Source organism: Halopseudomonas sp., from assembly GCF_036961105.1.
Classification (GTDB): domain Bacteria; phylum Pseudomonadota; class Gammaproteobacteria; order Pseudomonadales; family Pseudomonadaceae; genus Halopseudomonas.
The window spans coordinates 1-56,263 of record NZ_JBALWW010000020.1 but is presented as its reverse complement, the minus strand read 5'-3'; the positions used below and the strand labels follow the sequence as shown (position 1 = coordinate 56,263).

Sequence of the window (56,263 nt, the reverse complement as noted above, 5' to 3'; positions counted from 1 at the left end):
TGGCTGGAGAGTTGCAGATCAACAGCGTGCGTGCGCAGCAGGGTGTGCTCTTCAGTCCGACGGCGGCGCATTCCGGCAGCCTGGTCCTGGCGGCCGGAGTACGGGTGTTTGCTGCGCGCTTCCGTCCCGGTATGGGGCAGGTATTCTGGCATTACGCGGCCAACGAGCTGGCCGGTGAAGTGATGGGGCTGGATGGCGCGCGGTACCTGCGGTTTGACTTGTCGGCTGTGACTGAACAGCTGCAGCTGGCGCCGGATATGCCCAGCCGCGTGGCGCTGCTGGAGACGGCGCTGTGCGGCGCCCTTGTGCGTAGCGTTGGCATGCCCGGTGCGCTGCCACAGACGCTGGCGCTGTTGCGCGCGGCGCGCGGCCAGCAGCCGCTGACTCAGGTGCTGGCGCAGACCGGGCTGGGGCAGCGTCAGCTCGAGCGCTGGTTCAATCGTTATCTGGGCCTGACCGCCAAGCAGTTCAGCCGTCTGCACCGGGTGGCCTACAGCCGCGAACTGCTCAAGCAGGCGCACCCCGATTCCTTGGCCGAGGTCGCCTATGTGGCGGGCTACAGCGATCAGGCGCACTTCAGTCACGATTTCAAATCCGTGGTGGGGCTGACCCCCGGGCAGTATCTGCGCCGGGTACAGGCGCGTTACCACAGTGCAGAGCCGGCCGATGCCGCGCTTGTTCATCGGTCTTGAATTGCCCGGGACCCAGGCTCGGGCTCTGGCCGCTGTGGCGGAGTCCGGTCCCGGTCTACGCTGGCAAACCCCGGGGCAACTGCATCTGACCCTGCGTTTTCTCGGCGAGCTGAGTGCGGCCAGCAGCGCTGCGGTGCAGCGACAGCTGGCCGCGCTGCGCTGGCAGGCATTTACCTTGCAGGTCAGCGGTGTGGGCTACTTTGGCTCGCCGACCCGGCCCAGCATTCTCTGGGCCGGTCTCGCCGATACCGCCGCGTTGCAAGCATTGCGCCTCAGGCTGGATGCCTTGCTGGCCGCCGAACTGGCACCTGATCCGCAACATTTTGTGCCGCATATTACGCTGGCGCGTTGCGGCAGCGGCGCCGGCAGTCCCGCCGAATTTCTTGCCTGCCATCGTCAGTTGCAGCTGCCCGTCTGGGCAGTCACCGAGTTGTGTCTGTTCACCAGTGAAGCGGGCGACAACGGCTCGCGCTATCAGGTGCTGGCACGTTATCCATGTACCTTGCCTTTGGGAGACGCCCACTGTGGTGCCGCTGATCAAGCGCCTGAAACCGGGCGCTGAATACTACTTTGAAGAAGGTTGCTTCATCACCGAGCTGGCCAACAGCGAGCTGGATCCTGCGGTCTCGGTGGCCCGTGCTCGCGTGCCGGCTGGCGGTACTACCCGCTGGCATGCGCTCAAGGGTGTGGTGGAACGTTATCTGATTGAGGCCGGGCAGGGCGAAGTGGAACTCGGCGAGCTACCACCGCAAGGCGTTGCTCCGGGCGACATAGTGCTGATCCCTTCAGGTTGTGCGCAACGCATCCGTAATACCGGCAAGGAGCAACTGGTATTTCTGGCGATCTGTTCGCCGCGTTTCCAGCCGGACTGCTATCAGGACCTGGAGAGCGAATCGGGTTGATCGATCGAGGCGATTTCGGCGGCGCTCAGGGCACGGTACTGACCCGGCAAGAGCGCTGGGTCCAGCAGTATGTCGCCCATACTTTCGCGGTGCAGCGCCGTTACCTGATTGCCCACGGCGTGAAACATCCGCTTGATCTGATGATAGCGCCCCTCATAAATGGTCAGCCGCGCTTCGCAGGGGCCCAGGTGCTGCAGCTGGGCGGGCGAGGTGGTGAGCTGTTCGGTCGTCATGTAGATGCCGGCGGCAAAGCGCTCGGCGGTCTCGGCGCTGATGGGACGCAGCGTAGTCACGTGGTAGGTCTTGGGCAGCTTGATGCGTGGCTCGGTCAGGCGCCGTGACCACAGGCCGTCGTTGGTCAATATCAGCAGACCGGAGCTGCCGCGATCCAGCCGACCGCCAATGTGCAGTTGGTCGCGCAAATCCGCTGGCAGCAACTGCATGACGGTGGGGTGCTGCGGGTCGCTGGTGGCACTGAGATAGCCGACCGGTTTGTGCAGCATCAGAAAATGCGCTTCGCGGGCCTGCAGAAGTTCGCCGTCCAGGCTGATAGCAACAAACTGGTCGACCTCATGCCGTGGGTCGTGGGTGACCCGGCCGCCGACCCGTACGCGGCCGCTGGCGATCAGCAGGCGTGCGGTCTGGCGGCTGTGTGCGGTGCGGTTGCTGATAAAGCGGTCAAGTTTCATGGACGGCGATTATACCCGCCGCGCGAAGACGCCGGGTCAGTCGTCGTCACGCTGCCATTCCGGTGGGCGCCACAAGTGCTGCAGGCGCTGACGCAGCGGCCCCGGCTTGCGCATGTCGTGCGCCAGATCGCGGTACTCGTGCAGCCAGTGCATCCACAGGCGATTGTTGTGCTGCGGCGGGCGGGTAATGCCGTACTCGATGGGCTGGTCCTGCCGTTCGCAGGTAAAGGTGCCGAATAGCCGGTCGAAGATAATGAACACACCGCCGTAGTTGGTATCCACGTAATCCGGGTTGCGCGCGTGATGCACGCGGTGGTGGTTGGGCGTGTTGAAGATCAGCTCAATGGCCGGGTGCAGTCGACCGACCAGGGTAGTGTGGATAAAGAACTGGTAGACCAGCGAGAGCGCGTAGCACACGCCGATCCACACCGGGTTGAAGCCGATCAGCGCCAAGGGCACGTAAAACAGCCAGCCGCCGTTGAAGATATTGGTCGCGTTCTGGCGCATCGCGGTCGAGAAGTTCATCCGCTGGGAGGAATGGTGGGTCACATGGGCGGCCCACAGCCAGCGTACCCGATGCGAGCTGCGGTGCATCCAGTAGAAGCAGAGGTCGGTCAGCAGCCAGAGCAGTAGCGCGGTGAACAAGTTCAGCGGGATATCCAGCAGCCGATGATGGTAGGCGAAAGCGTAGACCGGAAAGGCAATCAACCCGGCAAACAGCAGCTCGGTGGTCTGGTAGCCAGCGCCCAGAGCAAAATTGCGCACCGCCTCGCGGCCTTCCACCAGCGCCGGATCATGGCGAATCTTCAGGTATTCCCAGGCAAACACCGCGATGAAGATCGGCGTGGCCAGCATGAACACCAGCTGACGCTCATCCAGGGCCAGCCAGCCCAGGCCGCTATCGGCCAGCATCTGTTGCAGCATGTCGAACAGGCCCATGAGCTGGGATCTCCGCTGGATTGCATGCTGTTCATCTTGTGCTTGACCCTGGCAGCATTATTGACTTTATATGACGTGTTTTTGACCTTGTGCGCCAGAATCGGGAGGCAAGCAAGCATGGCCACACCGCTGCGCGTTACTGGCGCCTGGATACAACTGTTGACCGATTGGCTGGACGCGCGCCAGTTGCCGGCACCGGAGTTGCGCCTGCTGCTCGACAGCCGGGCGCCAGCCGATCTGGTACCCATGCCGCTGTGGCAATCCATGCTGGCGCGCGCGATCGCCTTGCAACCGGACGAACCGGCTGCGGCCTTGCAGATCGGGGCGCAGATCCAGCCGCGGCATATTGGCGTACTCGGATACCTGCTGCTGGCCTGCAGCACGTTGGCCGAGGGGATGGCGGCGTATCAGCGTTACGAACGGCTGTTCTACGGTGAAGACCTGGTGCAGCTGCGCATCGACAGCCAGGCAGTGACACTGCAATGGCCGGCCGAGGCATCCACCGGCGAGCTCGCCGACAGCGTAGCCATAGCCGCGTTGCTCAGTCTGTTGCGGCGCTTGCTCAGCGGCGCGCCGGCGACCGCTCCCCAGCAGGTCTGCTTCGTCTTCGCGGCGCCGGCGCCGTCTGCGGTAGCCTGCTATGAGGCGTTTTTTGCCTGTCCCGTACGGTTCTCTGCCGCTTGCACCCAGGTGGTTTTCGCCCCCGAGGTACTCGCCCTGCCTCTGCCGCGCGGCGATGCCGGTGGGCGCGAGCTGCTCGATCGCCAGGCGCAGGCGCTGATGTTGGCGCAGCCTGACGCCGACCCCTTTGCGCGTCGCCTGCAGCAATGCATGCTGCGTCTGCTGCCGGAAGGAACGTTGAGCCTGGCTCGGGTTGCTGCCGAGCTGCATACCTCCACGCGCACTCTGCAGCGCCAGTTGGACACGCGTGGTCAGTCATGGCGCCAGTTGCTGGACGGCTTGCGTCAGCAGTTGGCGCAACAGTATCTGGCAGATCCCGGTCTGCTGTTGACCGACATAGCTCTGTTACTGGGGTTCTCCGAGCAGAGTGTCTTCAACCGCGCTTTTCGACGCTGGTACGGCGATACCCCCGCCAGAACGCGACGCAAGCTGTTGTTGAAAGCCTGATTGGGTTTACAGTGGACAACTCTCGCCGACTCCCTTTTCACAAGGATATTCCATGTACACCTTCGCTACCCTGGTAACTCTGCTGGTTGCCGCTTTGCACGCAGGCTTTCTGGTGCTGGAAATGTTCTTCTGGGATCAGCCACTGGGGCGCAAGGCTTTCGGCCAGACCCGCGAGAGTGCCGCAGCCAGCAAGGTGCTGGCCGCCAATCAGGGTCTGTACAACGGCTTCCTGGCGGCCGGACTGATCTGGGGGGTCGCTCTGGGCCCGGCGGGTGACGGCATCAAGTTGTTCTGCCTCGGCTGCGTGATCATTGCCGGGGTGTTCGGCGCCTTGACTGCCAGCCGCAAGATACTCTATGTGCAGGCCGCGCCGGCGTTGCTGGCATTGCTGCTGTTGCTGCTGGCGCGCGGCTAGCAACGCACGCGGGGGGAATGACGTGAGACTTCTCGGCAGGCAGACGCCTTTGGGCCCCTTGCTGCGTCCGTTGCTGGCACTGCTGCTGGTGGGAGCGCTGATCATCGAGGTGCTGATTTGGCAGGTCGGTATCTCCACACGTAGCCAGGCCGCCCAGCAACTGCTGTCACGCGGAGCGGAGGTACGCAGCGCACTGGAAACCCGGCTGCGCGACGGCATCTATCTGACGCGTGGGCTGGTCTCTTTCCTGCAAAGTCAGAACGGCTTGCGCGACCCGGAACGGGTTGAAGCCTGGCTTGCCAGCATGCGCAACGAGGTGGATTACCTGATCAACATAGGCATAGCGCCGGATAACCGCATTGCTCTCATCTATCCGCGTGAGGGTAACGAAGCGGCACTGGGGCTGGCCTACTCTGAAATGCCGACACAGTGGCCGATCGTGCAGCAGATTGTACTCAGTGGCGAACCCGCTCTGGCAGGCCCATTGCCGTTGGTGCAAGGTGGCAGCGGCCTGATCTACCGCTCCCCAGTCTATCTGGACGGACGCTACTGGGGGCTGGTGAGCACGGTGATGGATGCCTCGGCGTTGCTCGGCATGCTGCAGAGCGATCCACGTTGGCAGGATCTTAACTTGCAACTGCAGCGTCAAAGCGCGCCGCAATCGAACGAATTCGTGCGTATCTGGGGCGACGATCTTAACCCCGACGCGGCGCATCAGACTATGCTGCTGCGCTTGCCGGGTACGCTCTGGCGGCTCAGCGTGCAGCAGCGCAGCGCCGGTTCGCCGCTGCGTTACTACCATCTGGCGCTCTACGGGCTGTTGTTACTGGTGCTGGTGGCGGTGGGCTGGACGCTGTTGGTGCGCAGGCGGGAGCAGGCAGAACGCGAGGCGCTGCGTAGCGAAACCGAGCGCATGAAGAATGAGTTTGTCTCCACTATCAATCATGAACTGCGCACGCCGCTGACCAGCATCCTGGGCACGTTGAGTCTGCTGCATGGTGGGGCGGTCGGCAGCCTGTCGCCGGAGGCCGGGCGTCTGGTATCGCTGGCCAAACACAATGGCGAGCATCTGCTCAAACTGATCAGCGACCTGCTGGATATCGACAAGTTGCAGGCGGGCAGCATGCCCATGGACTTGCAGGCCGTGGCGCTGGACCAGGTGTTGCCCAATGCGATGCAAGGGCAGGGTGTGATGCTGATGCAGGCAGAGCTCAAGCTCGAGTGCGACAATGCCTTCCCCGGCGCGTGCGTACGGGCAGACCCGACGCGCCTCAGACAGGTACTCGATAATCTGTTGTCGAATGCCATCAAGTTTTCTCCTCCGGGCGGTACTGTCAGCCTGCGGGTCAGCCCTGACCAGCAGGGCAGGCGTTGGCGGATCGCCGTAGAGGATCAGGGGGCAGGGATCGCGCCGGCCTTCCAGACCAAGGTATTCGAACGCTTCACCCAAGCCGACGGGTCTTCCCAGCGCAAGGCCGGCGGTACCGGGCTGGGGCTGGCAATCAGCCGCGCGCTGGTAGAGCGCATGGGTGGCGAGATCGGTTTTACCAGCGCCGCCAGCGGCAGTTGTTTTTATATTCTGTTGCCGGCGGCATAACGCGCCAGCGATGCACACGAGATTATCCAGGGAGGCAATATGAGCAAATTGACGGCGCAGGAAATCAAGGCATTTGTGCCCGCCCGCGACTATGCTGAAAGCAAGGCGTTCTATAGTGACATGGGCTTCACCATGGCCTCTGACATGGGCGATGTGGCCTACTTTCACGTAGGTAATTGCAGCTTTCTGCTGCAGGATTTTTACCAGCAGGCGCTGGCTGAAAACCTGATGATGCATCTGCTGGTGGATGATGCTCGTGCCTGGTATGCGGCCGTGCAGCAGGCCGACCTGGCGGGAAAATACCGTGTACGTCTGAGCGAGCTTCTGGAGCAGCCATGGGGCATGCTCGACTTCACCCTCACCGACCCCAGCGGCGTGCTCTGGCGCGTCGGGCAGAATCTTTGAGCTAGGTTTCACTGGAGCAAGACGGCATAAATCCTGTAAACGCGGAGGAGTTGGATAATCATGAACTTGCGCCAATACCTGCTCAGCAAGCCGGAAGCGCAGGAAGACTTTCCCTTCGGCCCTGAGGCTGCGGTGTTCAAGGTTCAGGGCAAGATGTTTGCTCTGCTGGGCCAGCGTCAGGGCAGGGCGAGCCTCAATCTCAAATGCGATCCGCAGCAGGCCATCGGCCTGCGGGACCTGTTTCCTGCGGTGACGCCCGGCTATCACATGAACAAGCGGCACTGGAACAGTGTTTTTGATGACGGCTCGATACCGCCTGGCGAGATGCAACGGATGATCGATCACTCCTATGCCTTGGTGGTAAAAGGCTTGGCCAGAAGCCAGCGTCTGGGGCTGGAGGCACGGCACGGCAAGGCTGCGCTCTACGCCGGTGGGGCAGCGGAGACGGGAGGGGCCAGTGCGGGTTGATGAGGTCAAGGCTTACTGTGCGGCACTGCGTGGCGCCAGCTGCGAACTGCACCAGTCGCCGGTTAATGTGCTGGTTTATCAGGTGGGCGACAAGCGTTTTGCCTACTTCAAGACTAGCCAGCCACAGCAATGGCGCTTCAGCGTGCGGGTCATGCCCGAACGCTTCCTGGAGTTGACCGACCAGCCCGGTATTCAGCCGGCGCGATATCTGAAGCGGTTTCACTGGATCACGCTGGTTGAGGTCGAGCGCTGGCCTGAGCAAATGCTGCGCGAACTGATCGACTGGTCCTACAAGCGGGCGCTGCAAGCATTGTCGCAATGCCAGCGTGACGCGCTGCTGGCGGGCAAGCAAAAAACTTGAAAAGGAGTAGCGGTGAATATTGGTATCTATCTTTATGATCAGGTTGAGGTCCTGGATTTTGCAGGCCCCTTCGAGGTGTTTTCCACCGCCGCGCGCCTCAGTGTGCCGAGCGGCTGTTTCCAGGTGTCGCTGATTGCCAGCGAGCTGGCGCCGGTGACTGCGCGCGGTGGCATGCGCGTCATGCCCGACCACGATTTGCGCAGCCATCCGCCGCTGCAGGCGCTGATAGTGCCGGGGGGCGTGCACACAGCGCAGTTGCAGCATACCGAGATGCTGCAATGGCTGCGTGAGCAGGCAACCGAGGTGCAGATCATGGCTTCGGTCTGTACCGGTGCTTTCCTGCTGGCGCAGGCCGGCCTGCTGGAAGGGGAGCAAGTGACCACACACTGGGAAGATATTGCCGATCTGCGTGCTGCTTACCCGCAGCTCGAGGTGCTGGAACGGCAACGCTGGGTAGATCGCGGCAACCGCGTGACCTCGGCCGGCATCTCTGCCGGTATCGATATGAGCCTGCATCTGGTAGAGCGATTGCAATCGCGTGAGCTGGCCGAGCGCACCGCGCGCCAGATGGAGTTTGACTGGAGCGCCGGTGCGCCTGCGTGAGGGTTCTGCGGCTGATACTGCCGCCTGCGTAGCGCTCTTTACGGCGTCGGTACACGCGCTGACGGGCGCGCATTACGATGCCGAGCAACGCCAAGCCTGGGCGCCATTGCAACCCGATATGGATTTCTGGCGGCGCCGCCTGGGGGACCTGCGTCTTCTGCTCGCGGAAGACGCCAGCGGCTTGCTGGGCTTTATCGGTTATGCTGCCGATGGCCATATCGACATGCTGTTTTGCGCCCCGCACGCGGCCCGCAATGGCGTGGCCAGCGCCCTGTACAAGGCCGCCGAGGCAGAGTTGTTGGCGAGCGGCGTGACGCGCCTTTATACCGAAGCCAGCGCAGTGGCCGAGCCGTTTTTCCAGCGTCGGGGTTTCAGCGTGGTTGAGCAGGAAAAAGTCGTCCGTGGCGAGGTGTTACTGTTGCGCTATCGCATGCACAAGCAACTGCCGTGAACCACTGGCAAGAGCGCCTCGCCAAGGTAATCGCTGCTCCCGGAGAAGCCGAACCATGAACACCCAATTGTTGCTGCTGTCGCTGTTGGTGCAGATTGCTTTGACCTTGTATCTGTACATCAAGCTGGGCGGCGCCAAGCGTCGCGCGCTAGAACAAGGCCAGGTTAACCAGGCGCGGCGCGCATTGCACGACGACGCCTGGCCCGACAGCGTGCGTCAGATCAATAACAACATTCGCAACCAGTTTGAGCTGCCGGTGTTGTTTTACGTGTTGGTGCTGGTGTTGCTGCATCTTGGAGCAACGGGATGGTTGGCGCCTGTGCTGGCGTGGCTATTCGTGCTAAGTCGTCTCGCCCACGCCTGGGTCCACACTGGCTCCAATCAGGTGCCGCTGCGCCGACGCCTGTTTACCTTCGGCTGCGTGATCATTCTGCTGATGACCGCGCTTGCCGCCTGGCAGGTATTGGCCCGCTGATGGCTGGATTCACTGATTTGCTGCGCCAGCGCGGGCGCGTCTATTTACTGGAGGCGGTAGTCTGCTTCGGCAGCCTGGTGGTGCTGCTGGGGCTGGGGCTGATCGCCTTGCCACTGGCTTTCAGTGCAGAGGGGGATAACGTCTTTGGCTGGCAACTGGTGGCCATGCTCGGCGGTGGCTTCGTCGGGCTGTGGGGAGTAACCCAACTGGTACTCAAGGTGGCGTATCCCGCGCGCCAGGTGGCCAGCCCGCGCGCCATAGTGAGTACGCTTTTACTCGGCATTGGGGCCCTGCTGCTGTTTTATCAGTGGTTGCTGCTATCGCGTGCGGCGACGCTGACGCTGGTGGTACTGCCGCTGCTGGGGACCGCACATTTTCTCTTTCTTGGGCGTGATTACCTGGTGCGCCAGCGCTGATTTTTCGTTGACAGAACCGGCATGATCCGGTCGACTGCTGCCTGTTGCCATTGGCTGTTCACCTTCGCCGCTTTCGGGGTTTTTCTTCATCATGTTGCAGGATTCACACGAAATTCAGCTTCTTTCCATCAACGCCGCCGAGCCGCAGCCGCTGCTGGTGGGCAAGCGCCGCGCACGCACGGGGCATTTCAAACAGCCGCGCCAGGGCGTGGTAGTAATTGACGAGCATGGCATCGGCGGCGATTTTATCGGTGATCTCAAGCATCACGGTGGTCTGGATCAGGCGCTGTATCTTTACAGTCAGGAAGATATCGATTGGTGGGTGCAGCAGCTGCAGCGTGACCTTGCCCCCGGTTTCTTCGGTGAAAACCTGACGGTCTCGCACTGGTGGCCCACGCTGCGTATTGGTGACCGGTTACAGGCAGGTGACCTGGTGCTGGAAATCACGGCGCCGCGCATACCCTGCGCCACTCTGGCGGCGCGCGTGGGTGACCGTTTATTTGCCAAGGCCTTTGTCAAGGCAGAGCGTTGTGGGGCGTACGCCCGAGTGCTGCAGGCCGGCAGTCTGCAAGCGGGAGACAAGCTGAGCGTGCTGAAGGGCGACGTGATCTACCCGACCATTAAGGAGGCCTTTCGCTACTGCCATTCCAAGGGTCACAACCTGGATTTTGTGCAGCGGTTGCTGAACGCGCCCCTGGCGGAAAAGATGCGTGAGGATATGGAAAAGCGCAAGGCCAGCGCTGAGCAGGCAACAGGTCAGTTGCCCGGTCTTTGAAAGCGGTTCGGCAGTTCAGCCTGGCAGCGTTGCCAGCAGCAACAGGCGGTAGATTCTCTGACGCAACCCCTTGGGCCGCTCCAGCTGCATGCGCTGCAGCGCCGCCTGCTGCCTGACCCCAGCGTCCTTTCGCAGGCCGCTGCAGAGGGTAGCTAGCAGGGCCCGTTTGCTACCGACCTGCGTTTTCAACTCGCTCAACGCCTGGGCCAGGTCTTCTTCTTCAGCGCTCAGGCCGCTGCCCAGCGGAAAGGCCGGCAGCAGGCCCTGGCGTTGGCTTTCAGCGAGTAATTGCGCCAGTTGTTCCGGTGTATTGCGGCCATAGCTGGCCGGCAAGCGGTAATCGGCTGGCAGTTTTCCGGCCCGCTGCGCCTGCGCCATCAGTGCCTCCTGAAAACGCGCATCGCATATCGAGAGCATGGCATCCATCACCTCGGCGTCGCTCTTGTCGCGCAGGTCGGCCACACCGTACTCGGTGACCACCATATCGCGCAGATGCCTGGGGATGGTGGTATGCGGATACTGCCAACAGATATTGGAACTCACTTTGCCCTTGTGGGTACGGGTGGCTGGCAGGGTGATGATGGCGCGCGCGTCGTTCAAGGCAAAGGCCTGGGCGATGAAGTCGTACTGACCGCCCACACCACTGATCACCTGTCCGTCGGCCAGGCCGTCGGAGGTGACCGCACCGCTCAGGCTGACCATCAGCGCGCTATTGATAAAACGCGCCTGCTGGCGCGCCTCACGCTTGTCTTCTTCATTGCCATACAGGCTGTTGGTGAAGGACACCGGCATCATGGCGATCTTGTCGCGGGTTTCTGCGGGCAGACGTTGCAGCGTCTCATAGAGTATCGGGCTGCCGATAAAGAACCCGGCGTGAATCAGCTTGCCGTTTACTTCACGCTTGATGACGCCCGCCTCGATCAAGGCCAGGAAGCCTTCGACCAGCATTTCGGTGACCCCGTACAGGCCAAGCACAAAGGGGTCGCGATGTCGGGTTTTCAGGGCCTGTGGTGATTCCAGCAATTGCAGCAGCTGCTGAAAGTCGAGCGGTTGCTGCTGGCGCAGACGCAGCGCATTGGCAATGGCATCACCAATCGAGCCGATACCAATCTGCAGGGTGCCGCCGTCGGGTATCAGGCTGGCTACACGCAGGCCAATGGCGTGGTGCTTGAGTGCAGCCGGGCTATGCGGCGGAGTAAACAGCGGGAACTCGTATTGCGGACTTTGCAGTATCAAGTCGAAATCCGCCGCCGGGCGGTCAGCCGCGCCGCCCATGTAGGGCAGGGCGTGATTGATCTGGCCAACACTGAGCAGCTTCAGCTCGCCTGATTGACGCCGGTCGAGCAGATCGGCGCTGATATCGGGGTTGCAGCTCAGGCTGTAGCGTCCCGGTTGGCCATGCGCGGCGGGCGCTCCGGGGGCCACCAACTGCAGAATCAGATTTACCTGCCAGCGCAGCAGGGTGTCCAGCGCGTGGGTGTAATTGAGGCTGGTGTAATCCTGCTGCGCCTGGGGCACGCCGAGCCAACCGCCGGGGCGCAGGAAGAATTCGCGCACGCGGACGTTGTGGGGCAGTGTGCCCTTGCGCAGCGCCCCTGCATATTCCAGCGCCGGGTAGTCTGCAAACAGCCGCGCTGACAGCGGGCCGATAAAACCTTGCTCCAGGTCGCTGCTGGCGCTCGGAGCTTCGAGCGTGAGCGCGGTACAGATAGTCAGGGATATCTCGGCGTTGTCGCGCGCGCGCCGGTAAAGCGCATTGATCAGGTGGTTGGCCTTGCCCAGACCCAGCGGCAGGCCCACCACCAGGGTGTTGCCCAGGCGCTGCAGTATGGCATCGACCAGCGCCTCGGCATCCTGGAAGCAGTGCGGTAGCTCACTCATCGCTTGTGGTGGTCCAGCCGGGATCAGGGGCAAAGCGCGGGCCGTGCTTGTCGCTCAGCTCCTGTAGCTGCGCTGCCACGGTATCAAAGCCCAGTTGCCCGGCGTAGTGCATGGGACCGCCACGGAAAGGCGGAAAGCCGGTAGCGAAGATCATGGCGCCATCCAACTGATCGGCGTCATCGATCACCTGCTCACGCAGGCAGGCCATGCAGGCATTGAGCATGGGCAGCAGTAGTCGCTCCTGGGTGCCGCGGGGGGCCTGTTTGCGGCGGTGCTTTTTCTGCACCTCGCCGTGCTTCCAGCGGTAGATGCCTTTCCCGCTCTTGCGCCCCAACTCGTCTTTTTCCACTTTCTTGCGCAGCCAGTCGGGCGTTTCTGGCAGCTTGTTGTCGAGCTGCTCGCGCAGCATATCGGCCACGCCCACGCAGATATCCAGGCCGACTTGATCGGCCAGCTCGAGTGGGCCCATGGGCATGCCGAAATCGATGGCAACCTGATCTATCGCCTCGGCGCTCAGGCCCTCATCCAGCAGACAGATGGCCTCCACCAGATAGGGCGTGAGCGCCCGATTGACCAGAAAGCCGGGCGCGCTGGCAACCGGCGCCGGCAAGCGGTTGATCTGGCCGACGAAGGTGGTGGCCCGTTCCACTGCGCTGCTGCGTGCGGTGGAATGGGCCACCACCTCGACCAGCTGCATCTGCGCCACGGGGTTGAAGAAGTGAATGCCCACCAGGCGCCCGGCATCGGCCAGACCTTCGCGCAGTTTTTCCAGCGCGATGCTGGAGGTATTGGTGGCGAGGATGGCATCACGTTTCATCCGTGGCTCCACCTCGGCATAGACCTTGCGCTTGATCTCCAGGTCTTCGGGCACCGCCTCGAGCACCAGGTCGGCGACCGCTACGCCGCAGTTGTTGGGGTCGGGTATCAGGTTGTCTAGAATGTCGCGGGTTTGCGCCGGACTGCGGTGTTTCTTCTGGCAGAGCGCGGCCAGTTTCTGCACCGCCGCGCCTATGGTTTTCGCCTGGGTGTCGAACAGGCTCACACGCAGACCCTGCAAGGCGCACCAGGCGGCAATGTCTGCGCCCATAGCGCCGGCACCAATCACGTGCACATGCAGCACTGGCGCCGGTTTGTGCATTCCCTTGCCCGGATCGCCCAGTGCCTTGAGCTGCTCGCGCAGAAAGAATACCCGTACCAGGTTGCGCGAGGTGGGCGTGTTGAGCAGATGGGCGAAGGAGTAGATTTCGCGATGCAGCGCCTGATCCGGGCTGTTGCCGTGGCGCTGCCACAGCTTGATCAGGGCGTGCGGCGCTGGATAGTGCTGCGGCGGCGCCTTGCTGTCCGCTTGCTTGCGCATGCGCCAGGCAGCCAGGCGGCGCACCCAGTCCAGCCGGAAGGGACGGGCGCGCAGGTTGCTCCGGTCTACCGCGACCTGATCATTCAATACCGCCGCTACGGCGTTGCGCAGATGGCGCTCTTCCAGAAGTTGATCGATCAGTCCAAGTTTGCTGGCCTGGGCATCGTGAATCGTGCGCCCGGTGAGCATCATCTCCATGGCCACCAACGGGTCGATCAAATCCGGCAGGCGGGCGGTGCCGCCCAGCCCAGGATGCAGCCCCAGCAGCACTTCGGGCACGCCGAAGGTGGCGCCCTTGACTGCCAGGCGGTAATCGCAGCACAGCGCCAGTTCCAGCCCGCCGCCCAGCGCGGCGCCGTGGATAATGGCGATGGTGGGACAATCCAGATCCACCAGCTGCTGTGCCAGCAGGTGCGCCTCAACCAGTTGATTGATGACGTCTGGTTCGGTCTTGAGCTGGCGAAACTCCTTGATGTCGGCGCCGACGCAGAAGCTGCCGGGTTTGGCCGAGCGTATTACCAGCGCAGTGGGCATGTCGCTTTTCAACGCGGCAATGACCTGGCTGAGCTCCCGCAGTACCGCCTCCGACAACACATTGGCGCTGCTGTCGGCCTTGTCCATCAGCAGCCAGGCAACGTTCTGTTCGTCGCGCTTGAGATGCCAGTGCTGCCATTGGCGGCTGCCGGACTTGAGTTCGCCAACACTGAAAGGACCAAGTTCCATGCGCCGGGGTGCCAGGGCTTCGAGGACGGGGGCGTTCATTGGCTGGGCTCCTTAAAGTGTTTCGATCAGCATGGCGCCTGACTGGCCGCCGCCGATGCATTCAGTGGCAATGCCGCGGCGCAGGCCGTGGCGCTGCAGCGCATTGACCAGATGCAAAACAATGCGATTGCCGCTGGTGCCCACCGGATGGCCCAGGCTGATGGCGCCGCCATCCACGTTCAGGCGCGCGGGGTCGAGGCGGCCCAGGGCGTCTTCAAGCCCCAGCACCTTCTTGCAGAAGGGCGCATTCTGCCAGGCTTCCAGGCAGGCGAGTACCTGAGCGGCAAAGGCTTCGTTGATTTCCCAGAGGTCGATATCCGCCAGTTGATGCCCATGGCGCTGCAGCAACGCCGTGCTGCTGAGTACCGGACCCAGGCCCATGATCTCCGGATCCAGAGCAGACCAGTGGCTGTCGACGATCACCGCCTTGGGAATCAGGTTATGCCTTATCAGTGCCTGCTCGGAGGCCAGAATCACCCAACTGGCGCCGTCGGTAATCTGCGAGCTGTTGCCGGCGGTAACCTGGCCGTAAGGCTTTTCGAATACCGGTTTGAGCCTGGCCAGTGCGTCCATCGAGTTGTCGGCACGCACGCCGTCATCCTGGCTGTACTGGCGGCCCTGGTTGTCGAACAGGGGCATTATCTCGTCCTTCAACCAGCCGGCCTCCTGCGCGGCCGCCAGCCGCTGGTGGCTAGTCAGGGCATAGGCATCGGCTGACTCGCGGTCGATGCCGAACAGCTGCGCCACCACCTCGGCGGTCTGGCCCATGTTGAGCCCGACTATGGGGTCGGTCAGACCGCGCTCCAGGCCGATTACCGGTTGCATGAAAGCGGGACGAAAGCGGGCCAGCGCCTTGAGGCGAGCAGGCAGGCTGCGCGCCTGATTGAGGCTGGCAAACCAGTCGACGGCGCTTTGCCGAAACAGCAGCGGCGCGTGGCTGAGCGCTTCAGCGCCACCGGCCAGAATCAGATCGGCGCCGCCGTCGCGGATGTAGCGGTAGCCGGTATCGATCGACTGCATGCCCGAGCCGCAGTTTATCTGCACGGTGAAGGCCGGCATCTGCGCACCCATGCCCAGGCGGAGCGCTGCGACCCGGGCGGGGTTCATTTCTTCGGAGACCACATTCACGCAACCCAGGATCACCTGGTCGAAAGCCGTGGGATCGAGTGCCTGACGCATCAGCAATGGCCGGCCGCATTGGACCGCAAGGTCTACCGGGGTGAAGGGGCCGGGTTTGCCGCGTGCCTTGAGGAAGGGCGTGCGGGCGCCGTCGACAATATAGACGGGCTGATGTGAGGGGACGGCTGAAAGCGGCTGGCTATCCATGGGGAGCCCTTGTCTTGATGATTCTCTGGATCGTTATCGCGCCGTTGTTTGCCGGGCGCCTTAGTGAAGCATAGGACAGGATGGGCGGTTTTCAGTTCAGTGCGCCAGCGCAATAGCCAGCAGGAAGAAGGAGCGGCATAAGCCGCCGGGGCGCTGGCTGCGCCCCGAGGCCGTTGCGGTTGGAGTCAGTCGCGCTCGAGCGCCAGGGCAACACCTTGGCCGCCTCCGATGCAGAGTGTGGCCAGCCCTTTCTTGACGTCGCGTTCCAGCATGCTGTGCAGCAAGGTGACCAGCACGCGGCAGCCGGAGGCGCCAATCGGGTGACCCAGCGCAATGGCGCCGCCGTTGACGTTGACCTTGTCCATGTCCCACTGCAGCTCGCGGCTGACAGCCAGGGCTTGGGCGGCGAAGGCTTCGTTGGCTTCGATCAGGTCCAGATCGGCAATCTGCCAGCCGGCCTTGGCCAGGCAGCGCTGGGTGGCCGAGACCGGACCAATGCCCATGATGGCGGGGTCGACGCCGGCATTGGCGTAGGCGGCGATGCGTGCCAGCACCGGCAGCCCCAGTTCTTTCGCTTTGTCGGCGCTCATCATCAATACGGCGGCGGCGCCATCGTTCAGGCTGGACGCGTTGCCGGCAGTCACCGAGCCGTCCTTCTTGAAGGCGGGCTTGAGGCGGCCAAGACTTTCGGCGCTGGTACCGTCGCGGGGTTGTTCGTCCTGGGTGACGATCACGGCATCGCCCTTGCGCTGCGGGATGCTTACCGGGGTAATTTCCCGGTCAAAGCGGCCGGCCTGCTGCGCGGCGACGGCTTTCTGCTGCGAGGCAGCGGCAAAGGCGTCCTGCTCTTCGCGGCTGATGCTGTATTTGTCGACCAGGTTTTCGGCGGTAATGCCCATGTGGTAGTTGTTGAAAGCGTCCCACAGACCGTCCTGGATCATGCTGTCGATCATCTGACCGTGGCCCATGCGCTGGCCGGTACGTGAGGTCGGGATCAGGTGGGGGGACAGACTCATGGATTCCTGACCGCCAGCAATCATCACCTCGGCATCGCCGCAGCGAATCGCCTGGGCAGCCAGATGCAGTGCCTTGAGGCCGGAGCCACAGACCTTGTTCAGGGTAAGCGCGGGAACCGCATGGGGTAGGCCGGCATGAATGGCCGCCTGGCGGGCCGGATTCTGGCCACAGCCCGCAGTGAGTACCTGGCCGAGGATGACCTCATCGACAATGGCCGGGTCAATCTGGCTTTGCTCCAGCAGGGCGCGGATAACAGTTGCGCCCAGTTCGTGGGCGGGAACATGGGCGAACTGGCCCCCAAAGCTGCCGATGGCAGTACGGGTGGCGGCAACAATTACGACCTCTTGCATGAACAGCTCCTCTATGCGGCACTTTTTGCGAGTGCACAAGCATAGAGGCGGGCAAGGTTCACGACAAGTTGTCTCAGGCCTGATTCAATCGGTTGGCAATCAGGTCGTCCACCACCGAAGGGTCGGCCAGGGTAGATGTGTCGCCCAGGCTGTCGAGCTCATCGCAGGCGATCTTGCGCAGAATGCGCCGCATGATCTTGCCCGACCTGGTCTTGGGCAGTCCCGGTGCCCACTGGATGTATTCGGGGCGGGCAAAGGCGCCCACCTGATCGGCCACGAAGCTCTTCAGTTCCTTGACCAGTTCATCGGATGGCGTCACGCCATTCATCGGCGAGACATACACGTACAGGCACTGGCCCTTGATGTCGTGCGGGCAGCCGACCACCGCCGCTTCGGCCACTGCGTCGTGCAGCACCAGGGCACTCTCGACCTCGGCGGTGCCGATGCGGTGGCCGGAAACGTTGAGCACGTCGTCCACGCGGCCGGTGATCCAGTAGTAGCCATCTTCGTCGCGGCGTGCGCCATCGCCGGTGAAGTAGACGCCCTTGTAGGTGCTGAAGTAGGTGTCAACCAAGCGTTGGTGATCGCCGTAGACGGTGCGAATCTGGCTCGGCCAGGAGCGCTTGATCACCAGGTTGCCGCTGGCGGGGCCTTCCAGTTCGTTGCCTTCGGGGTCGTACAGGGCCGGTTCCACACCGAAGAAGGGGCGCGTGGCTGAGCCGGGTTTCAGATCGGTGCTGCCGGGCAGCGGGGTGATCATGGCGGCGCCGGTTTCGGTCTGCCACCAGGTATCGACGATCGGGCAGCGGCGCTCGCCGACGACATCAAAATACCATTCCCAGGCCTCGGGGTTGATCGGCTCGCCGACGGTGCCAAGCAGACGCAGGCTGGCGCGCGAGCTGCTCCTGACCGGCTCGTTGCCTTTGGCCATGAGCGCGCGCAGCGCGGTAGGCGCAGTGTAGAAAATATTGACCTGGTGCTTGTCGATCACCTGCCAGCAGCGCGACGCATCCGGGTAGGTGGGCACGCCCTCGAACAGTAGCGTGGTGGCGCCGTTGCACAGCGGGCCATAGACGATATAGGAATGGCCGGTGATCCAGCCGACATCGGCGGTGCACCAGTAGACTTCACCTGGATGGTAGTCGAACACGTAGTGATGGGTCATGGACGCCATCAGCAAGTAGCCACCGGTGGTGTGCAGCACGCCCTTGGGTTTGCCGGTAGAGCCGGAGGTGTAGAGGATGAACAGCGGATCTTCGCTGTCCATTGGCTCGGCCGGGCAATCGGCGCTGACCGCTGCGATGGCTTCGTGGTACCAGATATCGCGGTTTTCATTCCAGGGGATATCCGCACCGGTACGCTTCACCGTGACTACGGTATGCACGTTGGGGCAGTCCTTCAGGGCTTTTTCCACGCTGCTCTTCAGCGCTACGGCCTTGCCGCCACGTACGCCTTCATCGGCAGTGATCACGGCCTGGCAGTCGGAGTCGAGAATGCGGTCGCGCACGGCATCCGGCGAGAAACCACCAAAGACCACCGAGTGCACTGCGCCAATGCGCGCGCAGGCCAGCATGGCGTAGGCTGCCTCCGGTATCATCGGCATGTAGAGGCAGACGCGATCGCCTTTCTTCACGCCGCGGGCCTTGAGCACATTGGCCAGACGGCAGACCTTTTCATGTAGCTCGCGGTAGCTGATGCGGGCGTCGTCTTCCGGGTTGTCGCCTTCCCAGATGATGGCGGTGGCATCGCCGCGCTCGGCCAGATGACGGTCGATGCAGTTGACGCTGACATTCAGCTTGCCGTCGATAAACCAGGCCGCTTCGCCCTTGCTCAGATCGCTCTGATGAACCTTGCTCCAGGGCTTGTCCCAGGTCAGAAAACGTTCGGCCTGCTCGGCCCAGAACTGATCCGGCTGCTCCAGTGACTGGCGATACATGCGCTCGTAACCGGCTTCATCAAGATGGCTCACCGCGCGTGCAGCGTCCGATACCTTGTGGTTTTCGATCTTGTACATGGGTGGTTCCCTGTTGTTATTGAAGTCAGGCAGTCGCGGTCTCGACCGGAATAGACACGGGCAGCCGCGACCTGAACACGGCCCTGAAGTATAGGCGGGCGTGCATTACATGCCATATAGCGTCGGATATCACCGAGCGGGATTCAACCCTTCTTTGGTATGAGATGCGGGTGCGGGCGCGGATGCGAGTAGTGCAGAGGGGCGGGCAATATGCCCAAGCCGGCAGCGCAGGGCCGCCGCCGGCTTGAAGGGGTCAGTTCAGGGTGAACTGCAGGTTGTCGATCAGGCGGGTCTTGCCCAGATGGGCGGCAGCCAGGGCGACCAGCTCCAGTGTCTGCTCATCGGCCGGTTGCAGGCTGTGGGCATCACGCAGGTCGAGGTAGTCCGGTTGCAGGCCGGCAGCGACCAGCTGTTGCCGAGCTTCTTCGATGACGGCGGCAAAGTCGCGGCGCCCGGCTTGCAGTTTGGCGGCGATCTGCTGCAGGTTGTGATACAGCTGCGGCGCGGCAGCGCGCTGTTCGGCGCTCAGGTAGCCGTTGCGGGACGACAGCGCCAGGCCATCGGCGGCGCGCACGGTGGGCTCGCCCATGATCTGCACCGGCATGCACAGGTCGTGCGCCATCTTGCGGATAACCGCCAATTGCTGAAAATCCTTCTGACCGAAGATCGCCAGGTCCGGCTGCACTATGTTCAGCAGTTTGCTGACCACGGTGGCAACGCCTTCGAAGTGACCCGGCCGGCTGGAGCCGCAGAGGCCTTCGGAAACCACCGGGACGGCAACGCGGGTGTGGCCGTCCATGCCTTCGGGATACATTTCGCTGACATTCGGCGCAAAGATCATGTGGGTGCCGATCTCGTGCAGCTTGGCCTGATCCTCCGGCAGGGTGCGCGGGTAGCTGTCGAGGTCTTCGCCGGCGCCGAACTGCATGGGGTTGACGAAGATGCTGACCACCACATAATCGGTGCGCTGCAGCGCCTTTTCGACCAGCGCGATGTGGCCTGCGTGCAGGTTGCCCATGGTGGGAACCAGACCGATGCGCTTGCCTTCCTGGCGGGCACGACTGACCGCAGCGCGCAGCTGCGCAATGGTGTGCAGGGTGTTCATGGGTTCAGAACTCGTGTTCAGCTGCTGGAAATTCGACCTGTTTTACCGCATCGACATAGGCGCGAATAGCGCTGGCGATGTCTGTCTGGCCGATCATGAAGTTTTTCACGAAACGTGGCAAGCGTCCGCTGATGGAGAGGCCAAGCATGTCGTGTACCACCAGCACCTGGCCATCGGTGCCGCTGCCGGCGCCAATACCGATGACCGGTACGCTGACCGCGGCGGTGATGCGATTGGCCAGCGCTGGCGGCACACATTCGAGCAGCAGCATGCTTGCGCCCGCCGCTTCCAGCGCCAGGGCATCGTCCAGCAGCGCCTTTGCCTGGGCCTCTTCACGGCCCTGCACCTTGTAGCCGCCGAGAATGTTGACGGTCTGCGGTGTAAGACCCATGTGCGCGCACACCGGAATGCCGTTGCGGCTGAGCACGCTGATGCTCTCAGCCAGCCAACTGCCACCCTCCAGCTTGACCATATGGGCGCCAGCGCGCATCAGTTGCGCACTGTTGCGCAGTGCCTCTTCCAGTGTGGCGTAGGCCATGAAGGGCAGGTCGGCCATGATCAGCGCGCCGCGATTGCCGCGCTTGACGGATTGGGTGTGGTAGGCCATGTCGTCCACACTCACCGGCAGGGTGCTGTCGTGTCCCTGCAGCACCATGCCGAGGGAGTCGCCCACTAGCATGACTTCGACCCCGACGGTACTTTCCAGATGGGCAAAGGTCGCATCGTAAGCAGTCAGGCAAACAATCTTTTCGCCGCTCTGCTTCAGCTTGTTCAGCGTGGTCAGGGTTACGTCAGGCATGGCAGGTTCCAGTGTTTCGGCCTCGCGGAGGCGCTGGTTCAGGGGGCGCTGCGGTGGGATAGGACCGCACCGTTGCGCTCTGCATACTCAGGATTGATTGCACCTGATGAGTATAGTCTTGATGCCGCAAATACCGTTCGGACTCCCGCCGCCACGACTGGGTGCACGGGCTCGTCAGAGAACGGCATCCTACGTATCAGGGTTTGGGTGTCAAGCCCGTTTGCGCATCAGGCTGTTGTATAAAAACCGCCAATGTCTGCAGATCACCGCGTGGGCAGGCGGCGAGTAACTGCTTTAGCCCAGTGCCATCCGGCATTTGCAGCTCGGGTTGCAGCTCAGCCAGCGGGTAAAGCACGAAGGCGCGGGCGTGCATGTGATAGTGCGGCACCTGCAAACGGGGGCTGTTGATCTGCTGGTCACCGAACAGCAGTATGTCCAGATCCAGCGTGCGCGGGCCCCAGCGCTCGGCCTTGCGTACCCGGCCCTGCTGCTGCTCTATCTGTTGTAGCGCATCGAGCAGTTGCTCCGCTGCCAGATCGGTGTCCAGCGCCACCACGGCGTTGACGTAGCTCGGCTGGTCCTGTGGGCCCATGGGGGCGCTGCGGTACAGCGAGGAGCAAGCGGCGAACCGGGTATGCGGGATACGCGCCAGAGCGACGCAGGCAGCCTGCACCTGCGCCTGCGGGTCAGCCTGATTGCTGCCCAGCCCTATGTAGCAACGGATCATCAGCTGTCCGAGGAAGCATTGCTACGGGGCTTGCGACGTCCGCGTGAACGCGAACGCTTGGGCGCGCTCTTGTCTGCGCCCAGCTCACGTATCATGCTCCGGCGCTCCTCGCCGCTGGCGTCCTGATACAGCGTCCACCAGTGGCCCAGGCCATCAGTCTGCTCGCCCGCGCTTTCGCGCAACAATAGAAAATCATAGGCGGCGCGAAAGCGCGGATGCTCGAGCATCTGGTCGGCGCGTTTGCCACTGCGCCGCTCCAGGCGCGGCTGCATGTCCCAGATCTCGCGCATGGGAATACTGAAGCGCTTGGGTATGGCGGTGTGGCGGCATTGTTCGGCAAGCAGTTCGTGCGCGGCCTGCTGGTGTGCCGGGATGCTCGGGATACCCTGTTCTTCCAGATCGCGGACGCGCTGCGGCAGGGCCGGCCACAACAGCGCGGCAAACAGAAACGCTGGAGTGACCGGCTTGCCTTGCGCGATGCGCTCGTCGGTATTGGCCAGCGCCTGGCGCACCAGTGTCAGGGTGTAGTCGGGGCGATCGATGATGGCTTCATCGGTATCGGGGAACAGCGGCGCAAACAGGTCGTACTCATACAGCAGGTCAAAAGTGCGCTGACCCTGACCGCTCATCAACAGCTTGAGCACTTCGTCAAATAGCCGTGCGGCCGGAATATCGTGCAGCAGCGGCGCCATGGATTCGATGGGGGCAGCGGTATGCGGCTCTATCTCGAAACCCAGTTTGCCGGCGAAGCGGATGGCGCGCAGCATGCGCACTGGGTCTTCCTGATAGCGCTGTTCGGGCTGGCCGATGAGACGAATCAGCTGGTTGCGGATATCGTGCAGGCCATTGGCGTAGTCGTGAATCTGGCCGCTGGTTACGTCGTAGTACAGCGCGTTGATGGTGAAATCGCGGCGTTGGGCGTCCTGTTCAAAGGTGCCGTAAACGTTATCACGCAGCAATCTGCCCGACTCGCTCTGGCGCGACTGCTCGGCGCTGGTCTCTTCTTCATGGTTGGCGCGGAAGGTGGCCACTTCGATGATTTCACGGCCGAAATGCACGTGCGCCAGTTTGAAGCGGCGGCCAATGAGACGCGAGTTGCGGAAGGTCGCCCGTACCTGCTCCGGCGTGGCGCTGGTGGCGACGTCAAAGTCCTTGGGCTCGATGTTCAGCAATAAGTCGCGAACGCAGCCACCCACCGCGAAAGCCTGGTAGCCGGCCTGTTGCAGACGCTCCACCACGGTGACCGCATGCCGGCTCAGGCGCTCGCGGCGCAGGTTGTGCTGGCTGGCAGGAATGACAGTCGGGGTAGTCCGCTTGCGCTGTGGCAAGCCGAACGGGGAGGGTATTTTCTGCAACAGCTTCCGAATCATAAAGGTTGGTTTTCCAACGGCCCGTCAATGCCCGCGCGCCGGCGTGCTGGCGACCAAGGGCAATAGAATGAATGTATGAGTGTCAGCTGTGCTCGCCGGAACCACATAACAGGGTGTTCGGGCATGCGCTGGATTGTCTCAATTGGCGAGCATTCTAGCCTGAAATGGCTTGAAAGGTAAGGAACAATAGGATATGGAGCAAGGATGTGGGGCGTTACGGGGTGGTGCGATAGGGGGGGACAAGCAAGGAGAGAAAGCTCAAGGGGAGCATTCACTCCCCCTAATGGTATTTTTATTGTTGTTATAAGAGCTATATTCTTTTTCTTCACAGCAGCGGCAAATGCCGCCATGCGATTAACCCATCCCGGGTTGTCTAAACCAAACGGATTGCTTTGGAAGCTTAGGTTCAGTATCGGCCTGCATATGGCTTTGGACGGTAGGTTGCTTAGGCAACTTTTATTTTTCTCCTGTCCAACAGAGCATCCTGCTCGCGATCTGACTGCTATTCTCCAAAAAAATCAGTTTGCTGCGTCTCTCACGTTTTGTTTTTGTTGTGTGTGGAGTCGAATATTATTTTTGTTATTTGCTTTGGTTTTTATTGTTGTTGTACTGGATATAAAGCATTTGCCGTGCCAGTTTTTGAAAGTCTTTAAAAAACAATGCCTTGGTGTTTTTCCGGGTTTTGCTACCCGGGTGTTACTCCGCCGGTTGTTACCGTAAGCCTCGCAAAAGTGTTACCTGTTCCCGTGGCGACGGTAACAGTTTGGCGGGTTGAGGGTGGGTAACAGGTAACACTCGGTAGTAGCAGATCCTTGCTTGGGCAAGAAAAACGCTCTGGCTCAAGGGTTGCTTGCCCGTGTCGGAGCCTTCGCAAGGCTCCAAAACAGTCAAAAATTGGGGCGGGAAAGAACGGCTTGCAGGGTCGCGAGGGCGCTAGCTGTTGGCCGTTTTCTTGCGCGGAATGCCCAGGCGTTGGCGCCGTTCCCACAGACATTTGCGGCTGATCCCCAGTTTGTGTGCCAGTTGGGTTTCGGTCATGTGCTCCTGATGCTCCAGCACGAAGTGCTGAAAGTAATCTTCCAGCGACAGATCTTCAGCCGGTTCCTGACCGGGGTGGTCATTGTGTTGCATGTTCTGTAGCGCACTGGCCGCTTCCGAGGCGCGCTCGTACTCGGCGTCCAGCTCAATGCCGAGCAGGTCTGCAGTGATCTCGTCGTGATCGCACAGGATGGCAGAGCGCTCAATGGCGTTCTCCAGCTCGCGCACGTTGCCGGGCCAGGTGTAGTTGAGGATCGCGTGGCGAGCATCGTCGCTGAAATGCAGCCCTTGCTGGCTCACGTTGTTGGCGGCTCTTTCCAGCAATGCTTCGGCAATCAGCAGTACGTCTGCGCCACGGTCACGCAGTGGCGGCAAGCGCAGCTCGATGACGTTGAGGCGGTAGAACAGATCCTCACGGAACAGCCCCTGGCGCGCCATGGTTTTCAGGTCTCGGTGGGTAGCTGCTACCAGGCGCACGTCGACCCTGTGCGACTGCACCGAACCGACCCGGCGAATCTCGCCCTCCTGCAATACGCGCAGCAGGCGTGCCTGGGCTTCCAGCGGCAGCTCACCAATCTCGTCCAGGAACAGAGTGCCGCCATCGGCAGCCTCGACCAGGCCGGTACGGCCGGCCGTGGCCCCGGTAAAGGAGCCTTTTTCATGGCCAAAGAGTTCGGACTCGATCAGGGTTTCGGGAATGGCTGCGCAGTTGACCGAGATCAGCGGCGCCTTGGCACGCTGCGAGCGCTCGTGCATGGCGCGGGCGACCAGTTCCTTGCCAGTGCCGGATTCGCCCTGAATCAGCACGGTGGAATCGGTAGGCGCGACCTTGCTGATGCGCTTGAACAGCGTCTGCATGGATTCGCAGGAGCCGATGATGCCCATGTCGTGGCCATCGCCGGGCACGGTCGGGGGTTTTGCTGCCGCAGCGGGCTTGGCACTGGCTGGAGCGGCGCTGGCACTGGCCTGCGCCTGCTGGCGCTGGCTGCGGGCGGCAATGATGCGTTGCACGGTTTCGACCATTTCATCGTGATCGAAGGGTTTGGCAATGTAGTCCACCGCGCCCAGTTTCATGGAGTCGACCGCCGAGCGCAGGCTGGCGTAACTGGTCATGATCAGCACCGGGGTGTCGGGTGCGCGCTTGATCATCTCGGTGCCGGGGTCGCCCGGCAGACGCAAATCGCTGATGATCAGATCGAACGTATTCAGATCGTATTGCTCCGTTTCGCTGACGGAACCGGCTTCCTTGACCTGGTATTGGTGCCGCTCCAGCAGACGCTTTAGAGCGGTGCGGATAATGGCTTCGTCTTCAACTACCAGTATGTGTGACATGTAAACCTCATGCGTGACGGCGCCGGATGATGCTTCAGGCGTTGGCGCCGTTACCGATGTTGCTGTAACGCGGCAGGGTAATGGTAAAGCGGGTGCCGCGCTGGGATGTATGCTCGACTGGGCTGTCGATGGTTATCTGCCCATAATGCTCTTCGATGATGGAGTAGACCAGAGCCAATCCAAGCCCGGTCCCGGTCCCCGGCTCCTTGGTGGTGAAGAAAGGCTCGAATAGCCGATCCATTATTTCCTTGTCGATGCCGCTGCCCTGATCTTCGATCTGCAGCAGTACCTGATGTTCGTTTTCCTGGGTGCTGATGGTAATGCTGTCGCCATTGCTGCTGGCATCGCGGGCATTGCCCAGCAGGTTGATGAGTACCTGCACCAGACGCTGCGAATCACCGGAAACCCGATGCGCCGGGTTGCACAGATTAACATACTTGACCTCGGGGCCCTGTCGGTTAAGCGACAATAGGTGAACGGCCTCGTTGGTGCAGGCCGCCAGATCCACTTCTTCGTTGGGGTTCTGGTGGCGGCTGCCCACGTGGGCAAAGTTGACCAGCGATTGCACAATGCGGGAGACCCGGCGGGTCTGCTCGATGATCTGCTCGGAGGCCTCGCGCGCTTCCAGTTGTTCGGATTCGTCGCGCAGGTTCTGTGCCAGGCAGGCAATGCCGGTAATCGGATTGCCGATCTCGTGGGCCACGCCCGCAGCCAGTCGGCCAATCGAGGCCAGACGCTCGGAGTGCATCAGCTCTTCCTCCAGCATCTGGTTCTCGGTCTGATCCTCGATCAGCAGTACCAGGCCGCTGCCGCCGACATAGCCGGGCTCGTCGATGGCCGCCTTGTGCAGGCTGAGCCATTGAGTCTGGCCGTCGATCACCAGTTTCTGTTTATGCAGATGCGATGACTGGTCTTCGACAAAACGCTCGAGCAACTCGCCCCAGGGGCCGGCCAGGCTGGTCAAGCGCGAGCCGATGACGCTGTCGGCCTCGATGCCGGTAAGCGCCTGCATGGCGCGGTTCCACATCAGCACTTCGTTGTCCTGGGCCAGAGAGCAGACGCCCATGGGGAGATCCTGCAGGGTCTGGCGATGGTAGCGGCGCAAGGCGTCGAGCTCGGCGGCCAGGCCGGTCAGGCGCGAGTGATAGTCCTCCAGCCGGTTCTCGATGAAGTGGATATCTTCGGTCACGTAACCATCGCGTCCCATCTTGAACGGCAGGAAGGTCTCGATGATGTCCTGGGCCACCGAGGGGCCCATCAGCCCGGACAGGTTGGCCTCCAGCCGATCACGCAGCCGGCGCAAGGCGTAGGGACGGCGCTCGTCAAAGGGCAGCTTGAGATCGCGCAGTGCCTGCTCCACTTCATACTGGGCGGTCTTGTTACCCAGCGGCTTGGCCAGTTGCTGGGCAAATTCCTGCGGCGAAGACGCCATCAACTCCATACGCTGCGGACGGCTGACGTTGTCGACCGAGCAGGCTTCGGCGGCGCTCTGTTCTTCATTGCTGCGTTGGGTAAACAGGGAAATGAGCGTGAGCACTACTACGTTGACCGCCAGCGAACTGATAGCGGCCAGGTGCCAGGTATCGGCGTTGAAACTCAGTGTCAGGCCAAACAATTGCAGGCCGGGCAGGCTGGTGACCAGCGGTAGCAGCAGGGTCACGGCCCAGACCAGCATGCCGGCAATCAGGCCGCTGATGAAGCCGCGCCGGTTGGCCTGCGGCCAGTAGAGCACCGAGAGCGTGCCGGGCAGAAACTGCACCGTGGCGACAAAAGAGGCAATGCCCAGGTTGGCCAGATCCTGCTCGGCGCCCAACAACCGGTAGAAGCCGTAGCTGGCCATGATGATGGCGGCTATGAGGGTGCGCCGAGTCCAGAGCAGCCAGCGGTAGATATTGTTATCGGCGCTGGGCTGATACAGCGGTAGCACCATATGGTTGAGGACCATGCCCGACAGCGCCAGAGTCACCACTATGATCAGGCCGCTGGCCGCCGACAGGCCGCCGACAAAGGCCAGCAGAGATAACCACTCCGAGCCGGCGGCAACGCCCAGGCCGAGCGAGAAGTATTCCGGATTGGTGGGTACGCCAAGATGCAGGCCGGCCCAGAGAATCGGCGGCACCGCCAGGCTCATCAGCAGCAGAAACAGCGGCAGCCCCCAACTGGCTGTGCCCAGTGCACGCGGGTTGAGGTTTTCAGTGAAAGCCATGTGGTACATGTGCGGCATGACGAAAGCAGCCGAGAAAAATACCAGCAGGAGCGTGCGCCAGGGGCCTTCCTGCAGCGGTGTGTGCAGTGTGGTGAGCGCTTCCTGGTTGCTGTCGAGCCAGAGCTGCAGACCGGCCGGGCCGTCAAACACCACGTAGAGCGCGTACAGGCCGATTGCGCCGATGGAAATCAGCTTCACCAGAGACTCGAAGGCAATGGCGATCACCAGGCCTTCGTGCTTTTCGCGGGCGGAGATGTGGCGCGCACCGAAGAGAATCGCGAACAACGTGATCAACACGCAGAAGCCCAGCGCGACTGAGCCATGGCCCGATTGCTGGGTGAGTATCTGCACCGAGTCCGCCACCGCCTGGATCTGCAGCGCCAGCAGCGGTAACACGCCCACCAGCATAAAGACTGTGGTCAGGGTGCCGGCCCAGGTACTGCGAAATCGGAAGGAAAACAGGTCGGCGAGCGAAGACAGCTGATAAGTGCGGGTAATGCGCAAGATGGGGTTGAGCAGCACGGGCGCCAGCAGAAAGGCTCCGCACACGCCCAGATAATAGGTAAGGAAGCCATAGCCGTACTGGTAGGCCAGGCCGACGGTGCCGTAGAACGCCCAGGCGCTGGCATATACCCCGAGCGACAGTGTGTAGATGGCCGGGTGACGCAACACGGCTCTTGGCACCCAACCGTGTTCGGTTACCCAGGCCACGCCAAACAGCACAATCAGGTAACCAATACTGATCAGCAGCAGCTGACTCAGATCAAAGCTCATCGGCATCTTTCGGACTCTGTAGCAGCATGCCGGCGATAATCAGAATCAGCCATAGCACATAGGGGCGGTACCAGGCCCCCTGGGGTTCTATCCACCAGTCCATGATGGCTGGTGAGAACAGGTAGATACCGATTACCAGCAGCAGTACCAGGCGGTAGATATACATGGGTATCCATTGGGTTGCGGGCGGCCGCCGAGCGTGTGGCCGCTTGGGTCAGGCACTGATGGTAATCAGGCGGCTGTCCCTTGCCAAGGGCATCAGCCAAACAGCGGGTCTGGCGGCAGGCTGGGTGCGGCGCTCAGGCGCTGTGGTTGCCAGTGCGCAGTGGCCCATTGCAGCTGCTCGGCGACACTCGCATCGCGCAACGCATCCGGCGGTTGCTGAGCCAGGGCCTGCAGCGCCCGAAAGAGTTCGGCAGGTGCCTTGGCGTGATCCAGCGGCGTGGAGCCCAGGCGCTTGCTGAGCTTCTCGCCGTCGGCGCGCAGCAGCAGGGGAATATGCAGATAGCGCGGCAACGGCTGGCCCAGTAGTTGATATAGCCATTGCTGGCGCGGGGTAGAGTCCAGCAGATCGGCGCCACGCACCACATCGGTTACGCCCTGGGCGATATCGTCCAGCACCACGGCCAATTGATAGGCATAGATACCGTCTCGGCGGCGAATGATGAAATCGCCCAGGCTCGTGGCCAGGTTCTGGGTGAAGGCGGGTTGCAGGCGGTCCAGGGTGGTAATCGGCTGATCCGGCACTGTTAGCCGTACCGCGTGGTTGGTCGCAGCCGGTAACCCGCGATCACGGCAGGTGCCGGGATAGATGCCCTCGAACTCCGCCAGATCGCGCCGCGAGCAGTCACAGTAATAGGCTTTGCCTTCGCTCAGCCATAGTTCTGTTTGCGCCTCGTAGAGCTCCAGTCGGTCTTGCTGGTAGAGGATCTTCCCATCGCTGTGCATGCCGTAACACGCCAGGGTCTGGATAATCTGCGCGCTGGCGCCGGGAATGCTGCGAGGCTGGTCCAGGTCTTCGACGCGAATCAGCCACTGGCCTTGCTGATGGCGTGCGTCCAGATAGCTGGCAAGCGCAGCAACCAGTGAACCAAAGTGCAGATGACCGCTGGGAGTAGGGGCGAAACGTCCGACGTAGGGGGCTGCTGAAGACATATCGGCCGGTCAGGCGAGAGACGAGCGCAGACTGCACAGCGGCAGCCTGCGATTCAGGGGGCGCGGAAGGCTTAGCTGCCGACCTGCTTTTCCTTGATTTCTGCCAGCGTCTTGCAATCGATGCAGAGGGTGGCAGTAGGGCGCGCTTCAAGACGACGGATGCCGATCTCGACACCACAGGAATCACAGAAGCCATAATCGTCTTCTTCGATGCGCTGCAGAGTCTGGTCGATCTTCTTGATCAGCTTGCGCTCACGATCACGGGCACGCAGTTCAAGGCTGAACTCTTCTTCCTGGCTGGCACGGTCGGCCGGATCAGGGAAGTTGGCTGCTTCGTCCTGCATGTGGTGCACGGTGCGGTCAACCTCTTCCATCAATTCCTGCTTCCAGGTATTGAGGATGTTGGCAAAATGCTCGAGCTGCTGCTCGTTCATATATTCCTCGCCCTTCTTTTCTACATAAGGGACGAAGCCGCGGATCAACATTGATGTTTTTTGCTTGGCATTGCTGGGCATGAGAACCGCCTCACTTTTTGCTCTATCTTCCTGTTTCAGGTCCCACATACACAACCTGAATGACTTGGCCAAGGGCCTGCAAGCGGGCAAAGCTACCAGAAGCTGATCACCTGCGCTACTGTTTAGCGCCAGAAGGTGCAATGGCTTGTGTGCTCTGCGCTGCAGACCGGTCTCCGGCAAGTTATGATCGCCGCACATTCAGTTAGTTCAGGACAATTTATGCCGCAACAGCGCTGGACCCGCCGGGTTCAGGACATCCAGCCTTTCCATGTCATGGCGGTCCTGGCGCGAGCCAGAGAGCTTGAAGCCGCAGGACGCGATGTCATTCATATGGAGATTGGCGAGCCGGACTTTACCACCCCCGAGCCTATTGTCCGGGCGGGTCAGCAAGCACTGGCGGCGGGGCACACCGGGTATACGCCGGCGCTTGGACTGCCGGCACTGCGACAAGCGGTTGCCGGTCTGTATGCGCGCCGCTACGGCGTAGATCTGGATCCGGCGCGGGTAGTGATCACGCCCGGCGGGTCGGCGGCCTTGCTGCTGATCAGCGCTCTGCTGGTGGAGCCGGGCAAAAAGGTGCTGATGGCCGACCCCGCCTATCCCTGCAATCGCCACTTTCTGCGTTTGGTGGAAGGCCGTGCGGTACTGGTGCCGACCGGCCCGGAAACCGGCTATCAACTTACCCCGCAGCTCGTAGAGCAGCACTGGGACAGTGACTGCGTTGCGGTGCTGGCAGCCTCACCGGCCAACCCGACCGGTACGCTGTTGAGCAAGCTTGAGCTGGCGGCGCTTGCCGCTTGCTGTGGTCGCCTGGGTGCCGAGCTGATTGTGGATGAGATCTATCATGGCCTCACCTACGGCGTGGATGCCTGCTCGGCCCTGAACGTGGCCGACGATGCCTTTGTGCTCAACAGTTTCTCCAAATACTTTGGCATGACCGGTTGGCGGCTCGGCTGGCTGGTAGCGCCCGAGGCCGCGGTACCAGCTCTGGAAAAACTGGCGCAGAATCTCTACATCTGCGCTCCGCACATGGCGCAGCGGGCAGCACTGGCAGCCTTCGGTGAGGAAAGTCTGGAGATATGCGAAGTGCGTCGGCACGCCTTTCAGGTGCGTCGGGACTTCCTGTTACCGGCGCTGCGCGAACTCGGCTTCAATATCCCGCTGACGCCGCAGGGTGCCTTTTATCTCTACGCCGATATGCAGGCGCTGGGTGGCGACAGCCAGCGGCTGTGCGAGCATGTGATCGACAGCGAGTTTCTGGCGCTGACGCCGGGCCTCGACTTTGGTCAGCATCGCGCGCATGAGCATCTGCGCTTTGCCTACACTACCTCGCTGGAGCGACTGGAGCAGGGCGTTGAGCGGCTCGCGCGGGCGCTGCGAACCTGGCCGGCATGCTGATTCCCTTCGAGCTGGCACTAACCCCCGCACGCCTGATCAGGCGCTACAAACGCTTTCTTGCCGATGTAGAGCTGGTGGATGGCAGCGAGCTGACAGTGCATTGCCCGAATACCGGCTCCATGCGCAACTGCGGGCAGCCGGGCGACCGCGTCTGGTTGCGCCTGGAAAGCAAGCCCGGTCGCAAGCTGCCGGGCAGTTGGGAGCTGGTGGAAGTGGCGCCCGGCGAGCTGGCCTGCATTCACAGTGCGCGGGCCAACAAGGTTGTCGCAGCGGCGTTGCGCGCGGGGCGAATCCTGCCGCTGGCCGGCTATGAAAGGCAGCGGGCAGAAGTCTGTCTGCGCGCCGGTGGTAGCCGTTTTGACTTTGTGCTGTCGGACCCGGGCGAGTGTGTGGTTGAGGTCAAGAGTGTGACGCTGGCGCTGGGTGGCGGTGAAGGGGCTTTTCCAGATGCGGTCAGTTTGCGTGGGCAGAAGCACTTGCTGGAACTCAGCGAAATTGCCGCCAGTGGCCGCCGTGCCTGTCTGTTGTTCTGCGTCATGCACTCGGGCATAGAGTGGGTGAGACCGGCAGATGAGATCGATCCGCAGTATGGCCGTCTGCTGCGAGCGGCCGTGGCTGCAGGGGTCGAGGTATTGGCCTGGTCGGTCTGGCCCACGCCCGCTGGGCTTGAGGTGCGCGGCCAATTGCCGGTATTGCTTTAGCTGGATCGGGATGCGAGCTTGATCGCAGTCAGGTTCAGTCCAGCCACAACTGGTCGCCGCTGACACGGCAGGGCAACTGGCGTAGCGACTGCCCCACGCAGGGCCCGGCGACGCATTCGCCGGATTCCGGTAGGAAAAGCGCTCCGTGGGTGGCACATTGAATCAGCCGCCCGGAGCTGTCGAGAAACTGATCTGCTACCCATTCCAGCGGTACTCCCCGATGCGGACAGCGGTTCTCGTAGACAAACACCCGCTCGCCCTGGCGCACGGCGAACAGCGCCTTGCCCTGAAGCGTGAACCCCTTGCTGCCGAGCAGTGGCAGCTCACTCAGGTGGCAAAGGAGGGTAGGCGCGAGCTTGTCATCAGTCATGCGCCGATTATCACCGCGGTTTTTTCACTTGGCCAGTCTCACCGCCCTTCGACTGTAACCCTCAATTCTCAACAATAGCCTCCTGAGTGCCCTGCGAGCCCCACTTTGCCACCAGGCTTGTAAAGCAGTGGAGATGGCATATAATCTCCCTTCAATGCAAATGATTCTTATTTATATTTGGCTCGGAGGTAGCAATGAAGAGCGCAAGGCGCGGTGGCTCGGTACTCTGGTGGTGCGTGTTGGGTGCTTCTATCGTTGCCCATGGGCTGTGGCTGTATGTCTGTAGCGACTGGGTGCCCGGCCCGCTACCGAATCAGCCTGCCGCAGTGACAGCGCCGGTCGAGAAGCTGCAAGCAGGATTGCCCGGCGCGGCATCCAGGCAGCTTGGACGGGAGCGCAAGCTTGTCAGTACCCCTGCCGTCGGCGACCAACAGAGGATATGGATATGATGGGGCAACGGATTCATCCGGTGTTTGCCGGGATCGACTTGCTCGGAGCCTGGCAGCGACTGCGCGCCCAGCAGCCCGCCCTGCGGCTTCGCGAGGGTGCGGCGCAGCTCAATGTCAGCGAGGCCGAGTTGCTTTATGCTTCCCTTGGTCGCGGCGTGCGGCGGCTGCGCAGCGATTGGCAGGCGCTGTTGTACGCCGTGCCGGCGCTGGGAAAGGTGATGGCGCTGACCCGCAACGAGCACTGCATACATGAGCGTTGCGGCGGCTACGGAAATATTGCTGTCGACGGCAGCGGTCGCACAGCCCTGGTGATGAATGATGAAATTGACCTGCGGCTACGCCTGTGCCAATGGGCCAGCCTGTTTGCCGTGACCGAAGAGTTGAGCGATGCCCGCGTGCGGCATAGCCTGCAGATCTTCGACCTGCAGGGCCGGGCCGTGCACAAGATCTACCTGACCGAGACCAGTAATACCCCGGCGTGGCTTGACCTATGTGCCGAGTTGCAGGAAGACAGCATGGAGCCGCTGACCATTGCACCTGCAGCCGCCCGCGAGGCTGAACTTGCCGATGCGCAGGTGCAGCAGGCGGTGTTGCGCAAGGACTGGGCGCAGTTGCAAGACAGCGACGATTTCATGGCGTTGCTTGCGCGACACCGTGTGAAGACAATTCAGGCGCTGCGTCTGGCTGGCGCGCAATGGGCCCAGCGTGTGCCGGTATCAGCGCTGGCGCCAGCGCTGGAGCGGGCGGCAAGCGCGGCGCTGGGTATCACTTTGGAGGTGGGCAATCATGCCTGCCTGCAGCCGTACACGGGCCCCGTGCAACGGTTGCAGCGCTTGGGCGAGTGGTTCAACGTGCTGGATCCCGGCTTCAGCCTGCATCTGCGGGAAAGCGCAATCGAGCAGCTCTGGCGTGTTCGCAAGCCCTCGGCTGACGGCATGCTGAGCTCACTGCAGGCGTACGACGCCCAGGGCGATCTGATAATGCAGGTGACCGATGCGCGCAAGCCTAGTCAGCCGGAGGATGCCGTCTGGCGCGAGCAGGTCGATGCGCTCAGCGCCATCTGAGTTTGGTGCTGTGGATTGCCTGGCGTTGCTGGCGTGACTGGGCAGCCGAAGCGGTAATCAGCCGAGCAGCTCGGTTTATTTGATTGATGGAGCAATCCGATTCTGAAGCATTTCTCTGTGTTGTCCTTCTGCTTGTTGCTGTCGTGCGCTGCGCTGGCAGAGCCGCTGCGCCTGGTCTCCGCCGGGGCCAGTGTCACCGCGCTGGTGCAGGAACTGGAACTGCAACCGCTGTTGGTTGGAGTTGATAGCACCAGTATGCCGACGGTAGGTGATACCTTGCCGAACATCGGCTATCAGCGGCAGCTCAGCGCTGAAGGAATCTTGTCGCTACGGCCCGATGTCCTTCTGGGCTCGGAAGAAATGGGGCCGCCACAGGTATTGGCCCAGCTGCGCGAGGCGGGGGTGGAGGTGATAGAACTCAGCGCCAGGGCGGACCTGCCGACGCTGTATGCGAATATTCGGCAGATTGGTAGCCGGTTTGCGCAAAGCGCAGGCGCCGAACAACTGATCAGCCGCATTGAGCAACAGGTGCTGGCGCTGCCCGGGATTCCTGCGCAGCGACCCCGCGCCTTGTTCCTGCTTAGCCACAGTGCCGGCAGTCTGCTGGTTGCTGGCGCGGACACGGCAGGTGATAGCCTCATCCAGCTGGGAGGCATGTACAATCCGCTAGCCGTCCAGTTCGGTCAATATCGCAGCCTCTCCGCCGAAGGCCTGCTCCAGTTGCGACCGCATTGGTTGATAACGACCACCCAAAGCCTGGACACTGCCGGTGGAAAGCAGGGGCTTCTGGCGCTGCAGCCCGCGCTGGAGGCTACCCCGGCCGCGCAATCCAATCAGGTTATCGGCATTGAGGGCGCCCTGTTGGTGGGAGGCTTCAGTCCGCATATTGTCGATACGTTAGGCCAGCTACGCCGAGCTGCGGCATCGCCGGGCGCTGTTGCCCACTGACTTTAAGGAAAATGGATGGTTGCGGCCTACCGCTTCAAACCTCTGGTGATAGTCTTGCTGCTTGCGCTGCTACTGGTGTCGGTGCTGCTGTCGCTGGCCCTGGGGCCCGTTTCCATTCCGCTGGGTGATACTCTGCGAGTGCTGGTACGCTGGTTTTCCAGTGCTGAGCTGCCGGCTGACCACGTGTTGATCATTGAACATATTCGCTTGCCGCGCACGCTCATGGGCGTGCTGGTCGGTGCCACGCTGGCACTGACCGGCGCAGCCATGCAGGGGTTGTTTCGCAATCCTTTGGCGGACCCCGGACTGATTGGTGTATCCAGCGGCGCGGCATTGGGGGCTGCGCTCAGCATCGTCCTGGGTGGCGTCCTGTTCTCCGGGTTGCCGCCGTTGCTGCTGCCTTACGCCACGGTGACAGGTGCTTTTGTCGGCGGTGTGGCCACCACCTGGTTGGTGTATCGGCTGGGTCAGTCGGTGCAGGGCACCTCGGTGGCCAGTATGTTGTTGGCCGGTATCGCGATTGCCGCTATCAGCGGCGCGGTCATCGGCCTGCTGAGCTACCTCGCCGACGACGCCACGCTGCGTACCCTGACCTTCTGGAATATGGGTACCCTGGGCGGTGCCAGCTATCAACGTGTGATGGTGCTGGCGCTTTGTTGTGCGCTGGTATGGTGGCGTTTGCCACGGCAGGCCAAGGCGTTAAATGCATTGTTGCTCGGCGAGTCGGAGGCGCGGCACCTGGGCATAGAGGTCGAGCGGGTAAAGCGTGAGCTGGTGCTGCTCACTGCTTTGGGGGTAGGCGCCTGCGTTGCGGTAGCGGGGCTGATTGGCTTTGTCGGCCTGGTGGTGCCGCATTTGGTGCGGCTGTTGCTAGGGGCTGATCATCGGCGTGTACTGCCAGCCTCCATGTTGCTGGGTGCCGGGCTGCTGGTGCTGGCGGATGTGGGTGCTCGGCTGGTGGTGTCGCCGGCTGAGCTGCCACTGGGCATAATTACCGCCTTGCTCGGGGCGCCCTTTTTCCTGTCTCTGCTGATGCGTGCCCAACGCCGTGGAGGCATCTGATGCTGCGGGTGGAAGAGCTGTCCTGTTCGCGTGGCGCACGCCTGGTGCTGCAGGGGATTACCTTTGCGCTGAAGGCAGGCGAAGTGCTCGCTGTTCTGGGCACCAACGGCGCTGGAAAGAGTACGCTGCTGGCCAGTTTGACTGGAGAGCTGACACCGCATAGCGGCAACATCGAGTTGTCGGGTCGGCCGTTGAGCCAATGGCCAGCGCAACAGCGGGCGCGGATGATGGCAGTGTTGCCACAAAGCTCCTCGCTGGCATTTCCGTTCAGTGTGGCGGAGGTGGTCGATATGGGACGCTTGCCGCACGCGACCGGGTTGCAGCAGGACCGTTGGATAGTCGAGCAGGCGATGGCGGCCACCGATGTCATGCAGCTGTCGAAGCGCAGCTATCTGACACTGTCCGGCGGTGAGCGTCAGCGCGTGCATCTGGCGCGGGTGCTGGCGCAGATATGGGACGTGGGTGAACAGGGTTGCCTGCTGCTGGATGAGCCGACAGCTTCACTGGATCTGGCTCACCAGCAGCTGATATTGCAGCAGGCGCGCGCTATGGCCGCACGCGGCGTGGCGGTAATGGTCGTGCTGCATGATCTGAACCTGGCGGCGCGTTACGCCGATCGCTTGCTACTTCTACACCAGGGCCGAATCGAGGCGTTGGGCGGGCCATGGCAGGTGCTCAGTGCCGAACGCATAGCCAGCGTTTTCGGCGTGCAAGCCCGGGTAGAAAGGCATCCGCTGCAAAATACCCCCCTCATCATAATCTGAGGTGTTGATGAAAACCCTGTTGTGGCTATTGCTGGTCGGTTTTGCTGCGGCATTGGGTGCCGCGGAGTTGCCAGTTGACCGGGCCGACTCGCCTGGTGCTGCCCTCGACCCCGGGCGCGTTTGGGATACCCGCGCGCAACACTGGCTGGATGCGGCCCATCTGCCTGGTCTGCTGGCCCGCAGCCCTTATGTGGTGATCGGCGAAAAGCACGACAATCCCGACCACCATCGCCTGCAGCTCTGGTTGCTGCAGCAATTGCAGGCAATGCGCCCGCAAGGAGCCTTGTTGATGGAAATGCTGCAGCCGGGTCAGCAGGCCGCAATAAACGCTCTGCAGCACAAGCCGTTGCCGCCAGCCACCCGACTGCGGCAGCAACTCGATTGGCAACCTGGCTGGGACTGGACGCTATACGGCCCCTTGGTGCACTGGGGATTGGCGCAACCGCAACGCCTGTTGGCGGCGGATCTGGCACCTGCTCAGCTACGGCACCGTTACCAGCGACCACCGCCGGTCAGCACCCGTTACCCGGCCCCGGCGCTGAGAGAGTTGAAACGGGTGCTGCGCGAGAGTCACTGCGGCAAATTGGCGGCCGAGCGGCTACCGGCCATGCTGGCAATTCAACAGGGGCGTGATGAACAGATGGCGCGGCTATTGGCGGAGGCGCCGACGCCGGCGTTGTTGTTGGCGGGCAGCTATCACGCGCGACGTGACCTTGGGGCGCCGCTGCATTGGCGCTCGAATTGGGGGCCGTTGCCCACGGTAGTATTGCTGCAAGAGACCGGTCAAAGTGCTTTGCCCGATGCGCGACAGGCTGATTTTGTATGGCTTACGCCGGCAGCACCGGAGCAGGATTACTGCGCAGCCTGGGACAAGAGCTAGCGCTGCGTCTGGCTGGTGCGCATGCTCGGGCTCAGTCTGAGCATATCGAGAACGGCAGCGGCTACATCGCCAGCGCGATCTCTCAAGCTCAGCCGGGTGGGCACCATCAGCCACTGGTTGATCACGCCGATAATGAGGCTGTGCACACACAACAAGGCAAGCTCCAGATCCAGATCGGCCGGCAGCTCACCGCGGGCCATGGCCAGCCGCAACGTGGTAAGGATGTGATTGTCATGCTCCTGGCGCATGGCCTGCAGGTGTTTCTTGGGGCCGCAGGGCTCATCGGTGTATTCACATTTCAGAAAGATGATTTCGTTTACCCTGCGGGCAGCGGGATCCGCATCGACTCGACGAAACACTTCGGTAAGCAGCTCACGGAACAGCTCCAGGGGGTGGCTCTCGTCCGGATTGCGGGTAGCTTCGCTGAGCGCCTCAAGCGGCATGTTGATGCGCTGAAACAGCGCGTCCAGCAAGTCGGCCTTGTCCTGGAAATGCCAATAAATGGCACCGCGAGTAACGCCGGCAGCCTGTGCTATGTCGGTCAGAGAGGCGCGAGAAACGCCTTTTTCATGGAAGCATTGCTCCGCCGCATCAATGATGCGCTGGCGGGTTTCAAAGGCTTCTTCTTTGGTGCGTCTGACCATGTGTTTCCAGTGTTGTGCGAGTGATCGTGATCCACGGAAGTGGAGTTTGTGAGCTAATGTTAACTGATGCCTAAAAGGTCTTACAAACATTCATGAATGTAAGTATATTATGCGCCATTGTTGCTGTCTCTCGCTGAGTGCTGAGCGAGTGTTTCGGTAAAAGATCAAATATTTCTGCCTTCACGAGGGTTCCCCATGCCGATCAAGCCAGCTCACGCTGCACTGATTCCGTTGTTAGCTACCACTTTGTTTATTGGCGCTTGCCAGGATCAGAACCAGGCCGAGGGTCAAGGCCAGGGCGCCCAGCAGGGGCCGCCGCAGGTGGGTGTGGTTACTCTGGAGGCCGAACGCTTTCTGTTGACTACCGAACTGCCGGGACGCACCGCCGCCTACCGTATCGCCGAAGTGCGTCCGCAGGTAAACGGCATTATCGAAAAGCGCCTGTTCGAAGAAGGCGCCGAGGTGGAAGCAGGACAGCAGCTGTATCAGATTGACGACGACGTTTATCAGGCCACGCTGAAAAGCGCTGAAGCCAGTGCCCTGGCGAGCCGTTCGCTGTCAGAGCGTTACGGCATTCTGGTCAAGGAACGCGCGGTCAGCCAGCAGGAATTTGATGAGGCTCGCTCCAGCAGCCTGCAGGCTCAGGCCGCGCTGGAACAGGCGCGCATCAACGTGCGCTACACCAAGGTGCTGGCGCCGATTTCCGGCCGGATCGGGCGCTCGGCGGTCAGTGAAGGAGCCTTGGTCAGCAATGGCCAGGCTCAGGAGCTGGCCACCATCCAGCAACTGGATCCTATCTACGTAGATGTTACCCAGCCAGCTCGCGACATGCTGAACCTGCGTCGCGATCTCGAAGCCGGCCGACTGGAACGCAGTGGCGACAATGCCGCCAAAGTGACCCTGCAGCTGGAAGATGGCAGCGTCTATCCGCTCGACGGCAAGCTGGAATTCTCTGAAGTTTCGGTCGATTCGGGTACCGGCTCGGTGACGTTGCGGGCGGTTTTCCCCAACCCGGACGAAATGCTGTTGCCGGGCATGTTCGTGCACGCCCAACTGATCGCCGGGGCCAAGAGCGATGCCATTCTGGCGCCGCAGCAGGGCATTACCCGTACGCCGCGCGGCACCGCCACCGCCATGGTGGTAAACGCCGAGAATAAAGTGGAAGTCCGCGAGGTGAAAACCGAGCGCACTGTGGGCAATCGCTGGCTGATCAGCTCTGGTCTAAACGACGGCGACCGCCTGATCACCGAGGGACTGCAATTTGTGCAGCCGGGGGTGGAAGTGAATGTCAAACCCGCTACCAATGTTTCCGATGCGGCCAAGCCGGGCGCTTCGGCCCCGAGTGACGATGCTGCAGCCGCCAACCAGGAAGGGTAATCGTTCATGTCACGTTTCTTTATCGATCGCCCGATCTTCGCCTGGGTAGTGGCGCTGGTCATCATGCTGGTTGGTGGCCTGTCGTTGCTCAAGCTGCCGATCAACCAGTATCCGAGTATCGCGCCGCCGGCGGTGGGGATCTCCGTGGCCTATCCGGGCGCCTCGGCGCAGACGGTACAGGACACCGTGGTGCAGGTTATCGAACAGCAAATGAACGGTATCGACGGCCTGCGCTACATTTCCTCGGAGAGCAACTCCGACGGCAGCATGTCGATCACCGTAACCTTTGAGCAGGGCACCGACCCTGATATCGCGCAAGTGCAGGTGCAGAACAAGCTGCAGCTGGCGACGCCCTTGTTGCCGCAGGAAGTGCAGCAACAGGGTATTCGGGTAACCAAGGCGGTACGCAACTTCCTGTTGGTTATTGGCGTGGTCTCGCAGGACGGCAGCATGAACCGCGATGACCTGTCCGACTATATCGTCTCGAATATTCAGGATCCTATCTCGCGGACAGCTGGCGTGGGTGACTTTCAGGTTTTCGGCGCGCAGTACGCCATGCGTATCTGGCTGGATCCGGCCAAGCTGAACAATTTCAATCTGACCCCCATGGACGTCAGCGCGGCCATTCAGGCGCAGAACGTGCAGGTGTCGGCGGGCCAGTTCGGCGGTTTGCCGGCGGTGCCGGGCCAGCAACTTAATGCCACCATTCTGGGCAAAACCCGACTGCAGAAGCCGGAGGAGTTCCGCAAGATTCTGCTCAAGGTACAAAGCGATGGATCGCAGGTACGCCTGGAGGACGTAGCCAAGGTCGAGCTGGGGGCACAGGACGCGAGTATTTCGGCACTGTATAACGGCAAGGCCGCTTCGGGCATGGCGATCAAGTTGGCGACCGGCGCCAACGCGCTGGAGACCGGCAAGGCGATTCGCGCCACCATTGCGAATCTGGAGCCGTTCTTCCCGGAAGGCATGGAAGTCGTGTATCCCTACGACACCACGCCGGTGGTGGCAGAATCGATTCTGGGGGTAGTGCACACCTTGTTCGAAGCCATAGTTCTGGTCTTCCTGGTGATGTATCTGTTCCTGCAGAATTTTCGCGCTACCTTGATACCCACGCTGGCGGTGCCGGTGGTCTTGCTGGGTACCTTTGGCATGCTGTCGGCTTTTGGTTTCAGTATCAATATTCTGACCATGTTCGCCATGGTGTTGGCGATCGGTCTGCTGGTGGACGATGCCATCGTGGTGGTCGAGAACGTGGAGCGGGTGATGGCCGAGGAAGGCCTGTCGCCGCTGGAAGCGACACGCAAATCCATGGGGCAGATTCAGGGTGCGCTGGTCGGGATCGGGCTGGTGCTGTCGGCGGTGTTCCTGCCGATGGCGTTTTTCGGCGGGTCCACCGGGGTAATCTACCGACAGTTCTCGATTACCATTGCTTCGGCCATGGGACTCTCTGTGCTGGTTGCATTGATCTTCACGCCGGCACTCTGCGCGACCATCCTAAAACCGATCCCCAAGGGGCATACGCACGAGAAGCGTGGTTTCTTCGGCTGGTTCAACCGTACCTTCGATCGCGGCATTCACCGCTATGAGAAGGGCGTGGCCGGGATTCTCACTCGCAAGGCACCCTATCTGATTCTCTATCTGCTGATCGTCGGTCTGATGATCTTCCTGTTCACCCGCTTGCCTGCGGCCTTCCTGCCGGACGAGGACCAGGGTGTGCTTTTTGCGCAGGTACAGACACCGGTAGGGTCGACTGCCGAGCGCACTCAGCAGACCGTAGACGCCATGCGTACCTACCTGCTTGAGGAAGAAACCGACACGGTCAACTCGGTATTTACGGTTACCGGTTTCAACTTTGCTGGCCGGGGCCAGAACGCGGGTCTGGCGTTTATCGGCCTGCACCCCTGGGAAGAGCGTACCGGGGATGGGGAGGATGTGTTCTCGCTGGCACAGCGGGCGCAGCAGCATTTCGCCGGTTTTCGTGATGCCATGGTCTTTGCCTTTGCACCGCCGGCGGTAATGGAGTTGGGAACGGCGACCGGTTTCAACTTCTATCTACAGGACAATTCCGGCGTCGGGCACGACGTGTTGCTCAGTGCCCGTAACCAGTTCCTGGGAATGGCGCAGCAAAGTGAAGTATTGGCCAACGTGCGGCCCAACGGCCTGGATGATCAACCGCAGTACCAGTTGCTGGTCGATGATGAAAAGGCACGCGCATTGGGCCTGTCGCTGAGCGATGTGAATCAGACATTATCGATTGCCTGGGGCTCGAGCTACGTGAACGACTTCATTGATCGCGGCCGGGTGAAAAAGGTGTATCTACAGGGTGAAGCCGAAGCGCGGATGAATCCGGAAGATTTGCAGAAATGGTTTGTGCGCAATGACGCCGGTGAGATGGTGCCCTTCAGCGCTTTCGCCTCGGGTGAGTGGGTTTATGGCTCGCCGAAGCTGTCACGCTATAACGGCGTCTCGGCGATGGAAATCATGGGTGAGCCAGCACCGGGCTACAGTACCGGTGATGCCATGGCGGAAGTGGAGAGCATGGCGCAGAAGCTGCCCAAGGGCGTGGGCGTATCCTGGACCGGCTTGTCCTATGAAGAGCGCCTGTCCGGCGATCAGGCCCCGGCGCTCTATGCACTGTCGCTGATTGTGGTGTTCCTTTGCCTGGCTGCACTCTATGAAAGTTGGTCCATTCCGCTGGCGGTGATGCTGGTAGTACCGCTTGGGGTCATAGGTGCGCTGATGGCGACTCTGGGGCGTGGGCTGTCGAACGACGTATTCTTCCAGGTGGGCTTGCTTACCACTATCGGTCTGACGGCGAAGAACGCGATCCTGATCGTGGAGTTCGCCAAGGATCTGCATGAAGAGGGCATGAGCATCTTTGATGCGGCGGTAGAAGCCTGTCGGCTGCGTTTGCGTCCGATCGTCATGACCTCGTTGGCCTTTACGCTCGGTGTGGTGCCTCTGGCGCTGGCCACCGGCGCTGGCGCCGGTAGCTCCCACGCCATCGGTACCGGGGTGATTGGCGGTATGCTCACGGCTACCGTGCTGGCAATTTTCTGGGTGCCGCTGTTCTACGTACTGATTACCAATCTGTTCAAGGGCAAAGACAAGCCCGCGACGGACGTAAAGGAGGAGCAACAGTGAAGCGCTGTCTATTAAGCCTGGCGGTGATGGCTGCCCTGAGTGGTTGCTCTTTGATTCCCGATTATCAGCGCCCCGCAGCGCCGGTGCCCTCCGCCTGGGAAACCGGCGATCAAGCATCTGCCAGTGGCACCGTACTGATCGGCTGGCAGAGCTTTTTCAAGGATCCGGAGTTGCAGCGGCTAATCGCGGTGGCGCTGGAGAATAATCGCGACCTGCGCGTGGCGGCTCTGACTGTAGAGGCCAACCGTGCCTTGTACGGAATTCAGCGAGCCGAGGTGTACCCGCAGCTTGATCTCAACGGCAACGGCAGTCGCATGCGCATGCCGGCGGATCTGAGCAACAGCGGTGAGAGCAGCATTACCAGCCAATACTCGGCCACGGTAGGGGTGTCCTGGGAGCTGGATCTGTTTGGCCGTATCGCCAGCTTGCGCGAACAGGCCCTGCAGGAGTTTCTTGCCAGTGATGAGGCGCGGCGCGGCGTACAGATCAGCCTGGTAGCCAACGTAGCCAGCACCTATTTCACCTGGCAGGCAGATCAGGCGCTACTGGAGGTGACCAGGGAGACACTGGATACCTACGAGGAAAGCCTGGCGCTTACCAACCGCAGTTTCGAAGTCGGGGTGGCGTCATCGCTGGAGCTATCTCAGGCGCGTACCGCGGTTGAGACCGCGCGGGTCAGGTTGGCGCAGTATCGACGTTTTGTCGCCCAGGATCGCAATGCGCTGACCGCGCTGTTGGGGCAGGCGGCACCGCAGCTCCCGGCGCAGAGTGCGTCGCTGAATCAACAATTGCTGGCCGAGTTGCCGGTAGGGTTGCCGTCCGAAGTGCTTTATCAGCGACCTGATATTCTGCAGGCCGAATATCAGTTGCGCGCGGTCAATGCCAGCATTGGTGCGGCCAAGGCGGCCTTCTTCCCGAGTATCAGTCTGACCGGCGCCGGTGGTACTGCCAGCAGCGATCTGGATGGGCTATTCGGCAGTGGCTCTGAATACTGGAGCTTTACTCCGAGCATCAGCGTGCCGATCTTCCGGGCCGGTGCGCTCAAGGCCAGCCTCGATTACGCCGAGATCATTAAGAATCAGCAGGTGGCGCAGTACGAGGGTGCTATCCAGACCGCTTTTCAGGAAGTAGCCGATGGCCTTGTCGCGCGCGAGACCTACATCGAGCAGGTGAATGCCCAACGCGCGTTGCTGGAAACCAGCGAGGACTACTATCGCCTGGCCGATCGCCGCTATCGCACCGGGATCGATAGCTACCTGACGGTGCTGGACGCGCAGCGTCAGCTCTTCGAGGCGCGTCAGGGGGCGGTTACCGATCGGCTCAGCCAACTGATTAGTGAGGTCAATCTGTACAAGGCGCTGGGCGGTGGCTGGTATGAAGCGCAGCCGCCGGAGGTGCGTGAACCCGAAGCCTGATGGCTTGGCTTGAAGAAAAACGCCGTTGCCCGGCCGGGCCGCGGCGTTTTTTTTTGCCACTCAAAAGCTGGGCCTGAACGCCAGGCAAAAAAATGCCCGCTCATTGAGCGGGCGAAATCCGTGATTAGCCTGATGAGGAGATAACCGTTTGTCTCGCGACAATCTGTTATCAAAGCCATCTCGCGATGACTTGCTGCTAATGATAACGCATATCATTCATGCGTCAAGTGTAAATGAGAATTATTTTCCGTTGAGTTGTTTGTAGTGTGTCAGTTCCTTGTTCATCAGGTCGATGCGGCGCGCCATGCTTTCGATCAGGCTATGTGCAATACGCGGGTTGCTCTGCATCAGCGCGAGGAACTGCTCCTTGGGAATCATCATCACTGTGGTGGGCGCGCTGGCAATCACCGTCGCTGAACGCTTCTCGCGAGTGAACAGCGCCATGGCACCAAAGATCTCGTCCTTCTGTACATCACCGACCTTGATGCCTTCTACGAAGGCTTCAGCATGACCTTCGGTGATGATAAAGACATGGTCTGCCTCTTCACCCTGGCGAATCAGCTCGGCACCGGGCGCGAAGTGCTGGAAGCCGGTGACCGGTCGCACTTCAGGCTGTTTGCTATGGGCCAGGGCATCCGACATCAGTGCGGCCTGGCCAAGAATGTATTGGGTGAACTGCTCCTGCCGTTGGCTATTGCCGTGAATGTGCTTGAACAGGGCCTCTCGGTCGTAGGGGATCAGCGTGAGGGGTTCTTCGCTCATATAGCTGCAGGGCGCGGTATTGAGCCCCTGGCGCAGACCGATGAGGTCGCCTTCCTGAATATAGAACAACGGCTTGTCGTCAATCAGCGCGTGCAGAAGACCGCTTTTCAGCAGATACAGGCGGTTATGACCGATATGCTGGTACAGGTCCTCGACGGCATCCAGCTCGATCGGCGCGTCGCAAGGGTCCAGTCCTTGCAGGAGCTGTTCGGGAATGCGCTGCAGAGTGTTGATGAGCTTCTCAGCGTAGGGGGGCTGGTCACCTATAAGGTACATAACTGAATTCCTTTTAATTGGGTCCTGATCTGCCGGAGCGTGGCTGTGCACCGAGGTGGCAGATGCCGGCTGGGCTGCAGCGCCAGACATACATTACTGCAGGGTCCCCTCTGCTCGTCAACATAAAAGCCTCAGCCCTGAGCTGACAACCGCTTTGCGCTGGCCTTGTGAGGTGCGTCGCGGAAACGGCGCGCCGATTTCGTGCAGGTCAAGGTGGTGACCGCTCGCGCAGTTGGTGCAACAGCTGCGCTTTGTAATCCGGGTCCAGATCGTTCCAGTGAACATCCTGCAGGGCGCCGGCAATGGAAAACATGAGAGCCTTGGAGGCATTGAATCCACGTGCACGTACGGCGCTGTAGGCGCCTACGGGGCCCAACTGGCGCAACTGGTCGAGGTTGTGAATGCCGGTGGCGTGCAGCCACTGGGCAGAGGTCTTGCCCAGATTGCGCAGCCTGAGTAACTCATCCTGGCTCATGCTCACCCCGCGTTGCTGAATAGCAAGAAACGAAGATGGCAGTGAGCGAAGGCGAGCCGGTGCTGGTGCCAGACGTGATCGCCAAGCAATAATCAGTTTGCAGCATGGTATCGGGCTTCTTTTTATTGGTATCCCGATACCAGTGTAGATTCCTCTGTTGAATCCGTACAGCCGCGCTCTGGTGCGGGCTATAACCGCTTTTTCAGCTGCTCGGAGAGTGCCAGCATGCTGGCTTCGCTGGAGGTGTCCACGGATAGACTGAGCTGCTGCTCCTGATCGTCCAGCGGCTCTAGCTGTTGCTGTTGTTGCTCGACGATCTGCAAGGTGGCGTCAGAGGGGTCGCTGCCCTGAGCGCGACGCTGTTCTATCCATTGCGCTACGGTCGCCAAGGGCACGTCGCAATGCAGTATCAGGCACGGAGCGCACTGCAGCTCGATGGCATCGCGCATCTGCTGGCGTTGGGCACGTTTGAGGTGGGTGGCGTCAACAATGACCGGGAAGCCGCAACCAAGTATCAGGCTGGCTAGGCTGGCCAGGCGGTCATAGGTTTTGGCGCTACGTTCAGGGGAGTAGAGTCCGGCGTTTGCGGTCTGGGCGTCGTCGCTGCCGAACAAGCGCTTGCGCTCACGGTCCGAGCGTATGCGAATGGCGCCAAGCTCGCCCACCAGATGTTGCGCGAGGGTGCTCTTGCCTGTGCCTGAAAGACCAAAGGTGAGCAAGCCAAAGCGCGCTGGTACCTCGGTATAGTGCTCAGCCAGGTTGGTATAACTGCGGTAGCGTTGCATGACCTGTTGCCGCTGTTCTTCGCTGCAGTCATCACTCAGCCCAAACAACGCGACCTTGGCGCGCACCATGGCGCGGTAGGCCTTGTAGTAGTTGAGTACTGCCAAGCCTTCGTAGTCGCCCGAACTCTCCATATACACGCTGACGAAGCGCTGAGCCAGGCCGTGCAGGCCGCGGTCCTCGAGATCCATCGCCATGAAGCCGACATCGGCCATTACATCAGTCCAGCGAAAGGCCTCGTTGAACTCAATGCAGTCAAACAGGGTCACTTGTCCGTCAACCAGGGTGACATTGTCGAGATAGATGTCACCATGGCACTCGCGAACCAGACCGGCGGTTTTGCGTTCTGCCAGTTGGGGCGTCAGGCGCTGGAAGGTAGTATTGGCCCACTGCTCCAGTTGGTCGAGCTGCGCGATATCATCGGCGGCACTGAGGAAGGGGCGTATCTGCTCGAAGTTCTGCGCCACCGGCATATGCACCTGATCTGGATTACCATAGGGCATCGCCAGCGTGGCGTGATCTATGCGGGCATGAAAATCCGCCAGGGTGGTGGCCAGCTCGTCGATGTGCCTGTTTTCCAGCCGACCCTCGCGCTGCATGTTGCCCAGCAGGTCCTGCTGACGGAACTGGCGGGTTTTTACCAGATACTCGATAACTGGCCCATCGCCTTCCAGGCTGGGTTCTTCGATACTGCCGCGCACGGGCACTACGCCAAGGTACAGGCTGGGGGCAAGGCGCTGGTTGAGACGAACCTCTTCGTTGCAGAAATGCTTGCGCTGCTCGAGCGTGGAATAATCAAGGAAGCCGAAGTTGACCGGCTTCTTGATTTTGTAAACATAGTCGCCGGTCAGGAGCACCCAGGAAATGTGAGTTTCCATCAGGGTGAAGTCACTCACCGGGTGATCGTAGAGCGCGGGATTTTGCAGGGCTTTTAACAGGGTTTGGCTCACGGAGTTTCCTTGCTGGGGCTGGCAATGAGAACATTATGCGGGTTGGCTGGTCTGAGGCCAACCATGGCGACAGGCTGTTAGTGTGCTAACAGTCTCAACGGATGTAAGAGAAAGCAGGGCAATATGGCTAAGAAACGCAAGGCGCGATCAAAGAAAACGAGCATGAAGCAGCGCCTGGGTGGGTGGGTGTTGAAACTGGGCCTGGTTGGTCTGGTTCTACTGGCGGCACTGGCGATGTATCTGGACGCCATAGTGCAGGAGAAATTTTCCGGTAAACGCTGGTCGGTGCCAGCCAAGGTGTTCGCCCGCCCGCTCGAGCTTTATGCCGGCCAGCATCTTGATCGTGACGACTTTCTTACTGAGCTCAAGGCATTGGGCTACCGTCCGGTGAACTCGATCAGCGGCCCGGGTCAGATGGCTGTCAGCGGTAGCCAGATTGATGTCTACACGCGCGGCTTTCAATTCTTCGAGGGCACCGAGCCGGCTCAGCGGGTGAGCGTACGTTTCAACGGCAATCAGGTCGCCAGCATTGGTGGTTCAGCCAGCCTGGTGATGGCGCGGCTGGAGCCGATGATGATCGGTGGTATCTATCCTGCGCACAATGAAGATCGCATTCTGGTGCGCCTGGATCAGGCGCCGCCCTACCTTGTCGACTCACTGGTGGCGGTGGAGGATCGCGAGTTCTTCCAGCATTTTGGCGTTTCACCCAAGGGTATTGCCCGCGCGATGTACGTCAATATGACCTCTGGCAGCCTGCGCCAGGGTGGGAGTACGCTCACGCAGCAACTGGTGAAAAATTTCTACCTGAACAGCGACCGCAACATCATCCGCAAAGGGCTTGAAGCCATGATGGCGGTGTTGCTGGAGGTGCATTACTCCAAGGAAGAGATTCTTGAGGCCTATCTCAATGAGGTCTTTCTGGGCCAGGATGGCAGTCGCGCCATTCACGGGTTTGGTCTGGCCAGTCAGTACTATTTCGCCCAGCCTTTGCAGGAGCTGCAGCTGCATCAGGTGGCGCTGTTGGTGGGTATGGTCAAGGGTGCTTCCTATTACAATCCGCGCCGCAACCCGGAGCGCGCGACCACGCGCCGCAATCTGGTCATCGATCTGATGGCTGAGCAGGGCATGATCAGTGCGGAGCAAGCGGTGCAGGCGAAAAACAAGCCGCTTGATGTCTCGGCTGGCGGAAGCATGGCCGATACCAGCTATCCGGCGTTCATGGACCTGGTCAAGCGTCAGTTGCGTGCCGATTACCGCGACGAGGATTTGACCAGTGAAGGGCTGCGTATCTTTACCAGTCTAGACCCCTTGCTGCAGCACAAGGCTGAAGAGGCGGTGAAAACTACCCTGAAACGGCTTGGGCCGGCGCAAGAGAATGTGCCGCTGGAGTCGGCGATGGTGGTGTCGGGAGCGCAGACTGGTGAGGTGCTGGCGGTAGTGGGGGGCAGCGATCCGAGGTTCTCCGGCTTCAACCGCGCGCTCGATGCCTCTCGGCCGATAGGTTCGCTGATCAAGCCGGCGATCTACTTGACCGCGTTGGAGCAGGCCGAACGTTATTCACTGGTCACGCCCATTGACGATGCCCCTATTGAGCTTCCCGCGGAACCCGGCAAGACCTGGTCGCCGCAGAACTACGGCCGGGAAAGTCACGGCCTGGTTCCGCTGTATCTGGCGTTGGCCAAGTCCTACAACCAGGCAGCGGTGCGCCTGGGTATGGATGTGGGAGTCGAGAAAGTGCTCGATACCGTGCGTCGTCTGGGTGTAGAGCACGACTGGCCGGCGTATCCCTCCATGCTGCTGGGCTCTGGTGCGATGACGCCGATGCAGGTCAGCGATATGTATCAGACCTTGGCCAACGGCGGCTTCAATACGCCGCTGCGTTCGATTCGCAACGTGCTTACCGCACAGGGCGAACCGCTCAAGCGTTACCCGTTTGAGGTGCGTCAGCGCTTCGATTCCGCTAGCATTTTCCTGACCCAGGAAGCCATGTCGCACGTCATGACGGAAGGCACCGGGCGCTCGGCCTATAATCGGGTACCTTCCAGTGTGCGCTTGGCTGGCAAGACCGGTACTACCAATGATCTGCGCGATAGCTGGTTTGCCGGGTTCTCGGACGATCTGGTGGCAGTGGCCTGGGTGGGCCGGGATGACAACGGTCGCACTCGTCTTACCGGCGCGACGGGTGCGCTGCAGGTCTGGGCTGCGTTCATGGGGGAAGCCCATCCGCAAAGCCTGTCGGCCGTGCCGCCTGGCGGCATCGTCAAGGCTTGGGCCGATCCGGCCACAGGCCTGGGCAGTGACCCTTCCTGTGAAGGCAGCCTGGAAATGCCGTTCCGTCAAGGTTTTGAGCCATTGCCTGGACCCGGCTGCCGCCCGGTAATAGATACCGAGGCGCTACAGGATGGTGCCAACAAGGTGCTGGATACCATTCGTGGCTGGCTGCGTTGAGCCGCACTGCGTACACTGCCGCGATCAGGCTTGAAACACGAGCCGCCGTAACGAGAGGATGAGGCAAAATGGGGATCAGACAAATCGCACCGCTGGCGGCCGTATTGGCGCTTTTGGCGGGTTGCGCCGGCTCAGGTGGCGCCATTCCGGTGGTAGACAACGGCCGCCCGGTGTCCAATGAAGACATGCAAACCGGCGCAGGCCGGGTGACGCCGGCCACGCCGGTAACCAGCGCGCCACGGGACAGTGGTGTGGTGGTTATGGTGCCCAATGCCGAGGGCGGCTCCAGCCAGGTTGAATCCTATCCGCTGGATTCCCAGCCTGCGCTGCAGACAGGCTCGGGAGTGTCCTCGGTGCCTAGCAGCGGGAATGGCAGTCTGGGCTCGAATGTGGGCAGCAGCGTGCTGCAAGGAGATGAACAGCTTGATGGTCCGGTGCTGGCGCTGCTTACCACTGCGCGGCAGCAGGAGAGCAACGGCGATCTGAACGGCGCCAATGCCAGTCTGGAGCGGGCAATGCGCATCGCGCCCCGCGAGCCGCAGGTACTCTACCGACTGGCTCAAGTGCGGCTTGGTCAGGGCGACGCAGCACAGGCCGAGCAGTTGGCTCGCCGCGGTTTGAGCTACGCTTCGGGCCGCCCGGAATTGCAGGCAGGGTTGTGGGAGCTGGTAGCCCAGGCGCGAGAACAGCAGGGCGACAGCACAGGCGCCGAGCAAGCCCGGCAGCGCGCCAAAGTCTCGTCTTGAGCGAAGGCGTCGGGCCGGGATTGGCCGCTGCCTTGAAAGACCTTGAGAGCGAGCTGCGTAGCCTGGGTTTATGGTCCACACACCCGCCTGAACCCGCAAGGCTCGACAGCAGTGCACCTTTTTGCGTGGATACGCTGCTGTTTGAGCAGTGGTTGCAATGGCTGTTCATTCCACGCATGGCCGCCGTGCTCGATCAGCAAGCGGGGTTGCTGGCCAAGCCCCGATTACTTCCCATGGCAGAACAGGCTTTTGTTCATCTGGGGAGGCGCAGGCACAGCCTGTTATCAGCGGTGGCCCAGATAGATCGGCTGGCGGCGGCGCTGCCAGCCAATCCCAAGGTATCCGGCAGGCATTAGTCGCAGTGAGTGGCCAGCTCTTCGCGGGCCTTCGCAATCATGCTTTGGCGCTCGTCTTCGCCAATGCGCTCCATCTCGCCTGCGGCGTTGGTTCTGCCCAAGCGCGGATTGTTCTCCATAGTGGTGAGGTCTTCACGCAGTTTGGCGCATTGCGCTTCCTGCAGAGCCTGCTGCTCTTTGGTTTGCTGCTGCGTGGCAGCGGTGGCCGGGCTGTCATCTGGTGCGTCGGCTGTGCTCGACGATTCGGCTGGCTCCGGCGCCATTTCGCTGCCCAGCTTGGGGGGCGCGGTAACATTCATGCGCTCATACTGGCTACTGACGGGCGGCTGTTGGCTGAATTGAGTCACACCATTTTCGTCGACCCACTTGTAAAGCTTTTCTGCCATGAGCGGCGTGCAGGCCAGGCCCAGTGCAATGGCTATTACCGTCTTGCGCATGCTGTTTTCTTCCTTGTTGTGATCCGGTGGCGGCGAACCGCTCCCCTCACTATAGCCAAAGGCACTGTCAGGGGTACATCCCGCTGTGCGTAATTGTGCAACTTGGCTTGACTTGTCGGTCTTGAGTGTAAACAATTCGTGGTTCTCATAAGCCAGCTGCTATCGGTGCTCACCCGCAACCGAGGCGGCGGGCTTTGTTGCTCAATCCAGGAGGCGAAACCCGCCAACTCCTGGCCTGGCACCCGCACGCGCTACCTCGCGCTGGGGGAGGCAGCTCCAAACAGCAGGAGTCAGTCTCCAAGCACGTAGTCAAGCTGATGCATGGCAACTACCGTTGTCACTGCGCTGCCGAGCAGTAAACAGGTATCCGGCTGCCCTCCTATGGTGGGTGGCATGCTAGAGGTGATTCAAAAGTGGAGCTTTTATCCGGCGCTGAGATGGTCGTCCGCTCACTGCGTGACGAGGGTGTTAAATATATCTACGGGTACCCCGGTGGTGCCCTTCTGCATATCTACGATGCGATTTTCCGTCAGGACGATGTTGAGCATATTCTGGTGCGCCATGAACAGGCTGCTGCTCACATGGCTGATGGTTATGCGCGGGCTACCGGCAAGGCTGGCGTGGTTCTGGTGACCTCGGGCCCAGGCGCCACCAATACCATTACCGGTATTGCGACCGCCTACATGGACTCGATCCCCATGGTGATCATTTCCGGCCAGGTGGCGAGCAACGTTGTGGGTACTGATGCTTTCCAGGAAACCGACATGGTCGGCGTCTCTCGCCCTATCGTGAAGCACAGCTTCATGGTCAAAGATCCGCGCGATATTCCCGAGATCATCAAGAAAGCCTTCTATTTGGCTCAGACAGGTCGCCCTGGTCCGGTTGTAGTCGATATACCCAAGGATATGGGTAATCCTGCGGACAAGTTCGAATACAGCTATCCGAAGAAGGTCAAGCTGCGCTCGTACAATCCTGCCACGCGTGGTCATTCTGGCCAGATCCGTAAAGCCGTGGAGATGATGCTGGCTGCCAAACGCCCGATCATTTATTCCGGTGGTGGCGTCATCCTAGGTGGTGCGTCAAGCCAACTGACCGATCTGGTCAGGGCGCTCAATGTGCCAATCACCAGTACGCTGATGGGTTTGGGGGCCTACCCCGGCACTGATCGCCAGTTCCTCGGCATGCTGGGTATGCACGGCAGCTACACCGCCAACCTGGCGATGCACCATGCCGACGTGATTCTGGCGATTGGCGCGCGCTTTGATGATCGCGTGATCAATGGCGACAATGCTGCCAAATTCTGCCCCAATGCCAAGGTCATTCACGTTGACATCGATCCGGCATCCATCTCCAAGACGGTCAAGGCAGATATTCCGATTGTCGGTCCGGTAGAAAGCGTGCTGAGCGAAATGATCGCGATCTTCAAGGAGATCAATCAGCAGCCCGATCAGGAAGGCCAGACTGCCTGGTGGAAGCAGGTCGATGAGTGGCGCGGTGACGGTAAGCTGTTCCCCTATGATGCAGGCGACGGGTCCATCATCAAGCCGCAGCACGTTATTGAGACGCTGTGGGAAGTCACCAAGGGCGATGCCTTTGTGACTTCTGACGTGGGCCAGCATCAAATGTTTGCTGCGCAGTATTACCCGTTCGACAAGCCTAATCGCTGGATCAACTCCGGTGGCCTGGGCACCATGGGCTTCGGTTTTCCGGCGGCCATGGGGGTGAAGATGAATTTCCCGGAGGCTGATGTGGCCTGTGTTACCGGTGAGGGCAGCATCCAGATGAACATCCAGGAGATGTCCACCTGTTTGCAGTATGACCTGCCCGTGAAGATCATCAACCTGAACAACGGTGCCCTGGGTATGGTGCGTCAGTGGCAGGACATGCAATACAACAGTCGCTACTCGCATTCGTATATGGAATCGCTGCCTGATTTTGTTCGTCTTGCCGAGGCCTATGGTCACGTCGGTATTCGTATCACCGACCTGAAAGACCTGAAGCCGAAGATGGAAGAGGCATTTGCCATGAAAGATCGCCTGGTATTCCTCGATATTGCCGTGGATACCAGTGAACACGTTTATCCCATGCAGGTTCGGGGTGGCGCGATGCGTGATATGTGGCTGAGCAAAACGGAGCGCACCTGACTATGAGACATATCATTTCCGTATTACTGGAAAACGAACCAGGCGCGCTGTCCCGGGTTGTAGGCCTGTTTTCGCAGCGTAACTACAACATCGAGACCCTGACCGTGGCGCCAACCGAGGACCCGACTCTTTCGCGTCTGACGTTGACTACCATCGGCCATGATGAAGTAGTCGAGCAGATCACCAAGAACCTCAACAAGCTGATTGAGGTGGTGAAGCTGGTCAACCTTTCGGAAGGTCCGCACATCGAGCGCGAGCTGATGCTGGTGAAGATCAAGGCAACCGGCGCGCAGCGGGCGGAAGTCAAACGCACTACCGACATCTTTCGCGGGCAGATTGTCGACGTCTCGGCGAGTGTCTATACCGTGCAGCTGGCGGGCACTACCGACAAGCTGGAGAGCTTTATCGAAGCGATCGGGCCTACTTCTGTGCTGGAAGTGGTGCGCACCGGTGTTTCCGGTATCGCTCGTGGCGAAAAAGTTCTGAGCATCTAACTAATTGGTTGCGGATCGGGTGATCCGCACAGGAAACAGGGGAAATTCATGCACGTTTATTATGATAAAGATTGTGATCTGAGCATCATCCAGGGCAAGAAAGTTGCCATCATCGGTTACGGCTCGCAAGGCCACGCCCACGCCTGCAACCTGAAAGACTCCGGCGTTGATGTCACCGTTGGTCTGCGTCCTGGTTCCAGCTCCATCGCCAAGGCCGAAGCTCATGGTCTGAAGGTCAGCGATGTGCCGTCTGCGGTTGCTGCTGCCGACGTGGTCATGATTCTGACGCCTGATGAATTTCAGTCTCAGCTGTACAAGAATGAGATCGAGCCTAACTTGAAGCAGGGTGCCACCATGGCCTTTGCACACGGCTTTGCCATTCATTACAACCAGGTCGTTCCACGCAGCGACCTGGACGTGATCATGATTGCCCCCAAGGCGCCTGGCCACACTGTGCGCTCCGAGTTCGTCAAGGGTGGCGGCATTCCTGATCTGATTGCGATCTTCCAGGATGCGTCCGGCAACGCCAAGAACGTCGCCTTGTCTTACGCCTCCGGCGTGGGTGGTGGCCGTACTGGCATCATCGAGACTACCTTCAAGGACGAGACCGAAACCGACCTGTTCGGTGAGCAAGCGGTTCTGTGTGGCGGTGCGGTTGAGCTGGTCAAGGCCGGTTTCGAGACTCTGACCGAAGCAGGTTATGCACCGGAAATGGCCTACTTCGAGTGTCTGCACGAACTCAAGCTGATCGTCGACCTGATGTACGAGGGCGGCATCGCCAACATGAACTACTCCATCTCCAATAATGCGGAGTATGGCGAGTACGTGACTGGCCCCGAGGTTATCAACGCCGAATCCCGCGAAGCCATGCGCAATGCTCTGAAGCGCATTCAAAGCGGCGAGTACGCCAAGATGTTCATCGCTGAAGGTGCACACAACTATCCGTCCATGACGGCAGCGCGCCGCAACAACGCGGTACACCCGATTGAGCAGGTAGGTGAGCAGTTGCGCGGCATGATGCCGTGGATTTCCGCCAACAAGATCGTCGACAAAGCCAAGAACTGATTAGTTCAAGGTTTTAAGAGAAACGCGGCCCTGTGCCGCGTTTTTTTATGCATGCAACTTGGAATACTGGTTATTTCTACGGCATGTTGCCACACTGGTTAGCTCGGTATTCTTGAGAAGGTAATGTCATGACAGAGCAGCAATCCAATAGACCGGAACCCGATCTGGACGCATCCCATACCCTATTGCCCATAGATGAACATGTGGAAGAGAGTCACGGTCCGGATGGCAAGAAGGTGCGGCATAAGGGCATATACCTGTTGCCCAACCTGTTTACCACGGCGGCGCTGTTTTCGGGCTTCTATGCCATTGTCAGCGCCATGGATGGCAATTTTTCCCATGCCGCAGTGGCGGTATTCGTTGCCATGGTGCTCGACGGCCTGGATGGGCGGGTTGCGCGGCTGACCAATACCCAGAGCGCTTTTGGAGCTGAATATGACAGTCTCTCGGATATGGTCGCCTTCGGGGTCGCGCCGGCGGTAGTGGTGTTCAGCTGGGCGCTGACGGACATGGGCAAGGTGGGTTGGGTGTTCGCCTTCATCTATGTAGCAGGTGCGGCTTTACGCCTGGCACGCTTCAATACGCACATTGGTGATGACGATGGCAGGTACTTTACCGGGCTGCCCAGCCCTTCAGGTGCTGGTCTCGTGGCGGGCATGGTATGGGCTCTATCCGATTTCGGAGTTGATGGCGCCAGTATTTCAGTGCTGGTAGGCATCATGGCTGCGCTGGGCGGGTTGTTGATGGTCAGTAACTTCCGCTACTACAGCTTTAAGGATCTGGATTTCAAAGGGCGCGTTCCTTTCTTCGCTATCCTGGTAGTGGTCTTGGTCTTTGCAGTGATCTCATCTGACCCTTCGCGCGTACTCTGGGCCATCTTTCTGGTGTACACCCTCTCTGGTCCGATCATGTCATTGTGGCGCTGGAAGCAGCGTAACAAGCCGGCTGTGGAGGAGGGCGAGGAAAAGTTGTAATTAAATCGTCATCAAGGGCTTGACGGCCCTGCTCAAGTCTCTATAATTCGCCCTCTCGCTGAGCAGGAAGCTCCAAGTAAAGCGCTTATTAAT

The 56,263-nt window shown here is 60.9% G+C and carries 54 protein-coding genes (1 of these 54 cut by a window edge); 32 read left to right on the top strand and 22 right to left on the bottom strand.

Annotated elements, in window-relative coordinates; genetic code table 11:
- The 3 genes in view from V7756_RS15850 to V7756_RS15840 are tightly spaced (each overlapping or abutting the next) and all read left to right on the top strand, a layout consistent with a single transcriptional unit that may run on beyond the window.
- A protein-coding gene (locus V7756_RS15850; protein WP_335611170.1) for an AraC family transcriptional regulator crosses the window boundary here: on the top strand, positions 1-692 show its 3' portion. The gene continues 202 nt to the left of window position 1, outside the view; the window shows 692 of its 894 coding nt (coding positions 203-894); its start codon lies beyond the left edge, outside the window; the stop codon is at positions 690-692.
- The gene (gene thpR / locus V7756_RS15845) at positions 667-1,254 is read left to right on the top strand and encodes an RNA 2',3'-cyclic phosphodiesterase (protein WP_335611169.1); all 588 of its coding nucleotides are present in this window, start codon (positions 667-669) and stop codon (positions 1,252-1,254) included. The genes V7756_RS15850 and thpR overlap by 26 nt, the downstream gene beginning before the upstream one ends.
- Positions 1,220-1,594, top strand: coding sequence for a cupin domain-containing protein (locus V7756_RS15840; RefSeq protein WP_335611168.1), 375 nt, complete (start codon positions 1,220-1,222; stop codon positions 1,592-1,594). Before thpR ends, V7756_RS15840 begins: the two co-directional genes overlap by 35 nt.
- Here the strand turns inward: V7756_RS15840 and V7756_RS15835 are convergent.
- Positions 1,567-2,283: a pseudouridine synthase gene (locus V7756_RS15835; RefSeq protein ID WP_335611167.1), complete on the bottom strand. Its 717-nt coding sequence runs from the start codon at positions 2,281-2,283 to the stop codon at positions 1,567-1,569. The two genes, V7756_RS15840 and V7756_RS15835, sit on opposite strands and share 28 nt — an antisense overlap.
- A 36-nt stretch (positions 2,284-2,319) precedes the next feature.
- Positions 2,320-3,222: a sterol desaturase family protein gene (locus V7756_RS15830; RefSeq protein WP_335611166.1), complete on the bottom strand. Its 903-nt coding sequence runs from the start codon at positions 3,220-3,222 to the stop codon at positions 2,320-2,322.
- Positions 3,223-3,339: 117 nt separating this feature from the next.
- On the opposite strand from V7756_RS15830, the gene V7756_RS15825 reads away from it, so the two are divergent.
- From V7756_RS15825 to V7756_RS15775, 11 genes are all read left to right on the top strand, one after another.
- Positions 3,340-4,350: an AraC family transcriptional regulator gene (locus V7756_RS15825; protein WP_335611165.1), complete on the top strand. Its 1,011-nt coding sequence runs from the start codon at positions 3,340-3,342 to the stop codon at positions 4,348-4,350.
- Between the two features lie 52 nt (positions 4,351-4,402).
- Positions 4,403-4,765: a DUF1304 domain-containing protein gene (locus V7756_RS15820; RefSeq protein ID WP_335611164.1), complete on the top strand. Its 363-nt coding sequence runs from the start codon at positions 4,403-4,405 to the stop codon at positions 4,763-4,765.
- Between the two features lie 22 nt (positions 4,766-4,787).
- Positions 4,788-6,362: an ATP-binding protein gene (locus V7756_RS15815; protein ID WP_335611163.1), complete on the top strand. Its 1,575-nt coding sequence runs from the start codon at positions 4,788-4,790 to the stop codon at positions 6,360-6,362.
- 39 nt (positions 6,363-6,401) lie between these two features.
- Positions 6,402-6,767 carry a VOC family protein gene (locus V7756_RS15810; protein WP_335611162.1) on the top strand — a complete coding sequence of 122 codons (366 nt, stop codon included), beginning with the start codon at positions 6,402-6,404 and terminating at the stop codon, positions 6,765-6,767.
- A 60-nt stretch (positions 6,768-6,827) separates the two neighbouring features.
- Positions 6,828-7,235 carry an MmcQ/YjbR family DNA-binding protein gene (locus V7756_RS15805; protein ID WP_335611161.1) on the top strand — a complete coding sequence of 136 codons (408 nt, stop codon included), beginning with the start codon at positions 6,828-6,830 and terminating at the stop codon, positions 7,233-7,235.
- Positions 7,225-7,596: an MmcQ/YjbR family DNA-binding protein gene (locus V7756_RS15800; protein ID WP_335611160.1), complete on the top strand. Its 372-nt coding sequence runs from the start codon at positions 7,225-7,227 to the stop codon at positions 7,594-7,596. Before V7756_RS15805 ends, V7756_RS15800 begins: the two co-directional genes overlap by 11 nt.
- A 12-nt stretch (positions 7,597-7,608) precedes the next feature.
- Positions 7,609-8,199: a DJ-1/PfpI family protein gene (locus tag V7756_RS15795; protein WP_335611159.1), complete on the top strand. Its 591-nt coding sequence runs from the start codon at positions 7,609-7,611 to the stop codon at positions 8,197-8,199.
- Positions 8,186-8,650, top strand: a complete 465-nt coding sequence (locus tag V7756_RS15790; RefSeq protein WP_335611158.1) for a GNAT family N-acetyltransferase — start codon at positions 8,186-8,188, stop codon at positions 8,648-8,650. Before V7756_RS15795 ends, V7756_RS15790 begins: the two co-directional genes overlap by 14 nt.
- Before the next feature lie 55 nt (positions 8,651-8,705).
- Positions 8,706-9,125 (top strand): MAPEG family protein, encoded by a 420-nt coding sequence (locus V7756_RS15785; protein ID WP_335611157.1) that lies wholly within the window; start codon positions 8,706-8,708, stop codon positions 9,123-9,125.
- Positions 9,125-9,541, top strand: a complete 417-nt coding sequence (locus tag V7756_RS15780; RefSeq protein ID WP_335611156.1) for a hypothetical protein — start codon at positions 9,125-9,127, stop codon at positions 9,539-9,541. The genes V7756_RS15785 and V7756_RS15780 overlap by 1 nt, the downstream gene beginning before the upstream one ends.
- Before the next feature lie 91 nt (positions 9,542-9,632).
- A complete protein-coding gene (locus V7756_RS15775) occupies positions 9,633-10,316 on the top strand; it encodes an MOSC domain-containing protein (protein ID WP_335611155.1) in 684 nt (227 codons plus the stop codon).
- Between the two features lie 15 nt (positions 10,317-10,331).
- Here V7756_RS15775 and V7756_RS15770 read toward each other — a convergent pair whose 3' ends face one another.
- The 9 genes from V7756_RS15770 to V7756_RS15730 form a co-directional block, all read right to left on the bottom strand.
- Positions 10,332-12,197, bottom strand: a complete 1,866-nt coding sequence (locus tag V7756_RS15770; RefSeq protein WP_335611154.1) for an acetyl-CoA hydrolase/transferase C-terminal domain-containing protein — start codon at positions 12,195-12,197, stop codon at positions 10,332-10,334.
- The gene (locus tag V7756_RS15765) at positions 12,190-14,316 is read right to left on the bottom strand and encodes a 3-hydroxyacyl-CoA dehydrogenase NAD-binding domain-containing protein (RefSeq protein WP_335611153.1); all 2,127 of its coding nucleotides are present in this window, start codon (positions 14,314-14,316) and stop codon (positions 12,190-12,192) included. The genes V7756_RS15770 and V7756_RS15765 overlap by 8 nt, the downstream gene beginning before the upstream one ends.
- Positions 14,317-14,328: 12 nt before the next feature.
- Positions 14,329-15,642, bottom strand: a complete 1,314-nt coding sequence (locus V7756_RS15760; protein ID WP_335611152.1) for an acetyl-CoA C-acetyltransferase — start codon at positions 15,640-15,642, stop codon at positions 14,329-14,331.
- A gap of 185 nt (positions 15,643-15,827) precedes the next feature.
- Positions 15,828-17,009 carry an acetyl-CoA C-acetyltransferase gene (locus V7756_RS15755; RefSeq protein ID WP_335611151.1) on the bottom strand — a complete coding sequence of 394 codons (1,182 nt, stop codon included), beginning with the start codon at positions 17,007-17,009 and terminating at the stop codon, positions 15,828-15,830.
- Between the two features lie 73 nt (positions 17,010-17,082).
- Positions 17,083-19,023: an acetate--CoA ligase gene (acs, locus tag V7756_RS15750; RefSeq protein ID WP_335611150.1), complete on the bottom strand. Its 1,941-nt coding sequence runs from the start codon at positions 19,021-19,023 to the stop codon at positions 17,083-17,085.
- Between the two features lie 253 nt (positions 19,024-19,276).
- On the bottom strand, positions 19,277-20,128 hold the full coding sequence (gene panC, locus V7756_RS15745; RefSeq protein WP_335611149.1) for a pantoate--beta-alanine ligase: 852 nt from the start codon (positions 20,126-20,128) through the stop codon (positions 19,277-19,279).
- A gap of 4 nt (positions 20,129-20,132) precedes the next feature.
- On the bottom strand, positions 20,133-20,927 hold the full coding sequence (gene panB / locus V7756_RS15740; protein ID WP_335611148.1) for a 3-methyl-2-oxobutanoate hydroxymethyltransferase: 795 nt from the start codon (positions 20,925-20,927) through the stop codon (positions 20,133-20,135).
- Between the two features lie 196 nt (positions 20,928-21,123).
- Positions 21,124-21,654, bottom strand: coding sequence for a 2-amino-4-hydroxy-6-hydroxymethyldihydropteridine diphosphokinase (folK, locus tag V7756_RS15735; RefSeq protein ID WP_335611147.1), 531 nt, complete (start codon positions 21,652-21,654; stop codon positions 21,124-21,126).
- Positions 21,654-23,024: a polynucleotide adenylyltransferase PcnB gene (locus V7756_RS15730; protein WP_335611146.1), complete on the bottom strand. Its 1,371-nt coding sequence runs from the start codon at positions 23,022-23,024 to the stop codon at positions 21,654-21,656. The genes folK and V7756_RS15730 overlap by 1 nt, the downstream gene beginning before the upstream one ends.
- 204 nt (positions 23,025-23,228) lie before the next feature.
- Here V7756_RS15730 and V7756_RS15725 point away from each other — a divergent pair, with 204 nt between their 5' ends.
- Positions 23,229-23,744, top strand: coding sequence for a hypothetical protein (locus V7756_RS15725; RefSeq protein WP_335611145.1), 516 nt, complete (start codon positions 23,229-23,231; stop codon positions 23,742-23,744).
- Between the two features lie 213 nt (positions 23,745-23,957).
- Here the strand turns inward: V7756_RS15725 and V7756_RS15720 are convergent, their stop codons facing one another.
- From V7756_RS15720 to dksA, 5 genes are all read right to left on the bottom strand, one after another.
- Positions 23,958-25,394: a sigma-54-dependent transcriptional regulator gene (locus V7756_RS15720; RefSeq protein WP_335611144.1), complete on the bottom strand. Its 1,437-nt coding sequence runs from the start codon at positions 25,392-25,394 to the stop codon at positions 23,958-23,960.
- A gap of 34 nt (positions 25,395-25,428) precedes the next feature.
- The gene (locus V7756_RS15715; RefSeq protein WP_335611143.1) at positions 25,429-28,380 is read right to left on the bottom strand and encodes a sensor histidine kinase; all 2,952 of its coding nucleotides are present in this window, start codon (positions 28,378-28,380) and stop codon (positions 25,429-25,431) included.
- Positions 28,364-28,540, bottom strand: coding sequence for a hypothetical protein (locus V7756_RS15710; RefSeq protein WP_090475058.1), 177 nt, complete (start codon positions 28,538-28,540; stop codon positions 28,364-28,366). Before V7756_RS15710 ends, V7756_RS15715 begins: the two co-directional genes overlap by 17 nt.
- A 92-nt stretch (positions 28,541-28,632) precedes the next feature.
- Entirely contained in the window at positions 28,633-29,529 is an 897-nt protein-coding gene (gluQRS, locus tag V7756_RS15705; protein ID WP_335611142.1) for a tRNA glutamyl-Q(34) synthetase GluQRS, read from the bottom strand.
- Positions 29,530-29,600: 71 nt separating this feature from the next.
- On the bottom strand, positions 29,601-30,044 hold the full coding sequence (dksA, locus tag V7756_RS15700) for an RNA polymerase-binding protein DksA (RefSeq protein ID WP_335611141.1): 444 nt from the start codon (positions 30,042-30,044) through the stop codon (positions 29,601-29,603).
- A gap of 219 nt (positions 30,045-30,263) precedes the next feature.
- Here dksA and V7756_RS15695 point away from each other — a divergent pair, with 219 nt between their 5' ends.
- Together V7756_RS15695 and sfsA are read left to right on the top strand one after the other, a co-directional pair.
- A complete protein-coding gene (locus V7756_RS15695) occupies positions 30,264-31,442 on the top strand; it encodes a pyridoxal phosphate-dependent aminotransferase (RefSeq protein ID WP_335611140.1) in 1,179 nt (392 codons plus the stop codon).
- On the top strand, positions 31,442-32,143 hold the full coding sequence (gene sfsA / locus V7756_RS15690) for a DNA/RNA nuclease SfsA (RefSeq protein ID WP_442909017.1): 702 nt from the start codon (positions 31,442-31,444) through the stop codon (positions 32,141-32,143). The genes V7756_RS15695 and sfsA overlap by 1 nt, the downstream gene beginning before the upstream one ends.
- A 34-nt stretch (positions 32,144-32,177) precedes the next feature.
- On the opposite strand, the gene V7756_RS15685 is transcribed toward sfsA, so the two are convergent.
- Positions 32,178-32,513, bottom strand: coding sequence for a Rieske (2Fe-2S) protein (locus tag V7756_RS15685; protein ID WP_335611138.1), 336 nt, complete (start codon positions 32,511-32,513; stop codon positions 32,178-32,180).
- A gap of 445 nt (positions 32,514-32,958) precedes the next feature.
- On the opposite strand from V7756_RS15685, the gene V7756_RS15680 reads away from it, so the two are divergent.
- The 5 genes from V7756_RS15680 (at position 32,959) to V7756_RS15660 (ending at position 37,680) form a co-directional block, all read left to right on the top strand.
- Complete coding sequence (locus V7756_RS15680) at positions 32,959-34,026, top strand: hemin-degrading factor (RefSeq protein WP_335611137.1); 1,068 nt, start codon at positions 32,959-32,961, stop codon at positions 34,024-34,026.
- Positions 34,027-34,143: 117 nt separating this feature from the next.
- Complete coding sequence (locus V7756_RS15675; protein ID WP_335611136.1) at positions 34,144-34,974, top strand: heme/hemin ABC transporter substrate-binding protein; 831 nt, start codon at positions 34,144-34,146, stop codon at positions 34,972-34,974.
- Positions 34,975-34,989: 15 nt separating this feature from the next.
- Complete coding sequence (locus V7756_RS15670; RefSeq protein ID WP_335611135.1) at positions 34,990-36,036, top strand: FecCD family ABC transporter permease; 1,047 nt, start codon at positions 34,990-34,992, stop codon at positions 36,034-36,036.
- Complete coding sequence (locus V7756_RS15665; RefSeq protein WP_335611134.1) at positions 36,036-36,800, top strand: heme ABC transporter ATP-binding protein; 765 nt, start codon at positions 36,036-36,038, stop codon at positions 36,798-36,800. The genes V7756_RS15670 and V7756_RS15665 overlap by 1 nt, the downstream gene beginning before the upstream one ends.
- A 7-nt stretch (positions 36,801-36,807) precedes the next feature.
- Positions 36,808-37,680: a ChaN family lipoprotein gene (locus V7756_RS15660; RefSeq protein ID WP_335611133.1), complete on the top strand. Its 873-nt coding sequence runs from the start codon at positions 36,808-36,810 to the stop codon at positions 37,678-37,680.
- On the opposite strand, the gene V7756_RS15655 is transcribed toward V7756_RS15660, so the two are convergent.
- Positions 37,677-38,324, bottom strand: a complete 648-nt coding sequence (locus V7756_RS15655) for a TetR family transcriptional regulator (protein WP_335611132.1) — start codon at positions 38,322-38,324, stop codon at positions 37,677-37,679. The two genes, V7756_RS15660 and V7756_RS15655, sit on opposite strands and share 4 nt — an antisense overlap.
- A gap of 195 nt (positions 38,325-38,519) precedes the next feature.
- On the opposite strand from V7756_RS15655, the gene V7756_RS15650 reads away from it, so the two are divergent.
- The 3 genes from V7756_RS15650 to V7756_RS15640 are packed head-to-tail and all read left to right on the top strand — an operon-like array spanning position 38,520 to position 44,260.
- A complete protein-coding gene (locus tag V7756_RS15650; protein ID WP_335611131.1) occupies positions 38,520-39,701 on the top strand; it encodes an efflux RND transporter periplasmic adaptor subunit in 1,182 nt (393 codons plus the stop codon).
- 6 nt (positions 39,702-39,707) lie between these two features.
- Positions 39,708-42,845 carry an efflux RND transporter permease subunit gene (locus V7756_RS15645; RefSeq protein WP_335611130.1) on the top strand — a complete coding sequence of 1,046 codons (3,138 nt, stop codon included), beginning with the start codon at positions 39,708-39,710 and terminating at the stop codon, positions 42,843-42,845.
- A complete protein-coding gene (locus tag V7756_RS15640; RefSeq protein ID WP_335611129.1) occupies positions 42,842-44,260 on the top strand; it encodes an efflux transporter outer membrane subunit in 1,419 nt (472 codons plus the stop codon). Before V7756_RS15645 ends, V7756_RS15640 begins: the two co-directional genes overlap by 4 nt.
- A gap of 240 nt (positions 44,261-44,500) precedes the next feature.
- Here V7756_RS15640 and V7756_RS15635 read toward each other — a convergent pair whose 3' ends face one another.
- From V7756_RS15635 to V7756_RS15625, 3 genes are all read right to left on the bottom strand, one after another.
- Positions 44,501-45,298, bottom strand: coding sequence for a cyclic nucleotide-binding domain-containing protein (locus V7756_RS15635; protein WP_335611128.1), 798 nt, complete (start codon positions 45,296-45,298; stop codon positions 44,501-44,503).
- A 208-nt stretch (positions 45,299-45,506) separates the two neighbouring features.
- The gene (locus V7756_RS15630; protein ID WP_335611127.1) at positions 45,507-45,773 is read right to left on the bottom strand and encodes a TfoX/Sxy family protein; all 267 of its coding nucleotides are present in this window, start codon (positions 45,771-45,773) and stop codon (positions 45,507-45,509) included.
- Between the two features lie 188 nt (positions 45,774-45,961).
- The gene (locus V7756_RS15625) at positions 45,962-47,506 is read right to left on the bottom strand and encodes a bifunctional aminoglycoside phosphotransferase/ATP-binding protein (RefSeq protein WP_335611126.1); all 1,545 of its coding nucleotides are present in this window, start codon (positions 47,504-47,506) and stop codon (positions 45,962-45,964) included.
- 123 nt (positions 47,507-47,629) lie between these two features.
- Here V7756_RS15625 and mrcB point away from each other — a divergent pair, with 123 nt between their 5' ends.
- From mrcB to V7756_RS15610, 3 genes are all read left to right on the top strand, one after another.
- Positions 47,630-49,954 carry a penicillin-binding protein 1B gene (gene mrcB / locus V7756_RS15620; RefSeq protein WP_335611125.1) on the top strand — a complete coding sequence of 775 codons (2,325 nt, stop codon included), beginning with the start codon at positions 47,630-47,632 and terminating at the stop codon, positions 49,952-49,954.
- A gap of 74 nt (positions 49,955-50,028) precedes the next feature.
- Positions 50,029-50,700 (top strand): tetratricopeptide repeat protein, encoded by a 672-nt coding sequence (locus V7756_RS15615; RefSeq protein WP_335611181.1) that lies wholly within the window; start codon positions 50,029-50,031, stop codon positions 50,698-50,700.
- A 32-nt stretch (positions 50,701-50,732) separates the two neighbouring features.
- Complete coding sequence (locus V7756_RS15610) at positions 50,733-51,056, top strand: YqcC family protein (RefSeq protein WP_335611124.1); 324 nt, start codon at positions 50,733-50,735, stop codon at positions 51,054-51,056.
- Here the strand turns inward: V7756_RS15610 and V7756_RS15605 are convergent.
- Positions 51,053-51,493 carry a DUF4124 domain-containing protein gene (locus V7756_RS15605; protein ID WP_335611123.1) on the bottom strand — a complete coding sequence of 147 codons (441 nt, stop codon included), beginning with the start codon at positions 51,491-51,493 and terminating at the stop codon, positions 51,053-51,055. The genes V7756_RS15610 and V7756_RS15605 overlap by 4 nt on opposite strands.
- A 413-nt stretch (positions 51,494-51,906) precedes the next feature.
- On the opposite strand from V7756_RS15605, the gene V7756_RS15600 reads away from it, so the two are divergent.
- From V7756_RS15600 to pssA, 4 genes are all read left to right on the top strand, one after another.
- The gene (locus V7756_RS15600) at positions 51,907-53,637 is read left to right on the top strand and encodes an acetolactate synthase 3 large subunit (protein ID WP_335611122.1); all 1,731 of its coding nucleotides are present in this window, start codon (positions 51,907-51,909) and stop codon (positions 53,635-53,637) included.
- A 2-nt stretch (positions 53,638-53,639) separates the two neighbouring features.
- Positions 53,640-54,131, top strand: a complete 492-nt coding sequence (gene ilvN / locus V7756_RS15595; RefSeq protein ID WP_335611121.1) for an acetolactate synthase small subunit — start codon at positions 53,640-53,642, stop codon at positions 54,129-54,131.
- A gap of 48 nt (positions 54,132-54,179) precedes the next feature.
- Positions 54,180-55,196, top strand: coding sequence for a ketol-acid reductoisomerase (gene ilvC / locus V7756_RS15590; RefSeq protein ID WP_335611120.1), 1,017 nt, complete (start codon positions 54,180-54,182; stop codon positions 55,194-55,196).
- Positions 55,197-55,324: 128 nt separating this feature from the next.
- Positions 55,325-56,170 (top strand): CDP-diacylglycerol--serine O-phosphatidyltransferase, encoded by an 846-nt coding sequence (pssA, locus tag V7756_RS15585; protein ID WP_335611119.1) that lies wholly within the window; start codon positions 55,325-55,327, stop codon positions 56,168-56,170.
- The last annotated feature ends 93 nt before the right edge of the window (positions 56,171-56,263 follow it).

Excerpts from the sequence above, each read along its gene's own strand:
- V7756_RS15635 (WP_335611128.1), bottom strand. The coding sequence starts at position 45,298 with ATGTACCTTATAGGTGACCAGCCCCCCTACGCTGAGAAGCTCATCAAC.
- V7756_RS15715 (WP_335611143.1), bottom strand. The coding sequence starts at position 28,380 with ATGCCGATGAGCTTTGATCTGAGTCAGCTGCTGCTGATCAGTATTGGT.
- ilvC (WP_335611120.1), top strand. The coding sequence starts at position 54,180 with ATGCACGTTTATTATGATAAAGATTGTGATCTGAGCATCATCCAGGGC.
- mrcB (WP_335611125.1), top strand. The coding sequence starts at position 47,630 with ATGGCTAAGAAACGCAAGGCGCGATCAAAGAAAACGAGCATGAAGCAG.
- V7756_RS15710 (WP_090475058.1), bottom strand. The coding sequence starts at position 28,540 with ATGTATATCTACCGCCTGGTACTGCTGCTGGTAATCGGTATCTACCTG.
- V7756_RS15810 (WP_335611162.1), top strand. The coding sequence starts at position 6,402 with ATGAGCAAATTGACGGCGCAGGAAATCAAGGCATTTGTGCCCGCCCGC.
- V7756_RS15805 (WP_335611161.1), top strand. The coding sequence starts at position 6,828 with ATGAACTTGCGCCAATACCTGCTCAGCAAGCCGGAAGCGCAGGAAGAC.
- V7756_RS15665 (WP_335611134.1), top strand. The coding sequence starts at position 36,036 with ATGCTGCGGGTGGAAGAGCTGTCCTGTTCGCGTGGCGCACGCCTGGTG.
- V7756_RS15655 (WP_335611132.1), bottom strand. The coding sequence starts at position 38,324 with ATGGTCAGACGCACCAAAGAAGAAGCCTTTGAAACCCGCCAGCGCATC.
- gluQRS (WP_335611142.1), bottom strand. The coding sequence starts at position 29,529 with ATGTCTTCAGCAGCCCCCTACGTCGGACGTTTCGCCCCTACTCCCAGC.
- V7756_RS15780 (WP_335611156.1), top strand. The coding sequence starts at position 9,125 with ATGGCTGGATTCACTGATTTGCTGCGCCAGCGCGGGCGCGTCTATTTA.
- V7756_RS15825 (WP_335611165.1), top strand. The coding sequence starts at position 3,340 with ATGGCCACACCGCTGCGCGTTACTGGCGCCTGGATACAACTGTTGACC.
- V7756_RS15765 (WP_335611153.1), bottom strand. The coding sequence starts at position 14,316 with ATGAACGCCCCCGTCCTCGAAGCCCTGGCACCCCGGCGCATGGAACTT.
- panC (WP_335611149.1), bottom strand. The coding sequence starts at position 20,128 with ATGAACACCCTGCACACCATTGCGCAGCTGCGCGCTGCGGTCAGTCGT.
- V7756_RS15730 (WP_335611146.1), bottom strand. The coding sequence starts at position 23,024 with ATGATTCGGAAGCTGTTGCAGAAAATACCCTCCCCGTTCGGCTTGCCA.
- V7756_RS15680 (WP_335611137.1), top strand. The coding sequence starts at position 32,959 with ATGATGGGGCAACGGATTCATCCGGTGTTTGCCGGGATCGACTTGCTC.
- thpR (WP_335611169.1), top strand. The coding sequence starts at position 667 with ATGCCGCGCTTGTTCATCGGTCTTGAATTGCCCGGGACCCAGGCTCGG.
- V7756_RS15720 (WP_335611144.1), bottom strand. The coding sequence starts at position 25,394 with ATGTCACACATACTGGTAGTTGAAGACGAAGCCATTATCCGCACCGCT.
- dksA (WP_335611141.1), bottom strand. The coding sequence starts at position 30,044 with ATGCCCAGCAATGCCAAGCAAAAAACATCAATGTTGATCCGCGGCTTC.
- V7756_RS15670 (WP_335611135.1), top strand. The coding sequence starts at position 34,990 with ATGGTTGCGGCCTACCGCTTCAAACCTCTGGTGATAGTCTTGCTGCTT.
- ilvN (WP_335611121.1), top strand. The coding sequence starts at position 53,640 with ATGAGACATATCATTTCCGTATTACTGGAAAACGAACCAGGCGCGCTG.
- V7756_RS15725 (WP_335611145.1), top strand. The coding sequence starts at position 23,229 with ATGTGGGGCGTTACGGGGTGGTGCGATAGGGGGGGACAAGCAAGGAGA.
- V7756_RS15830 (WP_335611166.1), bottom strand. The coding sequence starts at position 3,222 with ATGGGCCTGTTCGACATGCTGCAACAGATGCTGGCCGATAGCGGCCTG.
- V7756_RS15685 (WP_335611138.1), bottom strand. The coding sequence starts at position 32,513 with ATGACTGATGACAAGCTCGCGCCTACCCTCCTTTGCCACCTGAGTGAG.
- V7756_RS15650 (WP_335611131.1), top strand. The coding sequence starts at position 38,520 with ATGCCGATCAAGCCAGCTCACGCTGCACTGATTCCGTTGTTAGCTACC.
- pssA (WP_335611119.1), top strand. The coding sequence starts at position 55,325 with ATGACAGAGCAGCAATCCAATAGACCGGAACCCGATCTGGACGCATCC.
- V7756_RS15770 (WP_335611154.1), bottom strand. The coding sequence starts at position 12,197 with ATGAGTGAGCTACCGCACTGCTTCCAGGATGCCGAGGCGCTGGTCGAT.
- V7756_RS15785 (WP_335611157.1), top strand. The coding sequence starts at position 8,706 with ATGAACACCCAATTGTTGCTGCTGTCGCTGTTGGTGCAGATTGCTTTG.
- V7756_RS15835 (WP_335611167.1), bottom strand. The coding sequence starts at position 2,283 with ATGAAACTTGACCGCTTTATCAGCAACCGCACCGCACACAGCCGCCAG.
- V7756_RS15760 (WP_335611152.1), bottom strand. The coding sequence starts at position 15,642 with ATGGATAGCCAGCCGCTTTCAGCCGTCCCCTCACATCAGCCCGTCTAT.
- V7756_RS15630 (WP_335611127.1), bottom strand. The coding sequence starts at position 45,773 with ATGAGCCAGGATGAGTTACTCAGGCTGCGCAATCTGGGCAAGACCTCT.
- V7756_RS15645 (WP_335611130.1), top strand. The coding sequence starts at position 39,708 with ATGTCACGTTTCTTTATCGATCGCCCGATCTTCGCCTGGGTAGTGGCG.
- V7756_RS15775 (WP_335611155.1), top strand. The coding sequence starts at position 9,633 with ATGTTGCAGGATTCACACGAAATTCAGCTTCTTTCCATCAACGCCGCC.
- acs (WP_335611150.1), bottom strand. The coding sequence starts at position 19,023 with ATGTACAAGATCGAAAACCACAAGGTATCGGACGCTGCACGCGCGGTG.
- V7756_RS15660 (WP_335611133.1), top strand. The coding sequence starts at position 36,808 with ATGAAAACCCTGTTGTGGCTATTGCTGGTCGGTTTTGCTGCGGCATTG.
- V7756_RS15820 (WP_335611164.1), top strand. The coding sequence starts at position 4,403 with ATGTACACCTTCGCTACCCTGGTAACTCTGCTGGTTGCCGCTTTGCAC.
- V7756_RS15605 (WP_335611123.1), bottom strand. The coding sequence starts at position 51,493 with ATGCGCAAGACGGTAATAGCCATTGCACTGGGCCTGGCCTGCACGCCG.
- panB (WP_335611148.1), bottom strand. The coding sequence starts at position 20,927 with ATGCCTGACGTAACCCTGACCACGCTGAACAAGCTGAAGCAGAGCGGC.
- V7756_RS15755 (WP_335611151.1), bottom strand. The coding sequence starts at position 17,009 with ATGCAAGAGGTCGTAATTGTTGCCGCCACCCGTACTGCCATCGGCAGC.
- V7756_RS15695 (WP_335611140.1), top strand. The coding sequence starts at position 30,264 with ATGCCGCAACAGCGCTGGACCCGCCGGGTTCAGGACATCCAGCCTTTC.
- folK (WP_335611147.1), bottom strand. The coding sequence starts at position 21,654 with ATGATCCGTTGCTACATAGGGCTGGGCAGCAATCAGGCTGACCCGCAG.